Source organism: Ruegeria sp. SATB027 (assembly GCF_059613825.1).
Map to the genome: position 1 here is coordinate 54,605 of NZ_JBXWTH010000037.1, position 52,793 is coordinate 107,397.

At 58.6% G+C, this 52,793-nt stretch carries 66 protein-coding genes and 1 tRNA gene (2 of these 67 running past the window's edge); 40 read left to right on the top strand and 27 right to left on the bottom strand.

All coding sequences use genetic code 11. The features are described from left to right. Positions 1-138, bottom strand: the beginning of a protein-coding gene (locus AC2FPW_RS09750) for a DMT family transporter (protein ID WP_496813504.1). 774 nt of this gene lie to the left of the window's left edge; the window shows 138 of its 912 coding nt (coding positions 1-138); the start codon lies at positions 136-138; its stop codon lies beyond the left edge, outside the window. An 84-nt stretch (positions 139-222) separates the two neighbouring features. Here AC2FPW_RS09750 and AC2FPW_RS09755 point away from each other — a divergent pair, with 84 nt between their 5' ends. After that, complete coding sequence (locus tag AC2FPW_RS09755; protein ID WP_480507349.1) at positions 223-558, top strand: ArsR/SmtB family transcription factor; 336 nt, start codon at positions 223-225, stop codon at positions 556-558. Here the strand turns inward: AC2FPW_RS09755 and AC2FPW_RS09760 are convergent. The 3 genes from AC2FPW_RS09760 to AC2FPW_RS09770 all read right to left on the bottom strand — a co-directional run bounded on the left by AC2FPW_RS09760 (position 555) and on the right by AC2FPW_RS09770 (position 2,883). Further along, positions 555-968 carry a universal stress protein gene (locus AC2FPW_RS09760; RefSeq protein ID WP_267367733.1) on the bottom strand — a complete coding sequence of 138 codons (414 nt, stop codon included), beginning with the start codon at positions 966-968 and terminating at the stop codon, positions 555-557. The genes AC2FPW_RS09755 and AC2FPW_RS09760 overlap by 4 nt on opposite strands. A 125-nt stretch (positions 969-1,093) precedes the next feature. Continuing rightward, positions 1,094-2,008, bottom strand: coding sequence for a DMT family transporter (locus AC2FPW_RS09765; protein ID WP_496813506.1), 915 nt, complete (start codon positions 2,006-2,008; stop codon positions 1,094-1,096). Then, a complete protein-coding gene (locus tag AC2FPW_RS09770; protein WP_496813579.1) occupies positions 2,005-2,883 on the bottom strand; it encodes a LysR family transcriptional regulator in 879 nt (292 codons plus the stop codon). Before AC2FPW_RS09770 ends, AC2FPW_RS09765 begins: the two co-directional genes overlap by 4 nt. Positions 2,884-3,002: 119 nt before the next feature. Between AC2FPW_RS09770 and AC2FPW_RS09775 the strand changes: the two genes are divergently transcribed. Beyond that, entirely contained in the window at positions 3,003-3,584 is a 582-nt protein-coding gene (locus AC2FPW_RS09775) for an FMN-dependent NADH-azoreductase (protein ID WP_496813508.1), read from the top strand. Between the two features lie 72 nt (positions 3,585-3,656). Next, the gene (locus AC2FPW_RS09780) at positions 3,657-4,394 is read left to right on the top strand and encodes an aspartate/glutamate racemase family protein (RefSeq protein ID WP_496813509.1); all 738 of its coding nucleotides are present in this window, start codon (positions 3,657-3,659) and stop codon (positions 4,392-4,394) included. On the opposite strand, the gene AC2FPW_RS09785 is transcribed toward AC2FPW_RS09780, so the two are convergent. After that, positions 4,395-4,925 carry a prolyl-tRNA synthetase associated domain-containing protein gene (locus AC2FPW_RS09785; protein ID WP_480920733.1) on the bottom strand — a complete coding sequence of 177 codons (531 nt, stop codon included), beginning with the start codon at positions 4,923-4,925 and terminating at the stop codon, positions 4,395-4,397. 87 nt (positions 4,926-5,012) lie between these two features. Here AC2FPW_RS09785 and AC2FPW_RS09790 point away from each other — a divergent pair, with 87 nt between their 5' ends. Further along, a complete protein-coding gene (locus tag AC2FPW_RS09790) occupies positions 5,013-5,528 on the top strand; it encodes a hypothetical protein (protein WP_480483788.1) in 516 nt (171 codons plus the stop codon). A gap of 3 nt (positions 5,529-5,531) precedes the next feature. Here the strand turns inward: AC2FPW_RS09790 and AC2FPW_RS09795 are convergent, their stop codons facing one another. Further along, on the bottom strand, positions 5,532-6,419 hold the full coding sequence (locus tag AC2FPW_RS09795; protein WP_496813511.1) for a sulfotransferase domain-containing protein: 888 nt from the start codon (positions 6,417-6,419) through the stop codon (positions 5,532-5,534). Between the two features lie 258 nt (positions 6,420-6,677). Here AC2FPW_RS09795 and ffh point away from each other — a divergent pair, with 258 nt between their 5' ends. The 11 genes from ffh to AC2FPW_RS09850 all read left to right on the top strand — a co-directional run bounded on the left by ffh (position 6,678) and on the right by AC2FPW_RS09850 (position 13,565). Continuing rightward, positions 6,678-8,186 carry a signal recognition particle protein gene (gene ffh / locus AC2FPW_RS09800; protein WP_209506127.1) on the top strand — a complete coding sequence of 503 codons (1,509 nt, stop codon included), beginning with the start codon at positions 6,678-6,680 and terminating at the stop codon, positions 8,184-8,186. Continuing rightward, entirely contained in the window at positions 8,186-8,740 is a 555-nt protein-coding gene (locus tag AC2FPW_RS09805; RefSeq protein WP_496813513.1) for a GNAT family N-acetyltransferase, read from the top strand. Before ffh ends, AC2FPW_RS09805 begins: the two co-directional genes overlap by 1 nt. After that, positions 8,737-9,279, top strand: a complete 543-nt coding sequence (locus tag AC2FPW_RS09810; protein ID WP_496813515.1) for a GNAT family N-acetyltransferase — start codon at positions 8,737-8,739, stop codon at positions 9,277-9,279. Before AC2FPW_RS09805 ends, AC2FPW_RS09810 begins: the two co-directional genes overlap by 4 nt. Next, on the top strand, positions 9,276-9,572 hold the full coding sequence (locus AC2FPW_RS09815) for a chorismate mutase (protein ID WP_209506121.1): 297 nt from the start codon (positions 9,276-9,278) through the stop codon (positions 9,570-9,572). Before AC2FPW_RS09810 ends, AC2FPW_RS09815 begins: the two co-directional genes overlap by 4 nt. 122 nt (positions 9,573-9,694) lie before the next feature. Continuing rightward, positions 9,695-10,084 carry a 30S ribosomal protein S16 gene (rpsP, locus tag AC2FPW_RS09820; protein WP_209506119.1) on the top strand — a complete coding sequence of 130 codons (390 nt, stop codon included), beginning with the start codon at positions 9,695-9,697 and terminating at the stop codon, positions 10,082-10,084. Between the two features lie 12 nt (positions 10,085-10,096). Continuing rightward, positions 10,097-10,732 (top strand): 5,6-dimethylbenzimidazole synthase, encoded by a 636-nt coding sequence (gene bluB, locus AC2FPW_RS09825; RefSeq protein WP_480507334.1) that lies wholly within the window; start codon positions 10,097-10,099, stop codon positions 10,730-10,732. Positions 10,733-10,738: 6 nt separating this feature from the next. Next, positions 10,739-10,888: a hypothetical protein gene (locus AC2FPW_RS09830; RefSeq protein ID WP_209506115.1), complete on the top strand. Its 150-nt coding sequence runs from the start codon at positions 10,739-10,741 to the stop codon at positions 10,886-10,888. Then, positions 10,881-11,384, top strand: coding sequence for a ribosome maturation factor RimM (rimM, locus tag AC2FPW_RS09835; protein ID WP_496813518.1), 504 nt, complete (start codon positions 10,881-10,883; stop codon positions 11,382-11,384). The genes AC2FPW_RS09830 and rimM overlap by 8 nt, the downstream gene beginning before the upstream one ends. Beyond that, a complete protein-coding gene (locus tag AC2FPW_RS09840) occupies positions 11,384-12,199 on the top strand; it encodes a hypothetical protein (RefSeq protein WP_496813520.1) in 816 nt (271 codons plus the stop codon). The genes rimM and AC2FPW_RS09840 overlap by 1 nt, the downstream gene beginning before the upstream one ends. Then, entirely contained in the window at positions 12,196-13,005 is an 810-nt protein-coding gene (gene trmD, locus AC2FPW_RS09845) for a tRNA (guanosine(37)-N1)-methyltransferase TrmD (protein ID WP_480559625.1), read from the top strand. Before AC2FPW_RS09840 ends, trmD begins: the two co-directional genes overlap by 4 nt. 134 nt (positions 13,006-13,139) lie before the next feature. Continuing rightward, positions 13,140-13,565, top strand: coding sequence for a hypothetical protein (locus AC2FPW_RS09850; RefSeq protein WP_267366767.1), 426 nt, complete (start codon positions 13,140-13,142; stop codon positions 13,563-13,565). On the opposite strand, the gene AC2FPW_RS09855 is transcribed toward AC2FPW_RS09850, so the two are convergent. After that, positions 13,562-14,362 (bottom strand): glycoside hydrolase family 25 protein, encoded by an 801-nt coding sequence (locus AC2FPW_RS09855; protein ID WP_480487199.1) that lies wholly within the window; start codon positions 14,360-14,362, stop codon positions 13,562-13,564. The genes AC2FPW_RS09850 and AC2FPW_RS09855 overlap by 4 nt on opposite strands. Before the next feature lie 379 nt (positions 14,363-14,741). On the opposite strand from AC2FPW_RS09855, the gene rplS reads away from it, so the two are divergent. Together rplS and rpmE are read left to right on the top strand one after the other, a co-directional pair. Beyond that, on the top strand, positions 14,742-15,125 hold the full coding sequence (gene rplS / locus AC2FPW_RS09860; RefSeq protein WP_267366771.1) for a 50S ribosomal protein L19: 384 nt from the start codon (positions 14,742-14,744) through the stop codon (positions 15,123-15,125). Positions 15,126-15,136: 11 nt separating this feature from the next. Continuing rightward, positions 15,137-15,358 (top strand): 50S ribosomal protein L31, encoded by a 222-nt coding sequence (rpmE, locus tag AC2FPW_RS09865; RefSeq protein WP_267366773.1) that lies wholly within the window; start codon positions 15,137-15,139, stop codon positions 15,356-15,358. A 54-nt stretch (positions 15,359-15,412) separates the two neighbouring features. On the opposite strand, the gene AC2FPW_RS09870 is transcribed toward rpmE, so the two are convergent. Beyond that, positions 15,413-17,023: an MFS transporter gene (locus AC2FPW_RS09870; RefSeq protein WP_496813522.1), complete on the bottom strand. Its 1,611-nt coding sequence runs from the start codon at positions 17,021-17,023 to the stop codon at positions 15,413-15,415. 486 nt (positions 17,024-17,509) lie between these two features. Between AC2FPW_RS09870 and AC2FPW_RS09875 the strand changes: the two genes are divergently transcribed. Then, complete coding sequence (locus tag AC2FPW_RS09875; RefSeq protein ID WP_267367261.1) at positions 17,510-18,319, top strand: division plane positioning ATPase MipZ; 810 nt, start codon at positions 17,510-17,512, stop codon at positions 18,317-18,319. A gap of 84 nt (positions 18,320-18,403) precedes the next feature. Here the strand turns inward: AC2FPW_RS09875 and AC2FPW_RS09880 are convergent, their stop codons facing one another. The 3 genes from AC2FPW_RS09880 to AC2FPW_RS09890 form a co-directional block, all read right to left on the bottom strand. Then, entirely contained in the window at positions 18,404-18,976 is a 573-nt protein-coding gene (locus AC2FPW_RS09880; protein ID WP_480586485.1) for a hypothetical protein, read from the bottom strand. A 237-nt stretch (positions 18,977-19,213) separates the two neighbouring features. Next, a complete protein-coding gene (locus AC2FPW_RS09885; protein ID WP_496813523.1) occupies positions 19,214-20,464 on the bottom strand; it encodes an adenylate/guanylate cyclase domain-containing protein in 1,251 nt (416 codons plus the stop codon). A 60-nt stretch (positions 20,465-20,524) separates the two neighbouring features. Further along, positions 20,525-20,977 carry a MarR family winged helix-turn-helix transcriptional regulator gene (locus AC2FPW_RS09890; RefSeq protein ID WP_209506095.1) on the bottom strand — a complete coding sequence of 151 codons (453 nt, stop codon included), beginning with the start codon at positions 20,975-20,977 and terminating at the stop codon, positions 20,525-20,527. Between the two features lie 57 nt (positions 20,978-21,034). Between AC2FPW_RS09890 and hmgA the strand changes: the two genes are divergently transcribed. The 7 genes from hmgA to AC2FPW_RS09925 all read left to right on the top strand — a co-directional run bounded on the left by hmgA (position 21,035) and on the right by AC2FPW_RS09925 (position 27,920). Next, positions 21,035-22,390: a homogentisate 1,2-dioxygenase gene (gene hmgA / locus AC2FPW_RS09895; protein WP_267365046.1), complete on the top strand. Its 1,356-nt coding sequence runs from the start codon at positions 21,035-21,037 to the stop codon at positions 22,388-22,390. 215 nt (positions 22,391-22,605) lie between these two features. Beyond that, entirely contained in the window at positions 22,606-23,862 is a 1,257-nt protein-coding gene (gene fahA / locus AC2FPW_RS09900) for a fumarylacetoacetase (RefSeq protein WP_496813525.1), read from the top strand. Positions 23,863-23,949: 87 nt separating this feature from the next. Continuing rightward, positions 23,950-24,900: an MBL fold metallo-hydrolase gene (locus tag AC2FPW_RS09905; RefSeq protein ID WP_496813526.1), complete on the top strand. Its 951-nt coding sequence runs from the start codon at positions 23,950-23,952 to the stop codon at positions 24,898-24,900. A 134-nt stretch (positions 24,901-25,034) separates the two neighbouring features. After that, positions 25,035-26,645, top strand: a complete 1,611-nt coding sequence (locus AC2FPW_RS09910; RefSeq protein WP_496813527.1) for an FAD-dependent oxidoreductase — start codon at positions 25,035-25,037, stop codon at positions 26,643-26,645. A 5-nt stretch (positions 26,646-26,650) separates the two neighbouring features. Continuing rightward, entirely contained in the window at positions 26,651-26,848 is a 198-nt protein-coding gene (locus AC2FPW_RS09915; RefSeq protein WP_209506076.1) for a DUF2783 domain-containing protein, read from the top strand. A gap of 11 nt (positions 26,849-26,859) precedes the next feature. Further along, positions 26,860-27,498: a maleylacetoacetate isomerase gene (maiA, locus tag AC2FPW_RS09920; protein ID WP_496813528.1), complete on the top strand. Its 639-nt coding sequence runs from the start codon at positions 26,860-26,862 to the stop codon at positions 27,496-27,498. Positions 27,499-27,584: 86 nt separating this feature from the next. Next, positions 27,585-27,920, top strand: a complete 336-nt coding sequence (locus AC2FPW_RS09925) for a DOPA 4,5-dioxygenase family protein (protein WP_267365057.1) — start codon at positions 27,585-27,587, stop codon at positions 27,918-27,920. Here AC2FPW_RS09925 and AC2FPW_RS09930 read toward each other — a convergent pair. After that, complete coding sequence (locus AC2FPW_RS09930) at positions 27,917-29,545, bottom strand: acyl-CoA synthetase (protein WP_496813530.1); 1,629 nt, start codon at positions 29,543-29,545, stop codon at positions 27,917-27,919. The genes AC2FPW_RS09925 and AC2FPW_RS09930 overlap by 4 nt on opposite strands. Before the next feature lie 221 nt (positions 29,546-29,766). On the opposite strand from AC2FPW_RS09930, the gene AC2FPW_RS09935 reads away from it, so the two are divergent. After that, positions 29,767-31,158 (top strand): aminotransferase family protein, encoded by a 1,392-nt coding sequence (locus tag AC2FPW_RS09935; protein WP_496813531.1) that lies wholly within the window; start codon positions 29,767-29,769, stop codon positions 31,156-31,158. Between the two features lie 92 nt (positions 31,159-31,250). Here the strand turns inward: AC2FPW_RS09935 and AC2FPW_RS09940 are convergent, their stop codons facing one another. The 6 genes from AC2FPW_RS09940 to AC2FPW_RS09965 all read right to left on the bottom strand — a co-directional run bounded on the left by AC2FPW_RS09940 (position 31,251) and on the right by AC2FPW_RS09965 (position 35,385). Then, positions 31,251-31,841: a YeeE/YedE thiosulfate transporter family protein gene (locus AC2FPW_RS09940; protein ID WP_209506066.1), complete on the bottom strand. Its 591-nt coding sequence runs from the start codon at positions 31,839-31,841 to the stop codon at positions 31,251-31,253. 4 nt (positions 31,842-31,845) lie between these two features. Next, positions 31,846-32,394 carry a YeeE/YedE thiosulfate transporter family protein gene (locus AC2FPW_RS09945; RefSeq protein WP_480559603.1) on the bottom strand — a complete coding sequence of 183 codons (549 nt, stop codon included), beginning with the start codon at positions 32,392-32,394 and terminating at the stop codon, positions 31,846-31,848. 224 nt (positions 32,395-32,618) lie between these two features. Beyond that, positions 32,619-32,984, bottom strand: a complete 366-nt coding sequence (rplT, locus tag AC2FPW_RS09950; protein ID WP_039523695.1) for a 50S ribosomal protein L20 — start codon at positions 32,982-32,984, stop codon at positions 32,619-32,621. A 15-nt stretch (positions 32,985-32,999) separates the two neighbouring features. Further along, positions 33,000-33,200: a 50S ribosomal protein L35 gene (gene rpmI, locus AC2FPW_RS09955; protein ID WP_010443552.1), complete on the bottom strand. Its 201-nt coding sequence runs from the start codon at positions 33,198-33,200 to the stop codon at positions 33,000-33,002. Between the two features lie 183 nt (positions 33,201-33,383). Further along, entirely contained in the window at positions 33,384-34,934 is a 1,551-nt protein-coding gene (locus tag AC2FPW_RS09960; protein WP_480487220.1) for an alanine/glycine:cation symporter family protein, read from the bottom strand. Between the two features lie 13 nt (positions 34,935-34,947). Continuing rightward, positions 34,948-35,385 carry a universal stress protein gene (locus AC2FPW_RS09965; RefSeq protein ID WP_209506060.1) on the bottom strand — a complete coding sequence of 146 codons (438 nt, stop codon included), beginning with the start codon at positions 35,383-35,385 and terminating at the stop codon, positions 34,948-34,950. A 208-nt stretch (positions 35,386-35,593) separates the two neighbouring features. Between AC2FPW_RS09965 and AC2FPW_RS09970 the strand changes: the two genes are divergently transcribed. Beyond that, positions 35,594-36,028 carry an Lrp/AsnC ligand binding domain-containing protein gene (locus AC2FPW_RS09970; RefSeq protein ID WP_480483856.1) on the top strand — a complete coding sequence of 145 codons (435 nt, stop codon included), beginning with the start codon at positions 35,594-35,596 and terminating at the stop codon, positions 36,026-36,028. Between the two features lie 32 nt (positions 36,029-36,060). Here AC2FPW_RS09970 and pyk read toward each other — a convergent pair whose 3' ends face one another. Then, the gene (gene pyk, locus AC2FPW_RS09975; RefSeq protein ID WP_267365133.1) at positions 36,061-37,506 is read right to left on the bottom strand and encodes a pyruvate kinase; all 1,446 of its coding nucleotides are present in this window, start codon (positions 37,504-37,506) and stop codon (positions 36,061-36,063) included. A gap of 143 nt (positions 37,507-37,649) precedes the next feature. Here pyk and AC2FPW_RS09980 point away from each other — a divergent pair, with 143 nt between their 5' ends. From AC2FPW_RS09980 to AC2FPW_RS09990, 3 genes are all read left to right on the top strand, one after another. Beyond that, the gene (locus AC2FPW_RS09980; RefSeq protein ID WP_496813533.1) at positions 37,650-38,387 is read left to right on the top strand and encodes an N-formylglutamate amidohydrolase; all 738 of its coding nucleotides are present in this window, start codon (positions 37,650-37,652) and stop codon (positions 38,385-38,387) included. A gap of 86 nt (positions 38,388-38,473) precedes the next feature. Further along, on the top strand, positions 38,474-38,713 hold the full coding sequence (locus AC2FPW_RS09985; protein WP_267365128.1) for a DUF6868 family protein: 240 nt from the start codon (positions 38,474-38,476) through the stop codon (positions 38,711-38,713). Between the two features lie 88 nt (positions 38,714-38,801). Further along, positions 38,802-39,116: a DUF1244 domain-containing protein gene (locus tag AC2FPW_RS09990; protein ID WP_267365127.1), complete on the top strand. Its 315-nt coding sequence runs from the start codon at positions 38,802-38,804 to the stop codon at positions 39,114-39,116. Between the two features lie 43 nt (positions 39,117-39,159). Here the strand turns inward: AC2FPW_RS09990 and AC2FPW_RS09995 are convergent, their stop codons facing one another. The 3 genes from AC2FPW_RS09995 to dgcN all read right to left on the bottom strand — a co-directional run bounded on the left by AC2FPW_RS09995 (position 39,160) and on the right by dgcN (position 42,073). After that, positions 39,160-40,020, bottom strand: a complete 861-nt coding sequence (locus tag AC2FPW_RS09995; RefSeq protein WP_496813535.1) for a D-amino-acid transaminase — start codon at positions 40,018-40,020, stop codon at positions 39,160-39,162. Positions 40,021-40,030: 10 nt separating this feature from the next. Continuing rightward, positions 40,031-40,996, bottom strand: a complete 966-nt coding sequence (dgcA, locus tag AC2FPW_RS10000) for an N-acetyl-D-Glu racemase DgcA (protein ID WP_496813537.1) — start codon at positions 40,994-40,996, stop codon at positions 40,031-40,033. A 75-nt stretch (positions 40,997-41,071) separates the two neighbouring features. Beyond that, the gene (dgcN, locus tag AC2FPW_RS10005) at positions 41,072-42,073 is read right to left on the bottom strand and encodes an N-acetyltransferase DgcN (RefSeq protein ID WP_480586519.1); all 1,002 of its coding nucleotides are present in this window, start codon (positions 42,071-42,073) and stop codon (positions 41,072-41,074) included. Between the two features lie 295 nt (positions 42,074-42,368). Here dgcN and AC2FPW_RS10010 point away from each other — a divergent pair, with 295 nt between their 5' ends. Further along, positions 42,369-43,331 carry an L-malyl-CoA/beta-methylmalyl-CoA lyase gene (locus AC2FPW_RS10010; RefSeq protein ID WP_496813538.1) on the top strand — a complete coding sequence of 321 codons (963 nt, stop codon included), beginning with the start codon at positions 42,369-42,371 and terminating at the stop codon, positions 43,329-43,331. Positions 43,332-43,382: 51 nt separating this feature from the next. On the opposite strand, the gene AC2FPW_RS10015 is transcribed toward AC2FPW_RS10010, so the two are convergent. Beyond that, positions 43,383-43,961, bottom strand: a complete 579-nt coding sequence (locus AC2FPW_RS10015) for a PA14 domain-containing protein (RefSeq protein WP_480774194.1) — start codon at positions 43,959-43,961, stop codon at positions 43,383-43,385. 119 nt (positions 43,962-44,080) lie between these two features. Next, positions 44,081-44,533, bottom strand: coding sequence for an Lrp/AsnC family transcriptional regulator (locus tag AC2FPW_RS10020; RefSeq protein ID WP_496813539.1), 453 nt, complete (start codon positions 44,531-44,533; stop codon positions 44,081-44,083). A gap of 73 nt (positions 44,534-44,606) precedes the next feature. On the opposite strand from AC2FPW_RS10020, the gene AC2FPW_RS10025 reads away from it, so the two are divergent. Together AC2FPW_RS10025 and AC2FPW_RS10030 are read left to right on the top strand one after the other, a co-directional pair. Next, positions 44,607-45,203, top strand: a complete 597-nt coding sequence (locus tag AC2FPW_RS10025) for a LysE family translocator (protein WP_496813540.1) — start codon at positions 44,607-44,609, stop codon at positions 45,201-45,203. Positions 45,204-45,388: 185 nt separating this feature from the next. Further along, a complete protein-coding gene (locus tag AC2FPW_RS10030; RefSeq protein WP_267366162.1) occupies positions 45,389-46,351 on the top strand; it encodes an acetyl-CoA carboxylase carboxyltransferase subunit alpha in 963 nt (320 codons plus the stop codon). A gap of 3 nt (positions 46,352-46,354) precedes the next feature. Here AC2FPW_RS10030 and AC2FPW_RS10035 read toward each other — a convergent pair whose 3' ends face one another. The 3 genes from AC2FPW_RS10035 to AC2FPW_RS10045 all read right to left on the bottom strand — a co-directional run bounded on the left by AC2FPW_RS10035 (position 46,355) and on the right by AC2FPW_RS10045 (position 48,972). After that, positions 46,355-47,485, bottom strand: a complete 1,131-nt coding sequence (locus AC2FPW_RS10035; RefSeq protein ID WP_496813542.1) for a lytic murein transglycosylase — start codon at positions 47,483-47,485, stop codon at positions 46,355-46,357. Positions 47,486-47,598: 113 nt separating this feature from the next. Next, entirely contained in the window at positions 47,599-48,246 is a 648-nt protein-coding gene (locus AC2FPW_RS10040; protein ID WP_480473964.1) for a GntR family transcriptional regulator, read from the bottom strand. A gap of 30 nt (positions 48,247-48,276) precedes the next feature. After that, positions 48,277-48,972: a M48 family metallopeptidase gene (locus AC2FPW_RS10045; RefSeq protein WP_496813544.1), complete on the bottom strand. Its 696-nt coding sequence runs from the start codon at positions 48,970-48,972 to the stop codon at positions 48,277-48,279. A gap of 100 nt (positions 48,973-49,072) precedes the next feature. Between AC2FPW_RS10045 and AC2FPW_RS10050 the strand changes: the two genes are divergently transcribed. The 7 genes from AC2FPW_RS10050 to AC2FPW_RS10080 all read left to right on the top strand — a co-directional run. Further along, positions 49,073-49,399, top strand: a complete 327-nt coding sequence (locus AC2FPW_RS10050) for a TIGR02300 family protein (RefSeq protein ID WP_267366159.1) — start codon at positions 49,073-49,075, stop codon at positions 49,397-49,399. 143 nt (positions 49,400-49,542) lie between these two features. Beyond that, a tRNA-Ala gene (locus AC2FPW_RS10055) sits at positions 49,543-49,618 on the top strand. An 880-nt stretch (positions 49,619-50,498) separates the two neighbouring features. After that, a complete protein-coding gene (locus AC2FPW_RS10060) occupies positions 50,499-50,744 on the top strand; it encodes a hypothetical protein (RefSeq protein ID WP_496813546.1) in 246 nt (81 codons plus the stop codon). Between the two features lie 95 nt (positions 50,745-50,839). Next, positions 50,840-51,271 carry a c-type cytochrome gene (locus AC2FPW_RS10065; protein ID WP_480483822.1) on the top strand — a complete coding sequence of 144 codons (432 nt, stop codon included), beginning with the start codon at positions 50,840-50,842 and terminating at the stop codon, positions 51,269-51,271. 10 nt (positions 51,272-51,281) lie between these two features. Next, positions 51,282-51,623: a copper resistance CopC family protein gene (locus AC2FPW_RS10070; RefSeq protein WP_496813547.1), complete on the top strand. Its 342-nt coding sequence runs from the start codon at positions 51,282-51,284 to the stop codon at positions 51,621-51,623. 2 nt (positions 51,624-51,625) lie between these two features. Next, entirely contained in the window at positions 51,626-52,492 is an 867-nt protein-coding gene (locus AC2FPW_RS10075; RefSeq protein WP_496813548.1) for a CopD family protein, read from the top strand. A gap of 11 nt (positions 52,493-52,503) precedes the next feature. Continuing rightward, a protein-coding gene (locus tag AC2FPW_RS10080) for a c-type cytochrome (RefSeq protein ID WP_496813549.1) crosses the window boundary here: on the top strand, positions 52,504-52,793 show its 5' portion. 145 nt of this gene lie beyond the right edge of the window; only the first 290 of its 435 coding nucleotides appear in the window; it begins with the start codon at positions 52,504-52,506; its stop codon lies beyond the right edge, outside the window.

Sequence of the window (52,793 nt, forward strand, 5' to 3'; positions counted from 1 at the left end):
GCCCAGCGCCCCAAATGCAACGCGTCCCAACGATACGGATAGCGGCCCAAGTTCGCGCAGCAATATGGCGTTGAACATGAAAGACATGCCCCACCCGATGCCAAGGACGCAGATCACCAGCCAGTATTTCAGCGCCATAGCCGCCCCCTTTGCGCATCGCCGCTGAACAGTGACGTGATGGGGGAAATTGTCAAACGGGTTCTCGCCCATTAGGAAAGACCCATGTCCAACGATCTCGACACCGTGTTTGCAGCCCTTGCCGACCCCACCCGCCGCGCCATTCTGGCGATGCTGCTGGAGGACGATATGGCCGTGACGGATGTGGCCGAGCCGTTCGAGATGTCGCTGGCGGCGATCTCGAAACATCTGGTCATCCTGACCAAAGCCGGGCTGATATCACAGGAAAAGCGCGGCCGGGTGAAATGGTGCAAGCTGGAACCCGACGCGCTGCGCACCGCTTCGGTCTGGATGCAGGGGTTCGGTCAGTTCGAACCCATCAACCTGGATGCGTTCGAACGGTTTCTGGAAGTCGAGCTTCCGATCTCGGACGAGACCTAGCGCACCACAAAGACCGACATGCTGGCATGTTTGGCCAGATATCCGGCGTGGCTGGAAAAGATGTAGTCGGTGATCCGGGGCGCATGGGTGCCCACGATGATCAGATCTGCACCGATCTCTTCCGCTGCGCGGGTCAGGTCGCTGTCCACTTCGGCAGCAACATCGACCGAGTGTATCTTGCGCACCGCAACTTCGGCCGCGCCTTCTGATGCAAGCTGTTCGGTGAAGTCGGCCAGTTGCTTGTCTATCTCGGCCTCGGTTTCCGAGGATGCACCCATATGGGCCCCGCTGACACTGACCAGAGTGATCTTGGCGCCCTGCCATTTTGCCACCTGCGCGGCGACATCTGCGGCCTTGCGAACCTCGGGCGGCAGATGGCGGTCAATTGGCAGCATGATATGTTTGAACATAATCTCCTCCTTTTGTCCGCCTTCCAAGGTAGTCCTGAGACCAAAGGCCTGCCTTGATCTGGCTCAACAGATTTTGCCTTTGGAATTCGTGGGCAATCCGTACCGGTTTCAGACCGAAAGCGGCCTTATTCAGCTGCCCGGCGTTGAGGGCTGGGGCGCGGGGCCTCTTCTTTCAGCAGCATCAGCAGGGCAATGACCGTCAGCGCAACACCGCCCAGGATCAATCCCGTCGGGACAGGTTTGCCCAGCGCGATTTCCCACAGGATCACCCAGCTTGGCACCAGAAAGGTATAGGCCATGACCTTGGCCGACGGCAGCCGAAGCGAGGAGAATTGCACCAGAACGAAACTGGCCGCTGTTGCGAAGAATGAGATATAGAACAACCCGATCCAGACAATGGCGGGAAGGGCTGTCCAATCGGTCGCCTTCAGGTCGGACCAGCCGAACAGGACCAATAACAGGCACCCGGCAACCAGCGTTCCGAACGTGAACACGACGGCAGGTTCTCCGCGGTTCAGCCTGCGGATCATGGGGGTGTAAATCGCGTGCGCGACACATCCCCAGAAATAGATGATCTCGCCCCCGCCGATCTGGAAGGCGCGGAACATCTGCCAGTCGGCCCGAAAGATCACCCATAGCGCCCCAATCGCACCGATGGTCAGGGCCATTGCCATGCGCGGCGTGGTGATCTGGCGCAGCAGGACCCAACCCGCAATGGCCGAGACAACGGGGGTCAGGGTGAAAACCGCGGCAGCGCTGACCGGCGGGGCAGTTTGCAGCCCGTAAAACATCAGGACAAAGTAGGTGGCGAACAACCCGCCCAGCACCAGATACCGCCAGGGCGCCTGTGCGGCACTGCGGGGCAGACCGGTTGTCGCCAGTGCCGCCACACCAATCACCACAGCCGCGATGGCAAAGCGCACCGCATTCAAGGCAGCAGGGGCAATTTCGTTGGCAATCATCGACCCAAGCGAGAAGCTGCCTGCGACTAGGGCTGAAAAGGCCAGCATGGCCAGATGGCCACGCATCTGCGGGTTCATGGACACCAGCCTTTGGAGGCTTCTTTCAGAAAACTCAGGAACGCTTGCACCTTGGTCGTTCGGTGCAGGTCCACATGGGTCACCAGCCACAGGTTGCCGAACCATTCCGGAAGCGGGTCGATCACTTCGACCAGAGTGTCATGACGGGCGGCCTCCCAACGGGCCATAAAGCCGATACCGGCCCCGGCCAGAACGGCCTCGCGCATACAGAAATTGTTGGTGCAGCGAAAGGTGATGCGGTCGGCGGATACCGTGTTGCGCAGCCACCGGGTGAACGGCGCACGGCTGCTTTCATCGTCAGAGCTGACGAAGTGGTGGTTTCCGAAATCCTCGATGCCTAAGGGTTTGCCGTGCCGTTCGATATACGAGGTGCTGGCATAGAGGCCGACTTCTTCCTGCCGGAAAGGTTGCACAACGTTGTCGGGTTGATCCGGGGCCGATCCCGCACGGATTGCAACATGCGCCTCGCCATATTCCAGCCGGAACAGGCGGTCTCCGGTCAGGTAGCGCACGATCAGCTCGGGGTGCATCTTTTGAAATTCGGTCAGCGTCGGCACCACCAATGGCGCGATGGAGCCCAGCGACGTCACCACCAGTTCGCCCGATACATCGTCACCGCGCCCCTTCATCCGGCCGACAAGCTGGTTGAACTGGTCTTCGGTAGCCTGCGCCACGCGCAGCAAATCGTCGCCCGCTTCGGTCGGGGTGTATCCCCGCGCATGGCGCTGGAACAGTTTGACACCCAACCGGGCCTCGATCGCGTCGATGTGGCGGATCACCGTGGCGTGGTGCACGCCCAGAACCTCGGCCGCACCGCTGACGGTTCCCATACGCGCCACCTGATAGGCGGTCCTCACCTCATCCCAATTGTCCATCGTCACACCGTTCTGTGCAATTTCCAACAATAACTGTTGATGTATCCGAGTTTTGTTCGCAAACGCAACAGCCATATTGGGATCAGAACAAGATTACCCTGACCTTAAGGACCCAGAAAATGGCTAAAACCATCCTGCATATCGACGCCTCTGCCCGCCGCGTTGCTTCGACCACCCGCGACCTGTCTGACAGCATCGTCCGGCAGTTGGGTGCGGACCGCATCATCCGCCGCGACCTGGCTACCCCCCTGCCCCTGCTGACCGAAGACTGGATCGCCGCCAACTTTACCCCTGCCGAGCAGCGCGACGACCTGCAGCGCGACCGGCTGGCCCTTTCGGACGCGCTGGTGACCGAATTGCAAGAGGCTGACACCATCGTTATCGGCCTGCCGATCTACAACTTCTCGGTCCCCGCTACATTCAAGGCCTGGATCGACCTGGTCGCCCGCGCGGGCCTGACCTTTTCCTATTCGGAGAACGGCCCAAAAGGGTTGCTGGAGGGTAAACGCGCCATTCTGGCAATCGCGTCGGGCGGTACTGCCGTCGGATCCGAGATCGACTTTGCCACCAACTATGTGCGTCACGTTCTGGGCTTTATCGGCATCCATGATGTTGCGGTCATCGCTGCGGATCAGATGGCGGTGAACCCCGAAGCCGCGCTGGAAAGCGCCAAAAAGGCGGTGACAGAACTGGCGGCCTGATCGCCTCTGGTCATTGAGCCCTGAAACGTCCAGTCTGCTGGTCAGATGGAACTGGCGGACTGGATGGCGCGCATGAAAAAGATCGGAATTCTGGGCGGTGTGGGCTGGGCCTCGACCGTGGACTATTACCGTGCCATTGCCGAGGGTGCCGGGCGTCACTTTGCGGCGCGCGGCCACGGCGCGCCCCTGCCGATCCCTGCCATGACCATCGAGTCCGTCACACAGGCCAAGACCCGCGCCTTGCGAGGTGTCGCCGGGGACGAAGCCAGCTGGGCGGCGTTTGATGCGGTGTTTCACGACGCGCTGCTGACGCTGGAGCGCGCAGGATGCGATTTTGGCATCATAGCGTCCAACACCCCGCACGCGCGGCTGCACGCGATCAGACAGGGTGTTTCCATGCCCATCCTCAGCATTTTCGATGCAACGGCAGAGGCCACGGCCAGCACAGGCGTGTCAAACGCATTGGTGCTGGGAACAACCGTGACGATGCAGGCCACCAACTATGCGGATCGTCTGGCGGCCGAGGGCATCACCGCAAATGCGCGGCTGCCCGACCCCGAGATTTCCGAGATGCAGGCGATGATCGACAGTGATTTCTACGGTGGTGCCTCTGATGCGGCCCGGGCAAGGCTGCTGGCCTTTTGCAACAAACATGCCCGTACCGGAACCGCCATCCTGCTGGCCTGTACCGAACTGCCGCTGGCCTTTCCAAAGCATCTGGATGACCCGGTATTCGAGGCCGATAGGCACCTGTTCATCAACCCGTCCGCCGCGCATGTCGCCGCCGCGCTGAAACTGGCGCTTGAGTGATCAGGGCAACCACGTAACGGTGCAACCGATGCGATCGAAGAACGCCATCACGTCGGATTGTTTCATCACAACGGTACGGTCATTGACCAACGGGTGCATATAAATCACCTCGGCCCCTTGGGCAGCGGCGTCCATGAAAAACTGCACATCGTTCTGCACACCGTTGATCATCGCCAGCGGGCTGACCGCACCGGGGCGAATACCTAGGTTCTGCAACAGCCGGTCTGCCGACCCAAAGGACAGGGCGCCGACACCCAGTTCTGCGCCCAGCGCCTTGAGGTCAATCTCGCGGCTTTGTTCCAGCGTCACCAGGTAGTTGCGCTTTTTCTTGTCGCGCAGATACAGGTTCTTGACCCGCAACGCGTTCTCGCCCGGCACCATGAACTGGCCTTCTACGGCCTTGGAGTCCTCGACCGTGCGCAAGGGAACATGGGTATGCAGGCGGTAGGGCAGCCCCCAGTCATCCAGCTGCGCCAACAGCGCGTCAGAACTGAGCGGCAATGTATCCTGAAATGTGGATGATGCGTCCATGGGGCCCTCCTGTTTGTAGCGCTCATCGCGCAACATGGCGGCGAATTCAAGCTGGGGCAGAGCAGAAAACGGTGCTAGCGTGCCGCCATGAAAGTCACACGAAACACTCCGACCCAACTGATCCTTGCCGACACGCCCTGGTTCATTGGAATCATGCTGGTCTTTTTCATATTGACCTTTGTCGGCGCAGGGCTGGTCATGGTCAGTGACGGCGGCGAGAATATCTGGTTCGGGCTGTTCTTTGCTCTAATCGGCGGCGGGCTAGGTGTCGGGGCGTTCTGCGTTTTCGTGCGGCGGGTTCAGGTCATTCTGGACCGCACAAAGAACCGCATTCTGATCCGCAGGCAGTCTGTCTTTGGCTATGAAGCGGTCGAGCATCAGCTGTCCAGCCTGTCCCATGCCGAAGTTGAAAGCTCGACTTTCCGCAGCGACAGCAGCAGTTCGACGCTGTATCGCCCGGTTCTGGTGCTGGACAAGGGAATGAGCGAAGGGCGTCATCCGATTGTCGATGCGTTCTCGAACGGGCGCGGCGCGCATAAACTGGTTGACGCGGTCAATGCATGGCTGCCCGCGCAGCAAGAAGACACGAAGGAACAGGCCTGACGATTACAGGACTTGTCCGTGCTCCAGCCAGGCTCGATCGGCCGGTGTCACCATTTCGGACAGGCGCGCGTCGTATCGGGCCATGTCATCGGCGGTCAGCTTGCCCTCCCATTTGTTGCTGGTCCCGGACGAGAAGAACTGCGCGTAATCCTGAAACGCGCTTTTGAAACCGGGCTGCTGCGAAGCGCGCCGGGCGTTTTCCTTCATTGAACCAAAGCTTGCGGCCTCAGCGATATCGTCGATCATTTCTGGTGCGATCTCGGTCCCCAAGATGTTTGCGATCCGCGCCACCTGCCCCGGCAAATCGCGGCTGAGTTCGGCGTAATGCAGGAAATGGATGTTTGGCAGATGCCGGAACGCGCAGAATGAACGGTAATGGTGGACGTATGAGGCCAGCGTCAGATCGTCGGTGCCCTTTGACGAGGCGGGCCGGTCCAGAAACATCGCGAAGGCTTCGGAAAGATCATCGGGAAACAGGTAGTCCAGCCAGTCGTCTTTCATGTTTTCCACATGGCGGCGCAGCGAGAAATGCACGTCAACCGGATGGCGATGCACCACCAGATAGGTTGCATCCGGGGAATAGGTGATCCCGTCCAAAGGTGTGTGGGTCTTGATGCACCGTCTGTGCGTCTGTGCGGCAAGTATTCTGTCCTGCTCCTCACGATTTCTGAACCCGCAATCGAGCCAGGGTGAGACCGCGTTGTTGTACACGACTGGATCCGCGGTTTTGGTGATCAGCATTCGTACCAGCGTCTGCGTCCACGTGGTGCCGCATTTGGGAGGCGTGCAGACAAAGATGTCGTCGGGACGGATTACGAAGTCGGACCAGATATCGGTATTCGTGACTTCACCGACATAATCCCTGGTGCGCTGCGGCAATGGTTGACTCATGACCAAACTCCAAAACTGACCCCGACCTTTGGACGCTACACCAAGTGGCCAGATGCTCAAAGCGTTTGCCTTGACTCGCAGCGCCCAGAGGCGTAGATGACCGCCAAACATCCGGAAGCGTCTTGATCTTCCGGTCCCTTGAGTCGTTCAGGGATCGCCCCCCACCAGCGAGTTTCGCCCGTGGGGGCGTTTGTGCATTTAACCGACGCATCCTATCTAGGACGCGCCATCAGATAACCGGCTAAGGAGGCCGAAGGCATGTTTGAAAATCTATCCGAACGCCTTTCCGGCGTCTTTGACCGGCTGACCAAACAGGGTGCCCTGTCCGAGGAAGACGTCAAGACCGCCCTGCGCGAGGTCCGTGTTGCCCTGCTTGAGGCCGACGTCTCGCTGCCGGTGGCACGTGAATTCGTCAAGAAGGTGCAGGACCAGGCAACCGGTCAGGCGGTGACCAAGTCGATCACCCCCGGTCAGCAGGTCGTCAAGATCGTACATGACGCGCTGGTCGATACCCTGCGTGGCGAGGAAGACCCCGGCAAGCTGAAGATCGACAACCCGCCTGCCCCGATCCTGATGGTTGGTTTGCAGGGTTCGGGTAAGACCACCACCACCGGTAAGCTTGCCAAACGCCTGAAAGAGAAAGAGGGCAAGAAGGTCCTGATGGCCTCGCTCGACGTTTATCGCCCGGCGGCGATGGACCAGCTGGCGGTTCTGGGCGCGCAGGTCGGTGTTGATACGCTGCCGATTGTACCGGGCCAGAAACCCGTCGACATCGCCAAGCGCGCCAAGCAGCAAGCCACATTGGGCGGCTATGACGTCTATATGCTGGATACCGCCGGTCGCCTGCATATCGACGAAGTGCTGATGGACGAGGTCGAGCAGGTCCGCAATGCGGTTGACCCGCGCGAGACCCTGCTGGTGGTTGACGGCCTGACCGGTCAGGTCGCCGTTGAAGTGGCCGAAGAATTCGACGCCAAGGTCGGCATCTCGGGCGTGGTCCTGACCCGGATGGACGGGGACGGGCGCGGTGGTGCGGCGCTGTCGATGCGCGCAGTGACTGGCAAGCCTATTCGCTTTGTCGGTCTGGGCGAGAAGATGGACGCGCTGGAGACCTTTGAGCCGGACCGGATCGCCGGACGTATTCTGGGCATGGGCGACATCGTTGCCCTGGTCGAAAAGGCCCAGGAAACGATGGAGATGGAACAGACCGAGCGCATGATGAAGCGCATGGTCAAAGGTCAGTTCAACATGAACGACCTGAAGATGCAGCTGGAACAGATGATCCAGATGGGTGGCATGCAGGGCATGATGGGCATGATGCCGGGCATGGGCAAAATGGCCAAGCAGATGGATCAGGCGGGTCTGGACGACAAGATCCTGCGCCAGCAGATCGCCTTGATCCAGTCCATGACCAAACGCGAACGCGCCAACCCACAGCTGCTGCAAGCCAGCCGCAAGAAACGGATTGCAGCCGGTTCGGGAATGGAGGTCAGCGACCTCAACAAGCTGCTCAAGATGCACCGGCAGATGTCGGACATGATGAAAAAGATGGGCAAGATGGGCAAAGGCAAGATGCTGAAACAGGCCATGAAGGGCATGTTCGGCAAAGGCGGCCCCAGCCCCGAAGACATGGCAGCCGGCATGGACCCCAAGGCACTGGAACAGGCGGCCAAGGCGATGGGCGGCAAAATGCCCGGCGGACTGCCCGGCCTGGGCGGCGGCATGGGGCTGCCTCAGGGCCTGAGCGGGTTTGGCAAGAAGAAGTAATGAACGCCATCGCCCAACATATCCCCCGGCTTGAATCCGAGCGCCTGATCCTGCGCGCGCCGTCCGAGGCTGATCTGGACGCCGATACCGCGTTTTTCGCCAGCGATGCGGCGAAATTCGTCGGCGGGCCACTGCGCCGGGATGAGGTCTGGCGACTGATCGCTTCGCTGCTGGGCCACTGGTCCCTGCGCGGTTACGGGTTCTGGAGCGCCGAAGAAAAAGCCTCGGGCACTTATGTCGGGCGGATCGGGCTTTGGTGCCCCGAAGGCTGGCCCGAACCCGAAATCGGCTGGACCCTGATGAACCATGCCACCGGCAAGGGATATGCGACCGAGGCGGCACTGGCCGCGCGGTCTTATGCGTATGATGTTCTGGGGTGGAAAACGGCGATCTCACTGATTGATCTGGACAATCATGCCAGCAAGGCGGTGGCGAAACGGCTGGGCGCGCAGTTCGAGTATCACTATGAGCACCCCAAATTCGGCAGGTCCGAGATTTGGCGGCACCCCGCGCCTGCGGATCTGGTGAATGGCGGGATGGAGGCCTACGCATGACCGCGTTCACCATCCCCACCGTTGAAACCGAACGTCTGATCCTGCGTGCCCCGCATCTGGATGATCTGCCTGCGCTGACCGCATTCTTTGCAACCGAGCGCAGCCATATGGTAGGCGGCCCCCGGGACGCACTGGAAAGCTGGGGCATGTTGGCCAGACGCCTTGGGCACTGGGCGTTGAAAGGATTTGGCCTTTGGCACCTGACCGAGAAATCCAGCGGTCGGTTCGCTGGCGGCGTCGGCCTGATTGACGTCCCCGGCTGGGACGAGCCTGAACTGGGCTGGACCGTGATGGAAGATTTCGAAGGCAAAGGCTTTGCCTACGAGGCGGCGCTTGCCGCCCGGTCCTATGCGGCGCGGCATCAGGGCCTGAACGGGGTTATTTCGTATATCGCCCACGAAAACGACCGTTCGCGCGCTTTGGCCGAGCGGTTGGGTGCAACGCTGGAGCGTGACAATGCCGAACTGCTGGGCCAGTCCTGCCAGGTGTGGCGGCACCCCAAGATTGACGTTTCGACAGCCGAAAGGACCGGCCAATGAACAACCCCGTGACACGCGCGGCTGCATTACTGAAAGAGCATCGCGAAAGCATCGACCGGCTGGATGCGATCCTTGTCTATACGCTGGGCGAGCGGTTCAAACACACACAGGCCGTTGGCAAACTCAAGGCCGAACACAACCTTCCCCCGTCCGATCCCTCGCGTGAGGCCACGCAGATCGCACGGCTTGAAGACCTGGCGAAAGAGGCCGATCTGGACCCCGATTTCGCCAAGGCTTTTCTGAATTTCATCATTCAGGAAGTCATCCGACACCACAGGAAACACCAAGGGTGAACCAGAGGTTCAGCAAGTTAAAAGTGAACCAGAGGTTCAACAAACACCAGAATTAACCGGAAAAGACACCGGCCAATCAAATACACGCCTCCGGCGTGATGCCATTCAAAGGAGATACCACCATGGCAATGAAAATTCGTCTCGCCCGCGCAGGCTCGAAAAAACGTCCGTTTTACCGCATCGTAGCGGCTGACAGCCGGATGCCGCGCGACGGCCGTTTCATCGAGAAACTGGGCACCTACAACCCGCTGCTGCCGAAAGACAGCGAAGAGCGTGTGAAAATGGACATGGAACGCGTTCAGCACTGGCTGGATCAGGGCGCCCAGCCCACCGACCGTATCGCACGTATGCTGGAAGCTGCCGGCACCCGTGACAAGGCCGAGCGCAACAACCCCAACAAGGGTACCCCGGGCAAGAAAGCTCAGGAACGCGCGGAAGAGAAAGCTGCAAAGGCTGCGGAAGCTGCCGAAGCGGCTGCTGCACCGGCTGAAGAAGCGGCTGCAGAAGAATAAGCAGGCCGAAGCGTGCGGGATCAGACCTTTACTGACGCATTTCGCACGCAGTTCGATCTGTTGTTGCGGCTCCGGCGCGATGTGCGCCGGTTCCGCGGCGACGCGGTAGACGAGGCAGTGCTTGCGCGCTGCCTCGACGCGTTTCGGCTGGCCCCGTCCGTGGGGCTAAGCGAACCCTGGCGCGTGATCCGCGTCGAAAGCGCGGCGGCCCGGGCTGCGGCGCTAAGGAATTTCCAAACCGCGAACGATGACGCCCTGGCGGGCTATTCCGGCGACAGGGCGCAGCTTTACAGCCGCCTGAAACTGTCGGGGATGCAGGAAGCGCCGGTGCAACTGGCCGTGTTCTGCGACGACAATACCGACAAGGGAATGGGTCTTGGTGCGGGCTCGATGCCCGAGATGCGGCGCTATTCCGTGGTCTCTGCCATCACCCTGTTCTGGCTGGCCCTGCGGGCCGAGGGGCTGGGGCTGGGCTGGGTATCCATTCTGGACCCCGAGCAGATGGCGCGCGATCTGGATGTGCCGGACAACTGGCGTCTGATCGGGTATTTTTGCGTCGGGTGGCCAGAACAGGTGTCCGACACCCCCGAACTTGAGCAGGTTGGCTGGGAAAACCGGGCCGACAGCCTGAAGATCGAAACAAGGTAGGGCCGCATGTTCGGATTGATACGCCTTCCCATTCTGCTGCTGATCGCCTTTATTGTGGGCGTGTTCTTTGAGCGCAACAATCAGCGTGAAGCCTGCGAAGGGCTAGGCGAATGGAGAAACGGGATCTGTTTGACGACGGGGGCTGCCAATGAGTGATCTGATCTGCGTCGGCAGCGTCGCGGGGTCTTATGGTGTACGCGGTGAAGTGCGCCTGAAAAGTTTCTGCGCCGTTCCCGAAGATATCGAGGCGTATTCGCCACTGACGGATGAAACCGGCAAAGAACGCTATCCGGTGGTACTGACGCGTACGATCAAGAACGGTTTTGCCGCCCGTCTTGGCGGGGTTGAAACCAAGGAACAGGCAGATGCCCTGAACGGTTTGCGCCTGTTTGCGCGGCGCGATCAGTTGCCCTCGTTGCCAGATGACGAGTTTTACCACACAGACCTGATCGGGCTTGATGTCTATGACACCGGTGGCACCCTGCTGGGCAAGGTCAAATCCGTGCAGAACCATGGGGCCACGGACCTGCTGGAACTACACGGGCCGGGCCTGAAGGCGACGGTTCTTCTGCCGTTCACGATGCAGGTGGTGCCAACCGTCGATCTGGAACAGGGCCGTATCGTGGCCGACCCGCCCGAAGGCCTGATCTGATGCGACGTGTTCTGCTGCATATGGGTTTTCACAAAACCGGTATGGCGGCAGCACAGTCCTTTCTGCACGAAAACCGCGAGCTGATCTGGCCGCATTTCGCTCTGGTCCTTCCGTATAAGACCCGCAAGGCCGGGTTGAACGAAGCGGCCACGCGCCATTCGATCTATCGTCTGGATGACACGCTGGCAGGGTTTGGCGGTCAGTTGCACACTTTTTTCGACGGTCTTGATTTCGGAGCACGCCGGGGATTGATCCTGAGCGAAGAGAATTTTCTGGGCCTGCGCCCCAGCAGGAACAAAAGCGAAGGATACGGGGCGGCACCCGAACTGGCGGAAACGGTTGTCAGCGTGCTGCGCCGCCGTCTGGTGGGTGAGGAAACCGACATCACCGTCTACCTGTCGTTGCGCAGTCGCGATGCGTGGTTGCGCAGCCTTTGGGCCCACGATCTGCACCTGTCGCGCATGGTTCAGGACCTGGACGGCTTTTCCGCCGATCTTGCGCATCTGCCATCGCTACAGGACACGGCAGACCGGATCAGGGACCGGTTGCCAACTGTCACGGTACGGACCGCGTGGATGGAAGCGCTGAAAGGCCACCACCTTGGATTGGGCGCACCATTTGCCGAATTTCTCGCCCTGCCACCCGGGAAATCTGCACAGCTTGTGAAGCCCGTGCATGAAAGCCCTCAGCTGTCCGACGACGTTCTGAGGGAAATGCTGGCCCTGAACCGATCATCGCTGGACGAAGCGGCATTGATCACTCAGAAAAAGGCCCTGATTCGAACCGCCCAACATGAACTGGCCCGCCAGAAATGACTGACAAACCCGGCAAATCCCATGGTCGCAAGGCGATCCGGGCCACGCTGAAACCGCGTGAGCTGATGACACCCACCCCGGACCTGCATGGCGTCTGGAAAGCCAAGGTTATCACCCTGTTTCCAACTGCCTTTCCGGGCGTTCTGGGGGAAAGCCTGACCGGCAAGGCCCTGCAGGAGGGGTTGTGGCAGCTGGAAACCGTGGATTTGCGGCAATTCGGCGTCGGCAGGCATCGCAACGTGGATGACACGCCCGCCGGGGGCGGCGCGGGTATGGTTTTGCGGCCCGATGTGTTGGGCGAAGCCATCGAGCACACCATGGCGGGCATTCAGGGCAACTGGCCGCTGATTTACCTCAGCCCGCGCGGGCGGCGCATGGACCAGCGCATGATGCAGACCCTTGCACGCTGCGATGGCATGACCCTGCTGTGTGGCCGGTTCGAAGGCGTGGATGAGCGTGTGCTGGAGCATTACGGTGTGCAGGAGGTCTCGTTGGGGGATTTCGTGATGACCGGCGGTGAGATTGCAGCACAGGCCCTGATTGATGCCACGGTGCGCCTGATCCCCGGCGTTCTGGGCAATCAAGCCTCGACCGAAGAGGAAAGCTTTTCCTCGGGCCTGCTGGAGCATCCGCAATACACCCGCCCTGCGGATTGGAAAGGCCGCCCGATACCTGAGGTTCTGATGTCGGGCCACCACGGTCGCATCGCCGAATGGCGTCACAAGATGGCTGAGGACATTACCCGCGAGCGGCGCCCGGATATCTGGGCCGACTATGCAAAATCCCGATCGGATTCGTCTGAGTGACAGGCCGGATTGTTGCGCACTTGCCGCAGGTTCTGTGTTTGCCGGAATTCTATTTGAAGTTGATCGTCCTCCAAAATATGCACGTTTGAAAGCCCTGCTTTTTCAGGACCTTAAAACGAAAGACTAATTGCATAATGAAGAAGTTATTGCTTGGCGCTTTTCTGGTTGCCTCTGCCTGTACGACCAAACCACTGGGGATGTCCGTTCCAACGCAAGCCGGTCACAATCTGCATTCGGCGCGGGTTGCGGTCGATTCCTGCTCTCAGGAAGCTGACGAAGGTGGAAACAGCGCCGTCATCGGGGGATATGCAACGAATATCCTGCTGTGGGGTATCCTCATCGGCCCTGCGATTACCGCCCCGATCCAGGACGAACTGCGCACGCAGGGCGAAATCGATCAGGTGGACCGTTGCCTGCAAGAGCGCGGCTTCGAACGCCGGGAACTGAGCGCAGGTGAATCGTTCTGGGTGCGCAACGCCTTTGGGGAAGAGCGGGAGCGCCGGTTGGACCATCTGGTTGGCGGCGGCACTATGGAAACCTACGGCGCACCAAAGACCTAACCTCCGGCCTTCCATCTGGCCCAGACGTCTGGCGTGCCGTTGAAGGTGTTGATGTCTACCCGGCCCTGAACGCCCGGCACCAGACCGGTGCCGGTATATTGCCAGAACCGCCAGACGGCGCGGGGATAGACAGTGCGGGGGTGGCCTGCAACCGATCTCAGCCAGAACTCGGTCTTGGGCAGGCGCCCGATATCGGTGTCTTCAAAGAAATCCACCGTGGTATAGACGATCGGGCGGCGGCCATAATGTCGTTCGAGAATGTCCAGAAAACGCTGCGCCTCGGCGCGGACGGTTCTGCCATCGGGGCGCAGCGTGCAGGTCTTGGAATGCGGCGTCCATTCCATATCCAGCACATGCGGCAGGTCTGCCCCTTTGGGCACGTTCTGGATGAACCAGCGGGCCTGTTCCCGGGCCGAGCGGCAGAAATAATAATAGTGATAGGCGCCCCAGGGCACACCAGCCGACTGTGCGCCGCGGCGGTGATCATCGAACAGGGGATCGGCCACGTCGCCGCCTTCGGTCGCCTTCAGAAAAACAAAGCTGACGCCTGATGCCCGGGCCGTGCGCCAGTCAATCGGCCCCTGCCAGCGTGAAACGTCAAGGCCATGGATCGGGTATTGTCCGGGGTGACGCCCTTCCCAGTCATGGGGATCCGCGTCGCCGAAATCGGGGTAGATCACAAGCGGTGCTGTCCTGTCCACGCCCGGAACGGGTTCGACGGCCTGAGGTTTCGGGCCGCCCCGCCCGCAAGACATCAGCGCGACGGCCGTTATGGCCAGCATGAATGCCAATCGCATCATAGGGTCCTGTCTGAAATATCTGCTCATATTATTTGCCTCAGAATGCCTGATCTGGGCGGCATGGCAACGCCTTACTTTCAGGCTGGCGGATTCCTACCGGCGCCTTGGGCAAGACAGGGCGTTTTTCCCTTGATTCCTGCCGGCAATACCCTTAAACGACCGCAATCCGGTGCCGCGTTCTGCGACTCCGGTGTTTTGGTTTGCACCATGGCGTGACGTCCCGCTTTCTTCGGCAGGGATGCGTCGGGTCAGGCCAGACCAAAGGAACATTCGATCTGACCTCTGGCGGGCTGTACGCAGGACCCGGTGAAGACCAAGAGCTCTCAGGCCGTGCCCAACTTCGTGGACCAACCACGAGCAGATAGGAGAAACTGCGATGGACCTGATCGCACAGCTTGAGGCGGAACAGATTGCCGCCCTGGGGAAAGACATCCCCGATTTCAAAGCCGGTGACACTATCCGTGTCGGCTATAAGGTGACCGAAGGATCGCGCACCCGTGTGCAGAACTACGAAGGCGTCTGCATCGCGCGCAACAACGGCAGCGGCATTGCCGGTTCGTTCACCGTTCGCAAAATCTCGTTTGGCGAAGGCGTGGAGCGTGTGTTCCCGCTGTATTCGACCAATATCGACAGCATCACCGTTGTCCGCCGTGGTCGCGTTCGCCGCGCCAAACTGTACTATCTGCGCTCGCGTCGCGGTAAATCCGCACGTATCGCAGAGGTCACCAACTACAAGCCCAAAGCTGGCGCCGAAGCGTAAGGAGCGGAAAGATGAAAAAAGACATCCATCCCGATTATCACGTCATCGACGTCAAGATGACCGATGGCACCGTCGTTCAGATGAAATCCACCTGGGGCAGCGAAGGCGACCAGCTGGCACTGGAAATCGACCCTTCGGTACATCCTGCATGGACCGGTGGTTCGTCGCGCCTGTTGGACGCTGGCGGCCGCGTGTCGAAGTTCAAGAAGAAATACGAAGGCCTGGGTTTCTGAACCTTTGCCACAGTCTTTCAAAGGAAGGTCGCCAGCGGGCGGCCTTCTTTCGTTTCAGGCCCCTGCTTTCCCCGGTTTCTGATCCTTGGGTTTCGTGAGTTCGGCCGCGTCGTGCAATGGCGGAACCGGACCGCGCAGCAACAGCAGCGCGATCACCAGCCCGATACAGGCCGCGATAGCAGCCATGAGCATCGCCGCATCAAACGCATTATCCCGCAGGTCACGCAATGCTTTGGCCAGTGTTGAACCTGTTGACGGGTCAAGCCCGGCAATCAACTGTTCCACCTGTGTTGCCGTGCCATGCGTCAGGGCGCGCGCAAGGTCGCCGCGCTGTGCCGACCCGTCGGGTAGCGCCGCGATGACTTCGGACAGGCCGGAGCGGATGGTCAGGGATGCGGCCAGACCGCCAACAACCGATCCCATCGTGGCCCCGAAATACAGGAATGTGTTGATCACCCCGGACCCCTGTCCGACATGTTCGTCGGGCAGCAACCGAAGCCCGAGACGGGGCAGCAACGAAAAACAAATGCCGATGCCAACCCCCACAATGATCAGCTTCCACCAGATTTCAGCATAGCTGTCGATGTTCGAGGTTGTTGTCAAAAGCAGGAAGCCGCAGGCCATCAATCCCATTGCGACGGTCACCGGCCATTGAAAACTGTATGGCGCAAGCAGGCGCGGAGCGGTGACGGAAATGACAAACATGCTCAGGCTTAGCGGCAGTATCGCGACACCTGCCTCAACCGGTGAATAGCCGAACGCGTCTGGGGATTGGACGAACACGTTGAAATAGATAAAGAAACAAAACAACGCAAATCCCACAAAGAACATCCCCGTTGCCGCCATAAGGTAGCGCGGGTGCCGGAAATAACGGAACTCGACCAGCGGATCGTCGCTGCGCCGCGAGGTATAAACCAGACCGACAGCCGCAAAAGCGGCGACCCCCAAAGGAACAATGGTCAGGGCATTGTCCCATCCGCGTGCTTCACCGTTGCTGAGTGCGAATGACAATGGACCCAGAAGCAAGACAATGGCTATCGCCCCTGCGGTATCGAATTTCGCACCCTGAAGGCGCGTATCCGGGACATAGTTTTTCCTGCTGACCTGCAAGCCGATCACAAACGCAATGGCAAGCAATACAAGGTCCGTGGCGAATACCCCGCGCCAGCTCAGGAAGTTGGCAAAACTTCCTCCGACTATGGGCCCGACGCCTATCGCAAGGCCCACGATTGCGCCCCAAACACCGGTCACGCTGGCCCGTTGTTCCTCGGGCGTTGCGGCGGTCAGCAGGGACAATGAGGTGCCGAACAGGGCCGCCGCCCCCGCCCCCTGCGCGCCACGCCCAATCAGCAGCATCGCCGCGTTCTGTGAAAACAACACAGAAGCAGAGCCGCAGGCAAACACGATCATGCCAAAGAAAAAGACACCCATCTTGCCCGTGATGTCCCCAAGCCGACTTACAATCGTCACAAGGGTCGCGCTGGCCACTGTGTAGATCGCCATCACCCATTGCAGTCCCGAGGGCGTCAGGTCGAACTCGGCCTTCAGATATGGAAGGATGGTCGCAACAGCGGTTGTGTTGAAGCCAACGACCATCATGCAAATGGCCGTCATTGCAAGAACAACGCGTGAACCGCCTGAACTTTCCGCAGCAGTGTCCGGCATGCCAATGCCCCTTTCACCTGCCTTGAAGATGAACCGAAGAGGACCCCTGCAAAACCTGCAAGACCGTTCGGTGTAAATCTGTTTGGTATTTAACCAAATTTTCCGTCCCCCGCATAGTTTCCCCGATCCGGCCCAATCGGCGCCACCGCGAAAGGACCCATTGGGCGGGCGATCCGGGCGTGTATGAATCAGGCAAAAGGCGCGATTGATTCCGACGCGGATCGTTGCAGGCAGCGGTTGGTGTATGCGTTCGGAAACAGGCGCTGACGCAGCGATTTCGCCGCCAAAACCGCGATCGGCTAGCCGATCAAGGCAGATCACCCGACAGGCGCCTTCGTGTAACCCGCGCAGGGCGCTGTGTTTTCCAAAATAGAGTCCGATAATGCCCAAAAGCGCCGCTTGAGGTTCTTTTCATCGCAGGCGACACAACATATAGTGGGTGCCAACAACGTGTAGTCAAACACGGCAAGACTTGGGAATACAAGCATGGCACATATCATTGTGGTCGGGAACGAAAAAGGCGGCGCTGGCAAATCGACCGTGTCGATGCATGTGGCAACCGCATTGGCCCGACTGGGGCACAAGGTCAGCACGCTTGATCTGGACCTGCGGCAACGCAGCCTTGGACGGTATTTCGAGAACCGGAACAACTTTCTGAAAAGCGCGGGCCTGACGCTGCCCGGCCCCCGCCATCACGACCTGCCCGAGATCGATGCCAGCACGCTGAAGCCGGGCGAGAATATCTACGACCACCGCCTGTCTGCTGCCGTGTCGCAACTGGAAAGCGACAGTGACTTTATCCTGATCGACTGCCCCGGCTCCCATACTCGCCTGAGCCAGGTGGCCCATTCGCTGGCCGACACGCTGATCACCCCTTTGAACGACAGTTTCATCGATTTTGACCTGCTGGCGCGGATTGATTCAAAGGGTGAGAAAATCCTTGGCCCGTCCGTCTATTCCGAGATGGTCTGGAACGCCCGGCAATTGCGGGCGCAGGCCGGGCTGAAGCCCATCGACTGGGTCGTTGTGCGCAACCGCGTCGGTACCCAGCGCATGGTCAACAAGGAAAAGATGCAGCGCGCGATCGAAATGCTGTCGCAGCGCATCGGCTTCCGCGTCGCTTCGGGCTTTTCCGAACGGGTGATCTTTCGCGAACTGTTTCCCCGCGGCCTGACCCTGCTGGACCTCAAGGATATTGGCGTCAAACAGCTGAACATCTCGAACATCGCAGCACGGCAGGAACTGCGCGACATGATGCGAGAGCTGAACCTGCCGGGTGTCGAGATCGACTTCTGATCAGCTGTATTGGAGGCAGGTCTGTGGACTACGCGGCCTTTACTTCTTTGCCGGTTGCTTTTTGAACCAACCCTCGGGCGAAAGTCACTTGCACTTGAGTGCCATGAGCTTGCCGGATCGTTCATACTCGGAGGCCATTGTGTAAGCTGCGCCCAGAGCTTCGACTTGAGCAGGCAAGGATATATCTGCATAAAGTCGAGTTGCTTTTTCGATCTCGCCTGCTTCGAGAAGCGGTGCCATTTCAAGTCCGGTCGCAACTATCTTTTCGGCGTTTTCCTTGATCTCACCCAAGCGCCGGGATGCTTCTTCTTCCAGCTTCATGCGGCGCGCGGAAATGAGAAGTGAGTTGATAGAGCTCTGCCCCTTGTCCATTCGCTTGCGAAGAAAGCCGGTTGGGCCAAAAAAACCTCCATCATCAGCGCTGCTTAACGTAACACCGGTTTGAACTTCGATGATGGCCTCCGACTGACCCTGCATCAGTGTCGCAACTTCCAGCTGCAACTTTTGGAAGACGAACGACTTTCCCTGGATTTGAGCCAACGTTGCCATGCTGCAACCCTCTGCGAAAACCGGCGGTCCCGTCATGCCGAAACACACCAATGAAAGGACGGCAAATTTGATCTTGGAAACCTTCAGTTCTCGACCATTGCGCATCATTGAAAACACTCCTCGCATCATGCGTTCAAGTGAAAATAACACGGCTGGTCGAATGCATTCGATCTATTTGCCGAATCGGCCTTCTTTCCTATGACCGCCAAGGGCTCAAACCAGTTATTCGTTCAAATCCTCACCATTCTCGAACATTCGCTCCAACCCACCGCTCGTGCCCAGCGGAGCAAAGGTGCTCCCTCACGGCTTTCAGCTTTGGAACAACCGAACGGAATAGCCTCGGTTTCATCTGGAATCTGATGGCCCGCCGGGACTGTATACCGTGAACAGCTCTTTGGGTTCGTTCACCCCGCGCAGCATGTAGCGCCCGACCGAGATGAGGTCTTGCGCGCAGGGGCGTGCCGCGACCGCGACGTCGTCCGAGATCAGGATTCTCTGACCCAGCGACCGGTGCATTCCCGCGATGCGGGCGGCCTGATTGACGGCAGGGCCGATCACCGTGAAATCCAGCCGCGTTTCGGAGCCGATATTGCCATACAGGATTTCGCCGGAATGCAGGGCCAGCGTGAAATTCGCAACCGGCAGCCCCTGCGCCTGACGTCTGGCGTTCAATTCATCCATACGGGCTTGCAGCAAGGGCACCGCGCTGAGCGCGGCACGGGCGTCCTCGTCGATTTCGCCGACATCGAACATGGCCATCAGCCCATCGCCCATGAATTTCAGGATATTCCCACCCTTGTCGTGCACAACGCCCACGGCCACGGCCAGGTAATCATTGAGCATGTCGATGATCTCGTGACCCGGCAGGTCTTCTGACAGGTTGGTGAACCCTTCCAGATCGAAATTCCAGATCACCGCATCGATCTGCTGCAATGATCCGCGACGAATCTCACCCGACAGGACGCGGCGCCCGGCATCACGACCCAGATAGACCCGCATCAGGTCTTCGGTCAGGTTCTGGTTCTTGGCGGATTTAAGCGCCAGCCCCAGATGCGGCAATACCGCATGAATGTGCCTGAGATCGCTGTCATCAAACCCGGACGGCGCGTCGCTGGCCCAGGACATCAGGACGCCATCACTGACTTTTTTGGTACCGTCGGGGCGCATCTTCCCCGACCCCTCATACGAGATGCCGGTGGCATAATAATCGGTCGCCCCAACCTCTCTCAGGTCGTTCAACAACGGAAATCGGCTGGGTTCGTTTTGGTCGACCAGTTTGACCCGAATTTCATCCAGATCCTCGTTCAGCAGCGCATAAAGCGGGCTTTGTTGCCACATTTCGCTGGGCGTATCCGTGTTTTCAAACTTCTCGGATTCACCGCCGGTGCTTTTGTACCAGCTATATCCGGTTCCACCATAAACCGGGTGCAAGGCCGACTGCGCCGCATGAAACCGCATCAGTGGAATGCCCATATCGAGCAGACTGGTGCAGAACCCTTCCAGCAACTCTTCCTGCCCGGCACCCTCAAGCCCCTTTTGGACCAACCAGTCGATCAGGGTGTGTGTGGATACATTGGCAGGTTCAAATGACGTCATTTCAAATTCCGTATCAAGCATGACACACATCTGGGGGCGGCAGGCGGCAATTACCAGTGGTCAGTCCACACCAGCCAACCGTCGCAACATCTGGCGCAGCAAGGCGGCCTCTTTTTCGCTGAACAGACCCAACAGCCTGGCGTCATAGCTTGCGGCCACCCCGTACAAGTCGCGATACACGGCTTGCCCGGCGGGTGTCAGTGTCAGCCATTCCGCCCGCCGATCAGCCTCGTCCCGTGTGCGTTTCAGGTACCGTCGCTCCTCAAGCTTGGCAACTGCACGGCTGATCTTGGTCTTGTGCATTCTGGCCCGTTCACCAATTTCCTTGGCGGTCATTTCGCCAAACAGCCCCAGATGGAACAGCACTCGCCATTCGGTTCTGAGCATTCCGTACCGCCCCTTGTAGACAGCCTGAAATTCCAACGAGGCGCGCTCGGCCGCCTGGTTCAGCAGGAACGGCAGAAAATTTTGCAGGAAAAAGTCATCATTTTTTTCAGATTCGTCATGTGTCATGCTTGTTAGTTACAAAATCAACTATTAACCGACAAGCAGCAAACGGAGGAATACGTAATGAACCGTCCGACGGATCCGCATTCATTGACGCAAGCAGCAACGCCTGTTGGTACCCATGCCGGCTACATGCCCGGCTTTGGCAACGACTTTGAAACCGAAGCGCTGCCCGATGCGCTGCCGCAGGGGATGAACAGCCCGCAAAGGTGCAACTACGGACTTTACGGTGAACAGCTGAGCGGCACGGCCTTTACCGCCAACCCGCCTGAACGCACCTGGTGCTATCGTATTCGCCCGTCGGTAAAGCATTCGCACCGTTACGAAAAAATCGACCTGCCCTATTGGAAATCGGCCCCCTGCATCGACCCGGATGTGATCAGCCTGGGCCAGTATCGCTGGGACCCGGTGCCGCATTCCGATGAAGGTCTGAACTGGATGACCGGGATGCGGACCATGACTACTGCGGGGGATGTGAACACCCAGGTTGGCATGGCCTGCCACATCTATCTGGTCACCGAATCCATGGTCGACGACTATTTCTTCTCGGCTGATTCCGAGTTGCTGGTGGTGCCACAGGAAGGACGCCTGCGCTTTGCGACTGAACTGGGAATCATTGACCTCGAGCCCAAGGAAATCGCGATCATCCCGCGTGGACTGCTCTACCGGGTTGAAGTTCTGGAAGGCCCGGCACGCGGCTTTGTGTGCGAGAATTACGGCCAGAAATTCGAACTGCCGGGTCGCGGTCCGATCGGGGCCAACTGCATGGCCAACCCGCGCGATTTCAAAGCTCCGGTCGCTGCCTATGAGGATCGTGAAACCCCGTCGACCGTGACGATCAAATGGTGTGGCCAGTTTCATACCACGAAAATCGGACACAGCCCGTTGGATGTGGTGGCGTGGCACGGCAACTATGCACCCTACAAATACGATCTGCGCAACTATTGCCCGGTTGGCGCGATCCTGTTTGACCATCCCGACCCGTCGATCTTTACCGTTCTGACGGCACCCTCTGGCCAGCCCGGCACCGCAAATATCGACTTTGTCCTGTTCCGCGAACGCTGGATGGTGATGGAGGATACGTTCCGCCCGCCCTGGTATCACAAGAACATCATGTCCGAGCTGATGGGCAACATCTACGGTCAATACGATGCGAAACCGCAGGGCTTCGTTCCCGGTGGCACCAGCCTGCACAACATGATGATCCCGCATGGCCCCGACAGGGAAGCCTTTGACAAGGCGTCCTATTCCAATCTGGGGCCGGAAAAGCTGGACCAGACGATGTCGTTCATGTTCGAAACCCGGTTCCCCCAGCACCTGACACCGTTTGCCGCCAATGAGGCACCGCTGCAGGACGACTATATCGACTGCTGGACATCGCTTGAGAAGAAGTTCGACGGCACACCGGGCAAGAAATGACCCTCAGACCGGGTTACCCAGACGGCACCCGTCCTGACGGCGATGAACATACCCATTCCGGTTGCAGGCGTCCCGTCGCCGCAACCGGAAAACAAAGACGGGACCCTGGCAGTCGACATGCTGCAACTGCGCCCGCTGTGGGCTTTGGCGCCTGTCTATTCGGGGTTATGATCGTTTCGAACCACGTACCAAACATAGCAAAATAGGGGCAAAATATGCCTTTGATGAAGTCCTGGGTGGCCTCGGCCAATGACGCGGCGCATCCGTTTCCACTGAACAACCTGCCTTACGGTGTCTTCTCGGCCGAAGGCGATGATCCGCGCTGCGGCGTGGCCATCGGTGACATGATCCTCGACGTTACCGCCGCCGAAGCCGAGGGGTTAATCACCCTAAGCGATGAGCCGCTGTTCGATCTGCCGTTCTGGAACCCTTTGATGGAGGAAGGCCCCGCCGTCTGGGCGGCCCTGCGTGAGCGGCTGATCAGCCTTCTGGCCGAGGGCTCGGACGAGCAAAGCAAGATCGAACCGCTGCTTGTACCGCAGGCCGAAGCCCAGATGCACTTGCCCTTCGCGGTCAGCGAATACACCGATTTCTACGCCGGGCGAAACCATGCCTTCAACGTGGGCACCATGTTCCGTGGCCCGGAAAACGCGCTGCCGCCGAACTGGTTGCACATTCCGATTGGCTATAACGGACGGGCGTCCTCGGTCGTGGTATCCGGCACGGATATCCGCCGCCCGTGGGGACAGCTGAAATCCCCCGATCAGGATCTGCCCGCCTTCCTGCCCTGCCGCCGCTTTGATATCGAGTTGGAGATGGGCGCCATCGTGGGTACGCCCTCGGATGGCCCGATAACCGTGCAGGAAGCTGACGACCATATTTTCGGCTACGTTCTGCTGAACGACTGGTCGGCACGTGATATACAAGCCTGGGAATACCAGCCGCTGGGCCCGTTTCAGGCCAAGGCAACCGCAACCTCGATCAGCCCCTGGATCGTGACCAAGACTGCACTCGAGCCGTTCCGCTGTGACACGCCAGCCCGCGAGTTCGCGCTGCTGGACCACCTCAAGGATTGCGGCCCGATGCTGTATGACATCGATTTGGCCGTCTCCATGGCACCCGAAGGCAAAGACGCCACGACCATCGCGCGAACCAACTACAACCAGATGTACTATTCCGCCGCACAACAACTGGCCCACCACACCACATCGGGATGCCCGATGAACACGGGCGACCTGCTGGGGTCAGGCACCATATCCGGCCCAACCAAGCCCGAACGCGGATCACTTCTGGAACTCAGCTGGGGCGGGAAAGAGCCGCTGACGCTGGACACAGGTGAAACCCGAAGCTTCATCGAAGACGGCGACACGATGACCCTGACCGGCGCTGCCAGGGGCGACGGCTATACTATCGGGTTCGGCGACTGTACCGGCACCGTTCTGCCTGCACTCAATTCCCCATTCGAGCGATGACGCACTGAGCTTCATCTTTTTCCAAATACTCCCGCCGGAGGCATCCAACCCCTGCCTTCCGCGCAACCGCAAAAGGACAAAACCAAGATGGCCAAAGCATTCGCGTCCCAGGGGGACATGTCGGAAAAGAAAATCTCTTTCACCGAGGTGGGCGAAGGGCTCTATGCTTTCACCGCCGAGGGTGACCCGAACTCGGGCGTGATCATCGGCGATGACAGCGTGATGATCGTCGAGGCGCAGGCGACCCCGCGCCTGGCCAACAAGGTGATCGAATGCGTGCGGTCTGTGACTGACAAGCCGATCACCCATGTGGCGCTGACCCATTACCACGCAGTGCGGGTTTTGGGTGCCAGCGCTTTTGGCGCGCAACAGATCCTGATGTCCGACATGGCCCGCGCCATGGTGGTGGAACGCGGTCAGGAAGACTGGGACAGCGAATTCCAGCGCTTCCCGCGCCTGTTCGAAGGGCATGAAAGCATCCCCGGCCTGACCTTGCCCACCACCACATTCAGCGACACGATGACCGTTTATCTGGGCAATCGCCGGATCGACCTGATGCATCTGGGGCGCGCCCATACCGCCGGCGATATCGTCATCCACGTGCCAGACCAGAACGTGATGTTCACCGGCGACATCGTCGAATATCACTCGGCCTGCTATTGCGGTGACGGGCATTTCAACGACTGGGGCGACACGCTGGACGAGATCAAGTGGTTCGATGTCGACGCCATCGCACCGGGACGCGGCGATGCGCTGGTTGGCAAGGACATGGTCAATGCCGCCATCGAAAACACTCGCGATTTCGTCGAAAGCACCTACCGCCCGGCGGCCAGGGTTGCGGCGCGCGGTGGCAGCCTGAAAGAGGCATGGGATGCAGTCCGCGCCGAATGTGACCCGAAATTCGCCAATTACGCGATCTACGAACACTGCCTGCCGTTCAACGTCGCCCGCGCCTACGACGAAGCCCGTGGAATCGACACGCCTCGCATCTGGACCGCCCAGCGCGATCTTGAGATGTGGGAGGCCCTGCAGGGGTAAGGAAAAACGACCCAGTTTGATCCAGATCGTTTTAGGCGGCGGGATTCAATGAAACCATATGCCAAAGGCTTCGGCACATGTTGCCGGAGCACAGGACATGCAGCACTTTGGCCCATCTGCTTGGGGGGAAGCCCATGAACAATATCTTTGAAACTCCGCTTTACGGCTATGAACGCAGTCCGGATCAGGACAGCCCGACGCCAGTTCGGCGCAAGGTTATCGTGATCGGCGCGGGCCCAGTTGGTCTGGCCGCCGCGATTGATCTGGCGCAGCAAGGGGTTGACGTCGTGGTTCTGGACGAGAATGACAAGGTCAGTTTCGGCAGCCGCGCCATCTGTTTCTCGCAACGCACGCTGGAAATTGCCGACCGGCTGGGATGCGGGCGCCGACTGGTCGACAAGGGCGTCCTGTGGGACCGGGGCAAGGTCTTCTTCGATGATCGGCAGGTCTATGACTTCAACCTGCAACCGGATGAAGGTTATGCCAACCCTGCCTTCATCAACCTTCAGCAATACCATTTTGAGAACTATTTCGTTGAACGGGTCCGCGAGTTGCAGGCAGAAGGCGCACCGATTGAGATACGCGGGCGCAACAAGGTCGAGGCGATTGGCACGCATGACGATCACGTGCGGCTGGAGGTCGAGACGCCTGAAGGACCTTACACAATCGAAGCCGAATGGCTGATTGCCTGTGATGGCGCGACATCTCCTGCCCGGCGGATGTTGGGCATTGATTTCGAAGGACGGATATTTGAAGACAACTTCCTGATCGCAGACGTGATCATGGATGCGGATTTTCCGTCTGAACGCTGGTTCTGGTTCGATCCGCCGTTCAATCGCGGGCAATCCGCGTTGTTGCACAAACAGCCCGACAATGTGTGGCGCATCGACCTGCAACTGGGTTGGGACATCGACAAGGAACGCGAAAAGCGCCCCGAGAACGTGATCCCCCGCCTCAAGGCGATGCTGGGCGATGATGTCGAGTTTCAGCTGGAATGGGTCTCGATCTATACGTTCCAGTGCCGTCGCATGGAAAGCTTCCGCAAGGGACGTGTCCTGTTTGCGGGCGACAGCGCGCATCAGGTCAGCCCCTTTGGCGCGCGTGGGGCCAATTCCGGCCTTCAGGACACCGACAACCTGTGCTGGAAACTGAAGCTGGTTCTGGATGGGAAAGCGCCTGAAACTCTGCTGGACAGCTACAACACCGAACGCGTGTACGGGGCCGACGAGAACATCCTGAATTCCAGTCGGTCGACCGATTTCATCACCCCAAAATCCGAAATGTCGCGGATCCTGCGCGATGCGGTTCTGGACCTGAGCGAACATTATGACTTCGCGCGCCCGCTGGTGAATTCGGGCCGCTTGAGCCAGCCCTGCACCTATGACGGATCCTCGCTGAATTCCGCGGACGCGCTGAACGGCCCCGCCGGAACGCGCCCGGGTTCGGCCTGTCCCGACGCTCCGCTTGGTGACGAGTTTCTGCTGCCCAAGCTTGCAGGCAAGTTCACGCTTTTGACCATCGATGCAGACGCCCCTGATACCCTGGAAGAAGATGGGATCGAGGTCACGCGACTGGCGCTGTCGGTCAAGGATGATATGACGCTGGCCCTCAAACGCCGCTATCTGGGCGACGCGACCAGCGCAGTCTACCTGATCCGCCCGGACCAGCATGTGGCCGCCCGGCGTGACAGTTACGAAGAAAACACCTTCCGGCACGCGATCCGCAGAGCCTGCGGTAAGGAGTAAGCCCCATGTCAGACCTGATCCTAACCCCGAACATCAAAAACGCCGATGACTTCTATGCCGAACTTCTGGCCGCACATGAGGGCCTGGAAAAAGCAGACAGCGACGCGCTGAATGCGCGGCTGGTACTGGTGTTGGCCAATCACATCGGTGACAGTACGGTGCTGACGGACGCCCTTCGCGCTGCCGCTTTGACTGACAGTTGACAGGCCCGGGCGTGAGCGAGGTCGTCCTTTATGACTATTGGCGATCCTCGGCCAGTTACCGGGTGCGGATCGCCCTGAATCTGGCCGGGATCGCGTATCGCCCGGTTGTTGTCGATCTGGTGGGCGGCGCACAAAAGGGCGATGAACATATCGCGCGAAACCCACAGGGCTTTGTGCCGGTTCTGGATATTGACGGGCTGCGGTTGACGCAATCGCTGGCCATCCTCGACTATCTGGACCGGACCCGGCAGTTGAACCTTCTGCCTGATGATCCGGCGGAACGCGCGCGTGTTCAGGCGCTGGCTTATGCGATCGCCGTCGACATCCACCCAGTCTGCAACCTGTCGGTTGCGCGCTATGCCACCACCCTGAGCCACAACGCCCCCGACATGCCCGGCGACTGGATGCGGCATTTCATCAAACCCGGGTTGCAGGCGTTCGAAACCATGTTGGGGGATTTCGAACAGACCCCCTATTGTGTTGGGTCAAAGCCCGGTCTCGCCGACCTCTGCCTGATCCCGCAGATTTATAACGCACGCCGGTGGCAGGTTGATCTGTCGGATATGCCCCGCCTGCTGCGGGTTGAAGAGGCCTGCGCCGATCACCCCGCCTTTGTCGCGGCGCATCCCGACGCACATGCGCCACACTAAACCTGCACAGACCCTGTTTGCACGTGCAGCTAGGTTTTTGTCGTTTTGAGCCTTAGCTTTGAGCCAACAAAGCAGATGAGGTTTCTATGCCCGAGATCACCGGCTATCACGCCCATATCTATTTCGATGCCGACACGCAGGACACCGCGCAGCAGGTCTGTGAAGAGGCGGCCCGCCTGTTCCCTGTTCAAATGGGCCGGATGCACGCCCGAAACGTCGGCCCCCATCCTCGCTGGAGCTGCCAGCTGGGCTTTGCCGCTGGGGCGTTCGATCAGGTCATCCCATGGCTGATGCTGAACCGGCAGGGTCTGACGGTCTTCACGCACCCGGAAACCGGTGAACATCTGGAGGATCACCGCGACCGCGCGATCTGGATGGGTGAGATGCTGGCGTTGGACCTGTCGATATTCGACAACCTTTAACCCAGCGCCCGTGCCTGATCCCGCAGAACAAATTTCTGCACCTTGCCGGTTGATGTCTTGGGCAGGGTGCCGAACACCACCGTTTTGGGTGCCTTGAAGTGGGCCATGTGGTCGCGACAGAAGGCGATAAGCTCTGCCTCGGTTGCGGCTGCGCCGGGTTTCAACTCGACAAAGGCGCAGGGCGTTTCGCCCCATTTCTCATCGGGACGGGCCACCACGGCGGCCTCCATCACCGCCGGATGCTTGTAGAGGATGCCTTCGACCTCGACAGATGAGATATTTTCGCCGCCCGAGATGATGATGTCCTTTGAACGGTCCTTGAGCGCGATATAGCCATCGGGGTGCATGACACCCAGATCACCGGACGCGAACCAGCCACCGTGAAAGGCCTTGTCGGTTGCGTCGGGATTCTTGAGGTATCCTTTCATCACCACGTTGCCCTGCATGAATATCTCACCCATGGTTTCGCCATCAGCCGGAACCGGTTCCAGCGTTTCCGGGTCGGCCACCATCAGTCCGGACAACGCGGTATAGCGCACCCCTTGCCGCACCTTGAGGGCCGCGCGGTCTTCAGGCCCTTCGCTGTTCCATTCTTCTTTCCATGCGCAGACAACCGAAGGCCCATAGGTTTCGGTCAGGCCATAGACATGCGTGACCTCGACACCCATCGCCTCCATCGCTTCGATCACGGCCGCAGGCGGCGGGGCACCTGCCGTCATCACCTTGATCTGGTGGTCAAAGTCCTTCAACTCATCCGGAGCGTGGGCCAGCATGTTCAGAACGATCGGCGCACCGCAGAAATGGGTCACTTTCTCGTCCCGGAAAGCAGCATAGATCGGTTCGGCCCGCACCGCGCGCAAGCAAACGGAAACACCTGCATTGGCTGCCATGGCCCACGGGAAGCACCAGCCGTTGCAGTGGAACATCGGCAGGGTCCACAAATAGACCGAATGCTTGGGCATATCCCAGTCCAGCAAATCGGACTGCGCATTCAGGGTCGCGCCGCGATGGTGGTAAACCACGCCCTTGGGGTTGCCCGTGGTGCCCGAGGTATAATTCAATGTGATCGCGTCCCATTCGTCCGCTGGCAGTGACCAGTCAAACGCTGGGTCGCCTTCGGCCAGCAGGGCATCATAGGTCAGGCGGCCCAGCTTTTCACCGCCGTCGAAGGTGGGGTCTTCGATATCGATGACCAGAATGTCATGATCGACCTGTTGCAGTGCATCTTTCACCACATCCGAAAACTCGGGGTCGACCAGCAGCGCCTTGGCTTCGGCATGGTTCAGGATGAATGCGACAATCGGCGCATCCAGCCGTGTGTTGATTGCGTTCAGAACAGCGCCCGTCATGGGTACGCCAAAATGCGCCTCGTACATTTCCGGGATGTTGGCCGCGATTATCGAAACGGTATCGCCCCGTCCAATCCCACGCGCTGTCAACGCACTCGCCAGACGCCGGCAACGGGCATAGGTTTCAGCCCAGGAATATCGGCGATCCCCATAAACCACGGATGGATAATCCGGGTAGACCTGCGCCGTCCGTTCAATGAACGTAAGGGGCGACAGGGGTGTGTAATTTGCCCGGCATTTGTCCAAATGACGCTCGTAGATATGTGTCGCTGCCATCCGTTGTCCTCCCGTAACGCAGTTTGGGCGAATTGAGCACAAAGTTCGCGTTCTGACAAACCCGTAGAAATACGGCGGCAAAACTGACTGGCGATACGGGATGATACGATCTGGCCCTATCTACATCCGGGCTTTCGCGGTGATCTGAAGCATCTTAAACACATGCCGGGATGAGGCATTTCCATATCCCGTGCACCGCTTCCTCACTGAAAGGACATGTCATGGACGGCACGTTCAGCGAAAACGATCTTTCCCGCGTGGTCGAGGCCGACCGCGCCCATATCTGGCACCACCTGATCCAGCATAAACCCTTTGAAACCAATGACCCACGCATCATTGTCGAGGGCAAGGGCATGCGTGTCTGGGACCAGAAAGGCAAAGAGCACCTGGATGCGGTTTCCGGCGGCGTCTGGACCGTCAACGTCGGCTATGGCCGCGAATCGATCTGCAAGGCGGTTTACGACCAACTGATGAAGCTGTGCTATTTCGCCAATTCGGCCGGTTCGATCCCGGGTGCGCTGTTTGCCGAGCAACTGATCGACAAGATGCCGGGCATGAGCCGCGTCTATTACACCAACTCGGGATCCGAGGCGAACGAGAAGGCGTTCAAGATGGTGCGCCAGATCGCGCACAAAAAATACGGCGGCAAAAAAACCAAGATCCTGTACCGCGATCGGGACTATCACGGCTCGACGCTGGCGACCATGTCGGCAGGCGGTCAGGACGAGCGCACAGCGCAATACGGTCCCTTCGCACCTGATTTCGTGCGCGTGCCGCATTGCATGGAATATCGCAAGCACGAGCTGGACGGCGCGCCCGAAGAGAATTTCGGCGAATGGGCCGCAGATCAGATTGAAGCCGTCATCCTGCGCGAGGGCCCCGATACAGTAGGTGCCTTGTGCCTTGAGCCGGTGACAGCGGGCGGTGGTGTAATCGAAGCGCCTGAAGGATACTGGCAGCGCGTGCAGGAGATCTGCAAGAAATACGACGTGCTGCTGCATATCGACGAGGTTGTCTGTGGCGTGGGCCGCACCGGCACGTGGTTCGGGTACCAGCAATACGGTATCAAACCCGATTTCGTGACCATGGCCAAGGGCGTAGCGTCAGGCTATGCCGCGATTGCCTGCATGGTTACCACCGAGGAAGTCTTTGACTTGTTCAAAGACGATGCCGCGGACCCGATGAACTATTTCCGCGATATCTCGACCTTTGGGGGGTGCACCGCTGGTCCGGCAGCGGCCATCGAGAACATGCGCATCATTCAGGATGAAAACCTGTTGCAGAACTGCACGGACATGGGCGCGCGTATGACGAACAACCTTCTGGCGCTGATGGACAAGCACAAGGTCATCGGCGATGTGCGCGGCAAAGGCCTGTTCCTGGGGGCCGAACTGGTTGTGGATCGTGGCACCAAAGAGCCGGTGGACGAGAAATTGGCGCAGGCCGTTACCGCAGATTGTATGGCGCAGGGCGTGATCATCGGCGTGACCAACCGCTCGATCCCCGGTCGCAACAACACGCTGTGCTTCTCGCCTGCGCTGATCGCTACGGCCGACGACATTGACCAGATCACCGACGCGGTTGACGGCGCACTGGGGCGTGTGTTCGGGTAAGATCACCGATATTGGCTAAAAAAGAAACCGGCGCATGTTGCGCCGGTTTTTTTGTCGGGATGCCGGTCGTGAATGTGTACGCTCAGCCGTGATTATTCAGCCGCAACACCAACCTTTTCGCCAGTTGCGATCAGGCTGTCCGGAAGAACGAATGCAACCAGAACAAAGACGGCACCCAGTGCGATACCGAGGATATCGCCGGACAGTGACAAAACACCTTCGTAAGCGGATCCCGGAACTGTACCCAAGGTGACTTTGCCGCCAGCAATTTCATCGAGCAGACCCGTGGCCTTCCAGGCCGGATATGTCGCCATATAGGCCGCTGCCCCTAACAAACCGCCGACGATGAAGAACAAGGCGTCACGGCGACCGGACGCAGCGGCGCAGACCCCTGTTCCCGGACAGTAGCCCGATGCAGCCCAGCCCGCACCCAGTAACAATCCGCCAATGAAGACACCAACATAGGCCGATTTCACCGACATATGGCCGACATCCACAAACCCCAGCATCTGCCCGCCGAACATGAGGATCGAACCGGTTCCAATTGCCAGGAGGATCGTTTTCATCAGGTGGAGTCGACGCAGTGTCAACATACCCACAATCCAATTTGGATTCGCCGCGCCAATCCGGTCAAGCACGGCTCCGAAAGCGGCACCAATGATGATCGCAAGAATGATTTCCATCGCCTTATCCTTTCCGGTAGATCAGCATTGCCGTGGGAATTGCCGCCGCAAATGCCCCGGCTGCAAAGATGTAACCTGACAGGGCTGTCTGCATCATACCGGACATCATGTGACCGGATGTGCACCCACCCGCCAACCTGGCGCCATAGAGGACGACAAAGCCGCCCAATAGCGCGACTAGGTTTCGGGCCCAGGGCGTATCGCCATAGTTTTCGCGCCAGATCATGGGCAGCTTGCCCTCGCCGCGTTCCAGGCCACCGCGCGCCTTGACCGACAAGAACGCCCCCGCGGCCATAGCCAAAACGAAGACAAAGCTGTAATTCAACGGATTGGATACGTATTTGGCGTATTTACCATTGGATTTCGCCATGTATGCGTTGGTTGAACTGTAACCGTCATCCGTCTGTGTTACGAATTCTGAATTGACGGTGTCCGCGATAATTCCGTCAAGGATGACGAATTGGGTCGAAACACCGATCGGCTTCACCAGAAGAACCGCCCCGAAGAACACGAGCCCTAGCAGAACACCTCCAACTTTCCAGTTTAGTGTCATGATTTCACCCTTCTCACTTATATTCATAAAATCATATATAATATGATCCGAGGGCTGTTACATGATCTAGATCAAACCGGCCATGCCTGAAACTGGTTGGCGTCATCCCAATGCATAAGGGGCGGATGTCCTGATCCAAGAAGCGCCTGGAATGCGCCGCATGTTGCAACAAAAAAGACCGCCCCAAGGGGACGGCCTTTCTTTCACTGTCTCTTTTCAGAGGTTCAGGCAGCCAGAGCAGCCTGAGCTTTGGCGACGATCGCGCCGAACGCTTCCGGTTCGTGCACGGCCAGGTCGGCCAGAACTTTGCGGTCCACTTCGATACCGGCCAGGTTCAGACCGTTGATGAAGCGGGAATATGTCAGAGCCTCGTCATGGCTGCGCACAGCAGCGTTGATCCGCTGGATCCACAGCGCGCGGAAGTTGCGCTTGCGGTTCTTGCGGTCGCGAGTCGCGTACTGGTTGGCCTTGTCGACGGCCTGAGTTGCGACTTTGAAGTTGCTCTTGCGACGACCATAATAGCCTTTTGCGGCCTTGATGATCTTCTTGTGACGGGCGTGAGTTACGGTTCCACCTTTAACGCGGGACATCTCTTACATCTCCTCTTAGCGGTCGTAGGGCATGTAGCCCTTGACGATCTTTGCGTCGGGGGCGGACAGGGTGGTGTTGCCACGGGCATCGCGGATGAATTTCTTGGTCCGCTTGATCATGCCGTGCCGTTTGCCGGCCTGGCCAGCAAGGACCTTACCGGTCGCAGTCACCTTGAAGCGCTTCTTGGCGCTTGATTTGGTCTTCATCTTAGGCATTTCCGTCTCCTTTTTCGGGTTCGGTTTCAGACGCGACTCGGCATGCCATCTCGGCCGGTCACGCGATCAGAAGCGCCGTTTACGCAAGTTCGGTCATACTGGCAAGGGGGTTTGGACCAGAATCTACGCTTTTTGCAGGCTGGTCAGGCACCGGGGCGACACAGGCCGCCCCGGTGATTGGATTTAGTGTTCGAATTTGCGGATTTCACCGCTTTTCAGCCTTGCGGAGTAGGACGCCAGTTCCTGCCGCACCACTTTCATCAGGAAGTAGAGGGCAAAGACGTTCACAACCGCCATCGCAAAGATCGCCGCATCCGAGAAGTCGATAACCGGGCCGAGGTTGGCCGCAGCGCCGATCACCACGAAGACGCAGAAGATGACCTTGAAGATCAGCTCTTTTGTGTGTCCTTCTCCGAACAGGTAGGTCCAGGCCTTGAGGCCATAATAGGACCAGCTGATCATAGTCGAGAAGGCAAACAGGATCACCGCGATCGCAAGGATGTACGGGAACCAGCTGAACGCGCTGCCAAACGCGGCAGAGGTCAGGCTGACGCCGGAATTGCCATCCACCGTTGCGATGGCGGAACCCGCCTCGTTCAGCATGTAGTTTCCGGTTTCGGGATCGATGATCAGCTGTTGCGTGATGATGATCACCAGTGCCGTCATGGTACAGATCACGACGGTATCGATGAACGGTTCAAGCAGCGATACAAAACCCTCGGTGATCGGTTCCTTGGTCCGAACCGCCGAGTGAGCGATAGCTGCAGAGCCCACGCCCGCCTCGTTCGAGAATGCCGCGCGCTTGAAGCCCTGGATCAGCGCGCCGACCATGCCCCCTGCAACGCCCAGCCCCGTGAAGGCACCGGCAAAGATCTGACCAAAGGCCCAGCCGATCATGTCCGCATTCATCGCGATGATGACCAGTGCGGTTGCGACATACAGCACACCCATGAACGGCACGACTTTTTCAGTCACCCGAGCGATGGATTTCAGACCGCCAACAATGACCATGAACACGACCGCAGCAAAAACAATGCCAGTAATCCAGCCCGGATAGTCGCCAACGATACCCGCGATTTGCTGATGTGCCTGGTTGGCCTGGAACATGTTCCCGCCGCCCAACGCGCCCAGAATACAGAAGATCGAGAACAGCACCGCCAGGATCTTGCCGCCCGGCAGGCCCAACTCGTCAAAGCCCTTGGACATGTAATACATAGGGCCACCTGAAACGGTGCCATCTTCGTATTCGTTGCGGTATTTCACGCCCAGCGTACATTCGGTGAACTTTGATGCCATGCCCAGAAGGCCCGCAAGGATCATCCAGAATGTTGCACCCGGCCCACCGATGCCAATGGCAACGGCCACACCCGCGATATTCCCCAAGCCCACAGTGCCGGACAGCGCCGTGGCCAATGCCTGAAAGTGGCTGACCTCGCCCGCGTCGTTGGGATCGGAATAGTCACCTTTGACAAGGCTGATCGCGTGACCAAAGAACCGCAGCTGCACAAGCGCGAAATACAGTGTGAAAACCGATGCAGCAATCACCAGCCACATGACGATCCACGGAAAGCTGGTTCCGGGCAGCGGTGCAAAGATGAAGCTGACAAACGGTCCGGTCAGGTTTGCAAAGGCCTGATTGATTTTTTCATCCAGTCCCGGCGCCTCTTGTGCAAGGGCAGGGCTGGCGGCAATGGTGGCGGCCGTTACGGCGCCAAGTGTTTTTAGCGTTCTCATTTTAGCCCTCCCCTCAGTTCACGACCGTAACCGGAACGTCGGCATGCATTACCAGATATTGCGTCGAACTGCCGAACAGGCGTTTCTTGATCCCGTCCGCAGATGCCCGACCCACGACGATTTGCGAGCCTCCGTTTTCGACCGTGATGGCGTTCAGCGTTTCCGCAACATCGCCATGGCGCACAATGCCCTGCGCCTCGAATCCCGCAGCCCTGAGGGCCTCTACAGCAGGTGTCACGACACGCGACATTGCCAGATCAACCTCTTCTTCGCGGCGCTTGTGGCGCTGGGCGTTTTCTTCAGGTGTCTGGAATGTGTAAGGTGACCATTCGATCACATAAGCGACCAGCAAATCGCACGTTCCGATCAGCTTTGCCAAATCCTTGGCAAAGGCAATCGCACGCTCGCCGGTTTCAGTCCCGTCGAGTCCTATGACAATCTTTGTTGTCATTTCGTTCCTCCGTTTTTGTTGTTAAGGCCGGGGCCCACGCCCCCGGCAGGGCGGCCGGAACTTGGAACTTTTCAACAAGACCGCCCTTTGGTAAGTATTAGGAAATTTCACTAGGAATTGGAGATTTTTTTGGGCCAATTTCAGTGTAATTTATCGTATTACGCCAAAAATACAGGGAATTTTACTGATTAGCAGAGATTTAGACAATATCGATCAACGCATCCTGCACGAGCTGGAGGCCAATGGCAGGCTCTCGATAGTTGAGTTGGCGGCGCGTGTGAACCTGACCAATACGCCCTGTTCCGAGCGTGTAAAACGACTTGAGAAGAATGGCTATATCAAAGGGTACAGAGCCGTTGTCGACAAAGAAAGAATGGGGCTGGCACTGCTGACCGTGGTGCAGGTATCCTTGGTCGCAACTGCGGAACAATCCCTTGTGAAATTCAATGAAGCCGTTCGGAGTGTTCAGGAAATCGAAAGCTGCCTGATGGTGGCGGGCTCGTTTGATTATCTTCTGACCGTTCGAACGCGCGATATTGCGCATTTCCGGCTGGTGCTGGGCGAGAAGATCAACAAGCTGCCGGGCATACACCAGACCAGCTCTTTTACAGTTATGGAGATTGTAAAAGAGCCGGTTGGCTGACACAACACTCGGGCCCGAGTGTCGGGGTTCGGTTATTCCGGATCCGTGCTGTAGATCAGCCGTTCATCACACGGGGCCACGCGCAGAATGTTAGTCGTGCCCGGTACGTTGAAGGGGACACCGGCCGTAACCACGATCTGATCGGTTTCGGTTGCAAACCCCCCTGCCCGCGCCGCGCGGGCCGCGTTGACCACGGCGCTTTTGAACCGCTGGAGTTCGGGCGTCATGACGCAATTGCAGCCCCAGCTCAGGCAAAGCCTGCGCGCAGTTCCCATCAGCGATGTCATCGCAATGATCGGAACACCGGGACGTTCACGGGCTGTCAATGAGGCGGTGGTTCCGCTTTGCGTAAAGCAGCAGATGGCCTTGATATCGGTCTTTTCAGCAATCTCTCGGGCGGCAGCGACGATGGCATCGGCCACAGTGCTTCCTTTTGCCGTGCGGGACGCGGCGATAATCTGGGAATAGGTCGGGTCGGCCTCGACCTCGATGGCGACCTTATTCATGGTCTGCACGGCCTCAACCGGATAAGCACCTGCCGCCGATTCCGCGCTGAGCATAATGGCGTCCGTGCCCTCATAGATCGCGGTGGCCACATCCGACACTTCGGCGCGGGTGGGCATCGGGCTTTCGATCATGCTTTCCAGCATCTGGGTGGCGACAATGACCGGCTTGGCGGCACTACGGCACTTGCGGACCAGCCTCTTTTGAATGGGCGGCACCGCAGATACCGGCAGTTCCACACCCAGATCGCCCCGCGCCACCATGATACCGTCCGACGCATCAAGGATGTCGTCGAACGCCTCGACCGCCGCCGGCTTTTCGATCTTCGACAGGATCGCGGCGCGTCCATCAGCCAGCGCGCGGGCCTCGAACACATCCTTGGCGCGTTGCACGAAACTCAGCGCCAGCCAGTCAACGCCCAATTGGCAGACAAACTCAAGGTCGCCACGGTCCTTCTCCGACAAGGCCGCCAGCGGCAGTACCACATCCGGGACGTTCACACCCTTGCGGTTCGAGATCGCACCGCCGACCTCAACTGTGCAATTGGCAAAGTCCTGACCACAATCTTGAACGATCAGACGGATCTTGCCATCATTGACCAGAAGGCGCGCGCCCGGTTCAAGGGCCGCGAAAATCTCGGGGTGCGGCAGGCACACGCGGGTGGTGTCGCCGGGAGCTGGATCAAGGTCCAGACGGAACGCCGCGCCCTCTTCCAGATCCTCCGCATCATTTGCAAAAACACCAACCCGCAGCTTGGGACCCTGAAGGTCAGCCAGAATGGCAATCGGGCTGTCCAGATCCTTTTCAACCTGCCGAATGATCTTGTGGCGTTCACGTATCTCGTCATGGCTGCCGTGGCTCATGTTCAGACGGAACACATCCGCCCCGGCCTCGTGCAGGGCGCGAATGGTGTCATAGTCACTGGACGCCGGTCCCAGCGTCGCCACGATTTTTACATTCCTCAGGCGTCGCATTGGTCTTGACCTCCTCATGCCGGTTCAGATTGCGCAGATCAGCTTTTGCAAAATGTTACCGCAAACACTGCTGTGGCGCTTATTGCGCAATTCCCTTTTTAAAGCAACTGCCCTACACCTGCGACAAACTAGATGACAGGCTTATGACTTACACCCCGTTTTTTGTTCACGGCGCGGATCGCCCGTCCCGATGGCTGATCACATGCGACCACGCAACCAACATCGTTCCCCCCGAGGTCAATGACGGAGACCTTGGCCTGCCGCGCGAGGATATGGAGCGCCATATCGCCTATGATGTCGGCGCGTATGAGGTATCAAAGCATCTGGGCGAGATTCTGAACGCGCCGGTGATCGCCGCCAATTTCTCGCGCCTTGTAATCGACCCGAACCGAGGGGAAGATGACCCCACGCTGTTGATGAAACTGTATGACGGGTCGATCATTCCCGGCAACCGCCATGCCGATGCCGCCGAGCGCGAACGCCGCCTGAACATGTGTTATCGCCCCTACCACACAGCGTTGTCCGAGATGGCGGCACTGCCACATGCGGTAATTGTGTCGATGCATTCCTTCACGCGTCAGCTGCGCGGACGTGATCCGCGTCCGTGGCACATTGGTGTGCTGCACACGCCGGACGAGCGGTTCTCGCGTCCTTTGGTCGAACGGCTGCAACAGGAAGATGACCTGTGCGTTGGTGTCAATGAACCCTATACCGGCGTTTTGCCGGGTGATGCGATTGACAAGCACTGCACCGCTTTTGGCCGTCCCAATGCATTGATCGAGCTACGCAATGATCTGATCGCCGATCATGCCGGACAACGGCATTGGGCCGAGCGGCTGGCGATAATCCTGCAAGAAGCGTTGGACACTAGCGACCTTTGACCGCAAGGTTTGCAGGGACGCTCCACCCCTCACGCCATTGTGTGCAATGCCTCTGATCCCCATATATTGCGGGAAAGGGGATCGTCATGACACATGAGTTTCTGACAACGTTTTTCGGTTGGATGGCCGCGCTTAATATCGCGGTTTTGCTGTTCACCACCGTCATGATTCTGCTTTTGCAGGACTGGATCGCTGGCATTCACGGCAGGATGTTTCAGATGGATCGCGCCGACGTGAAACGTGCCTATTTCAGATACCTTGCCAACTACAAGATCCTGACACTGATCTTTTGCATCGTGCCCTGGCTAGCCTTGAAACTGATGTAGGTAGCGCTGACCACGAGCGCCGTTGTTGTAACGACACGGCAGGATTGTTAGGTCAAACGCAACACACACTGCCTTCCGGAGCCACATGATGGACAAGCAAACCGAAATCGAACTTCAGGCTGCCGCCTTTCGTCGGCTGCAAAAGCACCTGATGGAAGACCGCACCGATGTGCAGAACATCGACATGATGAATCTGGCCGGGTTCTGCCGAAACTGCCTGTCACGGTGGTATCAGGAAGCGGCCAACGAAAAAGGCATCGAGATGGGCAAGGACGAGGCCCGAGAACTTTTCTACGGCATGACCATGGATGAATGGAAAGCCAATTATCAAACCGAGGCCAGCGCTGAAAAACAGGCCGCCTTCAAGGTCGCGTTTGAAGAGAATGTAACGAAAAAGGGCTAGGCCCAATACGAAAAAGGCCCGCCAGATTGGCGGGCCTTTTTCTTTAGATCGCCGCCTTGCGGCTTTCGTCCAGATAAATCTCGCGCAAGCGTTTTGCAATCGGCCCCGGCGTACCGTCACCCAGCGCAACTCCGTCGATTTCAACCACCGGCATTACAAAGGCACTGGCCGAGGTGGTGAATGCTTCGTCCGCCTCTTTGGCTTCGTCGATGGAGAACAGACGCTCTTCGATTTCCATCTGCGCCTCAGCCGCCATGCGCAGCACAGCCTTTCGGGTGATGCCGTGCAGGATATCGTTGGACAGCGGGCGGGTGACAATCTTGCCGTTTTTGACGAAATAGGCGTTGTTGCTGGTGCCCTCGGTCACAAAGCCGTCCTCGACCAGCCATGCGTCGTCGCAACCTGCCTTCTTGGCCATCATCTTGCCCATCGACGGGTAGAGCAATTGCACCGTTTTGATGTCGCGGCGGCCCCAGCGGATGTCTTCGATCGAGATGATCTTGGCGCCTTTCCTTGCCGCCGGACTGTCAGCCAGCCCCGGCTTGTTCTGCGTGAACAGAACGAGGCTGGGCTGGGTATCTGCCGACGGAAACACAAAATCCCGGTCGCCATCGCTGCCGCGCGAAACCTGCAGATAGACCAAACCTTCCTCGATACCGTTCAGCTCAATCAGCTTACGGTGGATTTCCAACAGTTCATCCTTGGTGCAGGGCTCGGCCATCTCCAGCTCGTCCAGCGAGCGCTTCAGACGGACTGAGTGACCTTCGAAGTCGATCAGCTTGCCGTCCAGCACACTGGTGACTTCGTAGACCGCGTCCGCAAACAGGAAGCCACGGTCAAAAATGGAAACCTTGGCCTCGGTCTCCGGCAGATATTCGCCATTTACGTAAACGGTGCGGGTCATGTTCGTCTCCTCAACCCCAAAGTGCGGCCGCAGGCGGGTGCACTCCGGCGTCGTCAAAATCCAGCGGGGTGTCGCGGTCTTCGGCCAACAGAAGCGGGCCGTCAAGGTCCGTTACCATCGCACCCTGTGCCAGCAATGTCGCAGGTGCCATGGCTAGCGAGCTGCCGACCATGCATCCCACCATAATGTCATAGCCTTCGGCAATCGCCGCTTTGCGCAACTCCAGCGCCTCGGTCAGGCCCCCGGTCTTGTCGAGTTTGATGTTGATGACATCATATTTGCCCTTCAACTTGGGCAGGCTGGCGCGGTCATGGCAGGACTCGTCGGCGCAGACTGGCACCGGGCGCTTCATCCCGATCAATGCGTCGTCATCTCCTGCGGGCAAGGGCTGTTCCACCAACGCCACGCCCAGCCGCACCAGATGCGGCGCGAGGTCGGCGTAAACCTCGGCCGACCAGCCTTCGTTTGCATCCACAATGATCTTGGAGACCGGAGCACCGGCTCGCACTGCCTCAAGCCGGGGCATATCATCAGGTGTGCCCAGCTTGATCTTCAGAAGCGGGCGATGCGCGTTCCCGGCGGCCTGCGCCTGCATTGCCTCGGGGGTGTCCAACGACAATGTATAGGCGGTGATCTCGGGGCCGGGCTTGGGCAGACCTGCCAGGTCCCAGACGCGTTTGCCGGTTCGTTTGCACTCCAGATCCCACAAGGCGCAATCCACGGCGTTCCGCGCGGCACCTGCTGGCAGCAGATCCATCAGCGTCTGGCGGGTGACATCCGCGGGCAGTCCCGCAATCTCGGCCTCTACGGACTCCAGCGTTTCGTCATAACGCGCATAAGGAACGCATTCGCCCCAGCCCTGATGAGTTCCGTCCGACACCCGAACCGTCAGCACCTTTGCCTCGGTCCGCGACCCGCGCGAGATGGTGAAGACCTGCGCCAGCCGGAACACATCGCGAGAAACCTCAATCTGCACGCACCCGTTCCTTCATCTTTTCCCAAATACTCACGCCGGAGGCGAAACAGCCCCGCCACCGGCGCATTGTTCAGATCACATTGCGGCCAGCGCGTCCACCAGTTTGCCCGAACCAAAGCGGAACGGGTCGGTCGCAGGCAGGCCCATATCCGCTTCGATCTTGGCCAAGTAGGCGGTCGCCTCAGCCTCGGACATGTGCTGCGTGTTGACCGAAACGCCAACAACCTGACAATCCGGGTTTGCCACTTTGGCCAGCGCCAGCGCGGTGTCGCGCAGGGCTTCCAATGTCGGCAGTTGATAGGTTGGCAAGCCGCGCATATGCGCACGGGTCGGTTCATGGCTCAGGATCAGGGCGTCCGGCTGGCCGCCATGGATCAGTGCCATGGTCACGCCGGAATAGGATACGTGGAACAATGATCCCTGCCCTTCGATCAGATCCCAGTGATCCTCGTCATTGTCCGGTGTCAGCCATTCGACCGAACCAGCCATGAAATCGGCAATGACTGCGTCCAGCGGCACACCGTCACCGGTGATCAGGATGCCGGTCTGGCCGGTCGCGCGGAAGGTCGATTTCATCCCGCGCTCACGCATCTCGGCGTCCATCGCCAGCGCGGTGTACATCTTGCCAACCGAACAGTCTGTTCCGACGGCCAGACACCGCTTGCCCTTGCGTTTGATCCCGTTTGCGATCGGGTAATCGATCTCGGGCACCCGTACATCGTGCAGTTTTCGCCCGGTTGCTTCGGCAACCGCTACCAGGTCGGGCTCATCCCGCAGCAGATTATGCAACCCCGAGGCCAGGTCGAACCCTTCCTCAAGCGCCATAACCAGAACCTTTTTCCAGTCCTGGCTGATCACACCGCCGCGGTTTGCCACGCCGATCACCAGCGTCTTGGCTCCGGCTTCTTTCGCTTCGGTCAGGGTCATGTCAGTCAGGCCCAGATCGGCCTTGCAGCCATCCATTCGATACTGGCCCACGGCGTTTTCCGGACGCCAGTCCTTGATCCCAACAGCCACTTTGGCCGCTAATTGGTCGGGCGCATCGCCCAGGAACAGCAGGTACGGTGTCTCGATCATTGCGGTCACTCCTTTGATTCCGGGGCAGGCTAGAGAAGCGGCAAAACGAGCGCTTCGCGTTTTGGCCCGTCAACCACGACCTACGCGCGAGTTTCTTGTGCAATATTCGCAATATGCGCAAAAATCTTCGAAGTTTTCAAAATGATTAAACTTTAATCGCCCCGGTCGGGCAGTTTTGAAGCCGCTTTCTGCAACCGCATTGCCGCAGATGCACAATCGCTCTTGCGCCGCACCACGCAATTTAATACCTCATTGAGCAGAAAAATCGTAATTTCATTACTCAGACGAGGTCCAGATGAGCTTTCGCATCCAACCTGCCGCACCGGCGCGCCCCAATCGCTGTCAGCTGTTTGGCCCGGGATCGAACACCAAACTGTTCCAGAAGATGGCAGCATCCGCCGCAGATGTGATCAACCTCGATCTTGAAGACTCGGTTGCACCTTCGGACAAGGATGCGGCCCGCGCCAATGTCATCGAAGCACTGAACACCGTGGATTGGGGCAACAAATACATGTCCGTTCGCATCAACGGATTGGACACCCCGTACTGGTATCGCGACGTTGTCGATGTACTGGAACAGGCGGGCGACCGTCTGGATCAGATCATGATCCCCAAAGTCGGCTGCGCGGCGGATGTCTATGCGGTGGACGCACTGGTCACTGCCATTGAATGCGCCAAAGGTCGTGCCAAACCGATCAGCTTCGAGGTTATCATCGAATCCGCAGCTGGCATCGCCCATGCCGAAGAAATCGCGGCCTCTTCGCCCCGTTTGCAGGCTATGAGCCTGGGAGCTGCGGATTTTGCTGCCTCGATGGGGATGCAGACAACCGGCATCGGCGGCACGCAGGAAAATTATTACATGCTGCACGAGGGTGCGAAACACTGGTCCGACCCATGGCATTGGGCACAGGCCGCCATCGTTGCCGCGTGCCGCACCCATGGCGTGCTGCCAGTCGACGGGCCCTTCGGTGATTTCAGCGATGACGAGGGGTACATTGCGCAGGCCAAACGCTCGGCCACGCTGGGCATGGTCGGTAAATGGGCGATCCACCCCAAGCAGATCGCGCTGGCCAATCAGGTGTTCACCCCATCAGAAGAAGCCGTGTCAGAGGCCCGAGAAATTCTCACCGCGATGGAACAGGCCAAAGCCAATGGCGAAGGTGCGACAGTTTACAAAGGACGTCTGGTCGACATCGCGTCGATCAAGCAGGCCGAGGTGATCGTGGCACAGGCCGAACTGATCGCGGCCAACGGCTGAGAAACAAAAAAAGGCGCCTGCCCTGGCGCCTTTTTCAGGTGTTTTCTGGCGTCACCGCCCGAAGACAGCATTCGGCGTCCAGGTGAACCTTTCGCCTTTTTTACCCGACTTCATCATCAGGCAGGATGTTCCAAGCTTCTGGAAATAGATGATCTTGAGCGGGTACCACCCGGCCTTGGGCACTTCGACTTCGGTCCGCTGGTTGGCCTCGCAGCCCTGAATACCCGTGACATAGCCGATATTCTGGCCTCCGACGAATGCTTCTATCCCGTCATTCGACCAGGTTTCCAACTCGTAGACCCCAGGCGAGTCGAACCGCATATATCCCGTAATCTCGGCGGCAACATTGTAAGCTCCGTCGAATGTCATGACATTGTCACCCTGATTGGTGTCCCTGTAATCCAATCCCTGCAACGGTTGCCCAGGCTGTGCTTTGGACAGCATGCTTTTTGCCTGACTCAGATCGCGGATCTTCTTGTGTTGATTACCTGTACCAACATATTTCACATTCAGCCCTGCCTTCGGAGAAGGCTGAGGGTTGGCAGGTTGCAGTTTCAGCGGGGCAGACAAGGCGGCCCCGGCAACCACTGACAAGGCAACTGCGGCCGCCACTGTTCGAACGCGTTTCATCGTAATCTCCCTGTTTGCGTGCCGTTATGGCTGTGCATATCCACTGGCAACGTCATTTCCACGACATTAGGCCGTGAGTTTTCGCCCTGCAAGTGAGTGTGCCTTCACAATTCAAGACGTCACGCCCGTAAATTCTTGGGTGAACCCATAACCACATAGGATGTGATCGAGGTGACATGCGGCAGCGTTCCCAACACCTCGGTATGGAAGGTCTTGTAAGACGGCAGGTCTGCACATTCGACCCGCAGCAAGTATTCGATTGTTCCTGTTATGTTGTGGCACTCGACAACTTCCGGCGCTTGTTGGAGCGCGCGTTCAAACCCCTCCTGCGCGGCCTTCGTATGCTCGCCCAGCCCTACACCGATGTAGGCGACAAAGCCGATACCAATCGCCGCCGGGTCCAGAACCGCGCGATACCCCGTGATCACCCCGGCCTTTTCAAGCTCTTGCACGCGGCGCAGACAAGCAGAAGGGGAAAGGCCCACACGCTCGGCCAGATCCAGATTGCTGATCCGTCCGTCGCGAGATAGCTCTTGCAATATCTGGCGGTTTATCCGGTCATTCTTCATCATTGATTGCACAATTACAGGAAACACGCACAAAAAAGCAATTTCATTTGCCGCAGCGCGGACAATACTTCGCTCCATGACTTATGACATCCTGATGGCCTTGATCGCCTTTGCCTTCGTAACCTCGATCACACCGGGGCCGAACAACCTGATGCTGATGGCTTCGGGGGTGAATTTCGGCTTCCGACGCTCGATCCCGCATATGTTGGGCATTGGGCTTGGCTTTACCTTCATGGTGCTGCTTGTCGGGGCCGGTCTGGTGCAGGTCTTTGACCGGTATCCCGTCAGCTATACGGTGTTGAAAGTCCTGTCGGTGATCTATCTGCTCTATCTGGCCTGGAAGATCGCGCATGCCGCGCCGGCAAACAGCGCCGAAGCCACCGGCGTGCCCATGACATTTCTGCAAGCCGCAGCGTTTCAATGGGTAAACCCAAAAGCCTGGGCCATGGCCCTGACCGCCACCACGGCCTATACGCCAGATCGGACGATGTATGCGATTGCCATCGTTGCGTTTGTCTTCGGAGCCGTCAACTTACCGTCCGTCAGCACATGGACCGTTCTGGGACAGCAGATGGCCCGGATGCTGACGAACCCGCGCCGATTGGTCGTATTCAACTGGACAATGGCTGTGCTGCTTGTGGTTTCGCTCTATCCCGTGCTTTGGCCGGGGTGAGTTTCCTCAAAGGTCGATTTCAGCGATTGTTTTTTTGGGCATGTCGGGAATGTGCTGGCAAGCAAGCGAATCTCTTAATCTGATCAACGGCTTTTGACATGAAAGATGCCGCTTCCGTGTCATCTAGTTGCATCTGAGGCCAGCCAGCGGCATATAGCTAGGAAATTTCACGCAGATGAGGCGTCATGACCCAGTATCTGGATTTCGAAAAACCGCTGGCCGAGATCGAAGGCAAAGCTGAAGAGCTGCGCGCGCTGGCCCGTGCCAACGAAGAAATGGATGTGGCCGAAGAAGCCGCCGCGCTGGATGCCAAAGCCTCCAAGCTGCTGGATGAACTCTATCGCGACCTGACACCCTGGCGGAAGTGCCAGGTGGCGCGTCACCCGGAACGCCCGCATTGCAAGGATTACGTGGACGCATTGTTCACCGAGTTCACACCGCTGGCTGGTGACCGGAACTTTGCCGACGATCTGGCCGTTATCGGTGGTCTTGCGCGCTTTAACGATCAGCCGGTGATGGTGATCGGCCACGAAAAGGGCAGCGATACCAAGTCGCGGATCGAACGCAATTTCGGGATGGCCCGCCCCGAGGGCTATCGCAAGGCCGTGCGCCTGATGGAGATGGCGGGGCGTTTTGGCCTGCCTGTCATTACCCTGATCGACACCGCCGGTGCCTATCCCGGCAAAGGGGCCGAGGAACGCGGTCAATCCGAGGCGATTGCCCGGTCGACCGAGATGTGCCTGAAAATCGGCGTGCCGCTGGTTTCGGTCATCATCGGCGAAGGCGGCTCGGGCGGCGCTGTGGCGTTTGCGACCGCTAACCGTGTGGCGATGCTGGAGCATTCGGTCTATTCGGTGATCTCGCCGGAAGGCTGTGCATCGATCCTGTGGAAAGATGCCGAAAAGATGCGTGAAGCGGCCGAAGCGCTGCGTTTGACCGCTCAGGATTTGCACAAACTGGGTGTGTGTGACCGGATCATCCCGGAACCCAAGGGTGGCGCACATCGCGATCGCCCGTCTACGGTTGAGTCGGTGCGCGCGGCCATCACCGCCATGTTGGCGGAATTGGACGGCAAGGACGGGGCGGCCCTGATAAAAGACCGCCGTCAGAAGTTCCTTGATATCGGGTCGAAAGGGCTGGCGGCGTAACGGTCAGCCACCCAACCTGCGCAACAACGCAACCGAAGGCTCACCTGTCACGGGCAGACCATTGGCGCTTTGATAAGCGCTGATGGCTGTGGTGGTGTTGTTTCCGATCACGCCATCTGCGCCCTGCGTGTCATACCCCGCAGATGTCAGGCGGCGCTGCAATTCCTTGCGGTCGTCCAGCGTCAGCCCACTTGCGTCCGGCCCAAACGAGGCCTGAAACGGCGCGCCGCCCGCGATCCTGTCCGCCAGATGACCGACACCGATCGCGTAGCTGTCCGAGTTGTTGTAGCGTTTGATCACCTGGAAATTGCGAAACACAGCGATGCGGGGCCCGGGTGTTTGCGGCTGCAACACGGCTACCGGAGCACCGGATACACGCCCCGCCTCTCCGCCCCACGGTTGGCCCCGCACCCAACCTGCACGCGCCAGATAGGCCGCCGTCGAGGCCAGCGCATCTGTCGGATCATCTGACCAGATGTCGCGCCGCCCGTCGCCGGTGAAATCCACGACATAGGCAAGATACGAGGTCGGAATGAACTGCGTGTGCCCCATCGCCCCGGCCCAACTGCCGGTCATGTTGGCAGGCGTGGTATCGCCGTTCTGGAGGATCTTCATCGCCGCGATCAGCTGGCTTTCAAAAAACTGCCCGCGCCGGCCATCATAAGCCAGCGTCGACAACGCCGATATAACAGGCACATCACCGCGGCGCGCGCCATAGCGGCTTTCCAGCCCCCAGACGGCCACGACGATTTCCTTATCCACGCCATATTGCGCTTCGATCCGCGACAGAGTGCCGTTATGTTGCCGCAGCATCTGCTGGCCGGTGCTGATCCGCTCGTCCGACGCCGCGATGGCTAGGTAATCTTCGAGGCTGCGCTTGAATTCGACCTGATTTCGATCGCGTTCGATTACGTCGGGCAAATACCCGGCCCCCTGAAAGGCGCGGTCAACGGTTGTCCGGGAAATCCCCTGCGACACTGCCCTGCCCTTGAAACCGGCAACCCAGGCATCCCACCCGGCATTGGGAACAGCCCGCATCCGGGTTGCAGGCGTGCCGGACGGAGCGGCACCACCCGTGCAGGCGGCCAAAAGCGTTGATCCGAGGCAAATGGAAAAGGTCCGGCGAGTTATCATGGTTTGGGTCTGCTCTTGTTTGTGATTTGCCGCAAGAGTAACCCAGCCGGGTTGCACAGGCCAGAACAGTGACACCTTGGAAGGGCGCTTTGACGATGTCGGCAGGAAGCCGCTCAGCTGACCAGCAAACGCAGCCCTTGTGTCACATCCGAGCGCACTGCCAGCCGCAATCCCGGCTCGTCCCCGGCCTTGAGCGCGGCGATGATCAGCTTGTGGTAATGTGGCGGCTCTGCGCGCCTGAGACGTCCGTAAAGCGCCCGCATCGTCGGCCCAAGCTGCAGCCAGACGGTTTCGGCAATGGCCAGCATCGCAGGAGCCTGAGCGCGCAGATACAGGGTTCTGTGAAATTCCAGGTTCGAACGGATATAGCCAACCGCATCCCGTTTGGTCACCATCTCGGCAACTGTCATGTTGATGCTCTGCAACCTATCGATCAGGGCCATGTGTGCCCTGGGCAAGGCCCGGCTTGCCAGTTCGACCTCAAGCAAGGCGCGCAAGGCAGCCAGTTCCTCAATCCGGTCATTCGTCAGCTCTGGGGTCGATACCCGGCCCGATGTGGACAGGAACAATGCCCCTTCTGCGGCCAGGCGGCGCACCGCCTCTCGCGCCGGGGTCATTGAGACGCCGAACTCCTTGCCGATGCCCCGCAGGGTCAGGGCCTGCCCCGGTGCCATCTCACCATGCATGATCCGGGATCGCAGTGCCCGGTACACCCGGTCATGTGTTGCGGTCTGGGTTTCGGAAGGGCGTGCGGTCAACATATGCTCATGTGATCACAAAAAGGCGCCACGTCAACTCGGCTCGGCATCAAATCTGTAGCGATGCAACTCGGCCCCGTTGTCGCGCAACCAGCGGCGGGGCGGCTTATACGGGCCAAATATCTTTTCGACCTGCGCCCAGAAGGCAGGCGAGTGGTTCATCTCGGCAAGATGTGCCACCTCATGTGCCGCGACATAGTGCAACACATCAGGAGGCGCCAGAATAAGGCGCCACGAAAACATCAACCCGCCATGCGAGCTGCACGACCCCCAACGCGACCGCGTGTCACGCAGGCTGAGTGTCGTGTACGAACGCCCCAGCATGGCTGCATAATCATCACAGGCTCCGGTCAACCGGTCCCGCGCCAGTTCCTTCAGGAACCGGCCCAACCTGCGGGCCTCGGCCCCTGTGGGCACGGCAACCTCATCTGCATTCAGCAAAACCCGCCGCCCGGTTGCAGGAACGATTCGGCGCGCTTTCCCTTCGATCGGGATTACTTGCCCAAACTGCACGGTGGCCATATCGGGCCGACCCTGAAGATGCTGCCGGATCCACCCTTCCTTGGTGCGCGCAAAACTCAAGGCCTCAGATTCCGGCACGCCATTCGGGTAAGTCAATGTTACGCGCCCATCCAACTGAGAGATTCGCAGGCTGATACGCCGCGCCCGAGCCGATTTGCGCAATCTCAGTGGCACCGGCGGTGTCCCTGGCAATGCGTGCTCTCCCATATCTCGACCTCTCTTGCGCAAAGACTTTGACAGTGCCCTCTGCCTGTGGCAGGTGAGCTGAATCATTTAGACGACTCACCTGATATCAAGGGGATTTGACATGCCCAAGGAAGAATGGGGCGTAAAGCGTGTTTGCCCGACAACCGGTAAGCGGTTTTACGACCTGAACAAGGACCCGATCATCAGCCCCTACACTGGCGAGATCGTGGAGCTTGAAACATCCAAAAGCCGTATGATCTCGGCGGATGCAGAAGACGCAGCTTCGGTCAAAGCACGTGAAAACACGGCGGATGACGATCTGGTTCTGGACGATGATGACAACGTCGACGTGGATTTGGATGACGATCTGCTGGACGATGATGATGACGACAATGATGATGTTTCTCTGGACGACATCACCGACATGTCATCAGACGACGACAACTGACCTAGTAAAAGGCGATCCCCAGGGTCGCCTTTTTCACCTGAGGAGCAGCCCGGGTGAAAATTCGCGCCCGATTCAAACTTTGGACTTGCACTCGCTGCCGCTGTCTCCTAAACGTCCGTCCACCGTACTGATGGTACAATGATGGGGCCTTAGCTCAGTTGGGAGAGCGCTTGCATGGCATGCAAGAGGTCAGGGGTTCGACTCCCCTAGGCTCCACCAAAACCTAACAATACAACCAGATAGCAAGCATTAGAGCGGTGTGACACACAGGTGTGACACAAAATGAAGCTGTATGCGTATCTCTCACTGTCCAGACATGGCGTTTATTACTTCCGTTGGCCCTTGCCCGACACAAGACCAAGCACCAAACGTCGGGCAGTGCATTGATCTGTCGCCCACCAGCCCCGGAAAACATCATTCCAACGGATCAGAGGCCGACGATGCACTAACAATCAAACTGGACCAGTCAGATGAGGCTGTTCACTATCAACAGCGGCCCCGTGATTACCAAACATAAACTGGCTAGACTGATTGTTTGCGAGTGCGCCTTTTCTAAGTAGCTTACTCAAACGCCCCACAACGAGCTTCGCCGATAGCGTCATGGTGAGGTCCATAGCAACCCTCTGCACCATGGCCGTGCCAGTCACCGTGGTGATGCCTGTCCGTGCATGCGGCCATAGCTATGAGTATAGCCAAAAACGCCACCGTTCCCCGGGTTGCTTTTATGCTGATGCTCTGACCCATTTGCGAAGCACCTTGCCAACAACTTGGCAAACTACGCTTTGACACATGTCAACACTCAACTGCAACGTCGTCCACATCACTGCAGTTAGGGGGTTATTAAGACGGTCCTTCTCGTGTTGCTGTCTAGGAAAAGGGGAAGCTTCAATCAATTGTCCGAACAAAAAACTGGTAGTGATCCGAAAAACCAAAGGGCTGGCGTTGTCATGCTTGGTCTACTGCAGTAGCGTCCTGAACCATGGTCATCCGACGATACTCACTTTTGCTACTCGCTGGCATTCTGGTCATCCTGACCGGGTTTGGTGGCGTTGCTCACGCGCGATCGGATGGCTGCATCGGTCTTGGCTGTGAAAGCCACATGCAATCGGCAGAACACATTTTCGTGGCGAAAAACAGCATCGACAAATCGACCCTACACAGCCACCACGACCCGGACTATTCAGGAACCGGCGAGTGTAATCCCTCTATCTGCCAAGCAGTTATTTTGCTCGCCCAAAACGGGGAAGCCGCGCAGGGTCAACGTGAAATCGCACCCGAGTTCCAGGTTGGAGCCCAAGCCAAGCCGATTGAGCCGGATAACCCTTACAAGCCCCCTGACTTTTGAAGCAGCGTAAATCCTTGCGAAATTCTGCGACCTGCGCGTGCCGCTGTTCGCAGTGAATCGCAGCACTACCAGCTTCCAAAAGTCAGGATCAACTCATGAGAAAAAGTCTCTTATTCATCGGCGCAGGCACCGTCGCAGCCGTCGCCGCTTTCATAACCCTTCGGCCCGGCCCAATCGAAGAGGCCACATCGCCAGAGACAGGCACAGGCGGCGCCATAGTCGCAATTCAGATGCCGCCAATCGAGGGCAATGCAGTAATCGGTCAGCGTGTCTTTGATGTCTCTTGCGCTGCTTGCCACGGCGTCAATGCGGTCGGTGTAGAAGGCGCAGGACCGCCTCTGATCCACAAGATATACGAGCCCAGCCACCACGCTGACGAAGCCTTTCAGAGGGCGGTTTCACAAGGTGTAAGAAGCCATCATTGGCAGTTTGGTGACATGCCGCCGGTCGAGGGATTGACGCGAGGTGACGTTGCCATGGTGATCGCGTACATTCGTGAAATTCAACGTGCCAACGGAATAAATTGAGGACAGGGCCATGAAAAAGATCATAACGCTCGCAATCATGGCTGCTATTCCCAGCGGGGTACTGGCGCATTCCAAGGCCGAAGAAACGACACCTGCCAATGGGGCGACTGTAACCTCTGTGCCCGCCGAAATCGGCCTCAGCTTCACCAAGGACATCCGGCTGACGCGGATAGAGATGGCCCATGAAGAACACTCGGCAGTAAGCCTAGATTTGGGGGACCAGACAAGTTTTAGTCAGGAGTTCACGATCCCACTGCCGGGCAATGGAACCGGCACCTATGTCATCGAGTGGCGTGGTTTAGGTAAAGACGGCCATGCGATGCAGGGCGAGTTTTCCTTTTCCGTGGAATGAGCATGCCAGACATTTGGGGAGTTGTCGCAATCCTCGCAAAGCTGGTGCTCTACATCGGCTTTGCTGGGTCCACCGGGCTTGTCGCCGTTAAGTGCCTTTTTTCCGAACTAGTCGCGCCGGTAAGCCTTGCGATGAAGCGCCAAGCCTTGGTCTTGGCGTGGCTTTCCCTCGCAGCAACGGTATTTGGTTTCATGCTCCGAGGAGCCGCCTTAACGGGCGGAGTTGACGGCATGGTCGATCCAGAGATGCTTGGCTTGCTTTGGCAGACCTCCGTAGGCGACGTACTTGCTTATCGCCTTTCAGGCGCAGTTTTGATCCTTGTGGGACTGTCTGTTCCTCGCTTTGGTCTATGGATCGCGCTGTTGGGTGGCACATTGGCCATGTGGTCCTTTGCACAGATCGGACATGTGCCGGAACTGGAGAGTGTTGGCGTCCAACTCTTGCTGCTGTTGCACCTGCTGTGTGTGGCCTTTTGGGTGGGTATATTTGGCCCGCTGCGGAGTATGGCTCTCATGCCTGAACACCTGACAGATGCAGCAGCGTTAGGGCACAGGTTTGGACAGGCTGCTGCACTAATTGTGCCAACGCTAGTCGCGGCGGGTCTGTGGATGGCTTGGTTGCTTGTCGGCAATCTCCAAGGGCTCTTGATCACTGGCTACGGGCAGGCGCTGTTGATCAAGGTGTTTCTTGTGGCACTGCTGTTGATCCTCGCCGCTGCCAACAAGCTCCGATTTGTTCCGGCCATGCAAAGTGGAGAGGCAATAGCAGCGCAACGCCTCGCCCGATCCATCGAGGTTGAGGCAATAATCGTATTAGTGGTGCTGGCGACAACGGCAACACTCACGAGCGTACTAACGCTTCCGAGTTAAGGTAGGTAGAGATGAACAAACACCTTTGCGCACTGGCTATATGCAGCATCGGTACGAGCCTTGCTGCAGATCATGAGTTGTTAGATAGAGACCTAGCGAATGGGCAGGAACTCTACGCAGTGCACTGTGCCTCATGCCATGGAGTGAATCTGGAAGGCCAACCCGACTGGCAAACACCCAACGATGACGGGGTGTTGCCCGCGCCACCACATGACGTGACAGGGCACACTTGGCACCACGACAACCAGCTACTGTTCGAGTACACCAAACTAGGTGGGGCAGACGCATTGGCAGCACGCGG

Excerpts from the sequence above, each read along its gene's own strand:
- AC2FPW_RS09755 (WP_480507349.1), top strand. The coding sequence starts at position 223 with ATGTCCAACGATCTCGACACCGTGTTTGCAGCCCTTGCCGACCCCACC.
- AC2FPW_RS09760 (WP_267367733.1), bottom strand. The coding sequence starts at position 968 with ATGTTCAAACATATCATGCTGCCAATTGACCGCCATCTGCCGCCCGAG.
- AC2FPW_RS09765 (WP_496813506.1), bottom strand. The coding sequence starts at position 2,008 with ATGAACCCGCAGATGCGTGGCCATCTGGCCATGCTGGCCTTTTCAGCC.
- AC2FPW_RS09770 (WP_496813579.1), bottom strand. The coding sequence starts at position 2,883 with ATGGACAATTGGGATGAGGTGAGGACCGCCTATCAGGTGGCGCGTATG.
- AC2FPW_RS09775 (WP_496813508.1), top strand. The coding sequence starts at position 3,003 with ATGGCTAAAACCATCCTGCATATCGACGCCTCTGCCCGCCGCGTTGCT.
- AC2FPW_RS09780 (WP_496813509.1), top strand. The coding sequence starts at position 3,657 with ATGAAAAAGATCGGAATTCTGGGCGGTGTGGGCTGGGCCTCGACCGTG.
- AC2FPW_RS09785 (WP_480920733.1), bottom strand. The coding sequence starts at position 4,925 with ATGGACGCATCATCCACATTTCAGGATACATTGCCGCTCAGTTCTGAC.
- AC2FPW_RS09790 (WP_480483788.1), top strand. The coding sequence starts at position 5,013 with ATGAAAGTCACACGAAACACTCCGACCCAACTGATCCTTGCCGACACG.
- AC2FPW_RS09795 (WP_496813511.1), bottom strand. The coding sequence starts at position 6,419 with ATGAGTCAACCATTGCCGCAGCGCACCAGGGATTATGTCGGTGAAGTC.
- ffh (WP_209506127.1), top strand. The coding sequence starts at position 6,678 with ATGTTTGAAAATCTATCCGAACGCCTTTCCGGCGTCTTTGACCGGCTG.
- AC2FPW_RS09805 (WP_496813513.1), top strand. The coding sequence starts at position 8,186 with ATGAACGCCATCGCCCAACATATCCCCCGGCTTGAATCCGAGCGCCTG.
- AC2FPW_RS09810 (WP_496813515.1), top strand. The coding sequence starts at position 8,737 with ATGACCGCGTTCACCATCCCCACCGTTGAAACCGAACGTCTGATCCTG.
- AC2FPW_RS09815 (WP_209506121.1), top strand. The coding sequence starts at position 9,276 with ATGAACAACCCCGTGACACGCGCGGCTGCATTACTGAAAGAGCATCGC.
- rpsP (WP_209506119.1), top strand. The coding sequence starts at position 9,695 with ATGGCAATGAAAATTCGTCTCGCCCGCGCAGGCTCGAAAAAACGTCCG.
- AC2FPW_RS09830 (WP_209506115.1), top strand. The coding sequence starts at position 10,739 with ATGTTCGGATTGATACGCCTTCCCATTCTGCTGCTGATCGCCTTTATT.
- rimM (WP_496813518.1), top strand. The coding sequence starts at position 10,881 with ATGAGTGATCTGATCTGCGTCGGCAGCGTCGCGGGGTCTTATGGTGTA.
- AC2FPW_RS09840 (WP_496813520.1), top strand. The coding sequence starts at position 11,384 with ATGCGACGTGTTCTGCTGCATATGGGTTTTCACAAAACCGGTATGGCG.
- trmD (WP_480559625.1), top strand. The coding sequence starts at position 12,196 with ATGACTGACAAACCCGGCAAATCCCATGGTCGCAAGGCGATCCGGGCC.
- AC2FPW_RS09850 (WP_267366767.1), top strand. The coding sequence starts at position 13,140 with ATGAAGAAGTTATTGCTTGGCGCTTTTCTGGTTGCCTCTGCCTGTACG.
- AC2FPW_RS09855 (WP_480487199.1), bottom strand. The coding sequence starts at position 14,362 with ATGCGATTGGCATTCATGCTGGCCATAACGGCCGTCGCGCTGATGTCT.
- rplS (WP_267366771.1), top strand. The coding sequence starts at position 14,742 with ATGGACCTGATCGCACAGCTTGAGGCGGAACAGATTGCCGCCCTGGGG.
- rpmE (WP_267366773.1), top strand. The coding sequence starts at position 15,137 with ATGAAAAAAGACATCCATCCCGATTATCACGTCATCGACGTCAAGATG.
- AC2FPW_RS09870 (WP_496813522.1), bottom strand. The coding sequence starts at position 17,023 with ATGCCGGACACTGCTGCGGAAAGTTCAGGCGGTTCACGCGTTGTTCTT.
- AC2FPW_RS09875 (WP_267367261.1), top strand. The coding sequence starts at position 17,510 with ATGGCACATATCATTGTGGTCGGGAACGAAAAAGGCGGCGCTGGCAAA.
- AC2FPW_RS09880 (WP_480586485.1), bottom strand. The coding sequence starts at position 18,976 with ATGATGCGCAATGGTCGAGAACTGAAGGTTTCCAAGATCAAATTTGCC.
- AC2FPW_RS09885 (WP_496813523.1), bottom strand. The coding sequence starts at position 20,464 with ATGACGTCATTTGAACCTGCCAATGTATCCACACACACCCTGATCGAC.
- AC2FPW_RS09890 (WP_209506095.1), bottom strand. The coding sequence starts at position 20,977 with ATGACACATGACGAATCTGAAAAAAATGATGACTTTTTCCTGCAAAAT.
- hmgA (WP_267365046.1), top strand. The coding sequence starts at position 21,035 with ATGAACCGTCCGACGGATCCGCATTCATTGACGCAAGCAGCAACGCCT.
- fahA (WP_496813525.1), top strand. The coding sequence starts at position 22,606 with ATGCCTTTGATGAAGTCCTGGGTGGCCTCGGCCAATGACGCGGCGCAT.
- AC2FPW_RS09905 (WP_496813526.1), top strand. The coding sequence starts at position 23,950 with ATGGCCAAAGCATTCGCGTCCCAGGGGGACATGTCGGAAAAGAAAATC.
- AC2FPW_RS09910 (WP_496813527.1), top strand. The coding sequence starts at position 25,035 with ATGAACAATATCTTTGAAACTCCGCTTTACGGCTATGAACGCAGTCCG.
- AC2FPW_RS09915 (WP_209506076.1), top strand. The coding sequence starts at position 26,651 with ATGTCAGACCTGATCCTAACCCCGAACATCAAAAACGCCGATGACTTC.
- AC2FPW_RS09925 (WP_267365057.1), top strand. The coding sequence starts at position 27,585 with ATGCCCGAGATCACCGGCTATCACGCCCATATCTATTTCGATGCCGAC.
- AC2FPW_RS09930 (WP_496813530.1), bottom strand. The coding sequence starts at position 29,545 with ATGGCAGCGACACATATCTACGAGCGTCATTTGGACAAATGCCGGGCA.
- AC2FPW_RS09935 (WP_496813531.1), top strand. The coding sequence starts at position 29,767 with ATGGACGGCACGTTCAGCGAAAACGATCTTTCCCGCGTGGTCGAGGCC.
- AC2FPW_RS09940 (WP_209506066.1), bottom strand. The coding sequence starts at position 31,841 with ATGGAAATCATTCTTGCGATCATCATTGGTGCCGCTTTCGGAGCCGTG.
- AC2FPW_RS09945 (WP_480559603.1), bottom strand. The coding sequence starts at position 32,394 with ATGACACTAAACTGGAAAGTTGGAGGTGTTCTGCTAGGGCTCGTGTTC.
- rplT (WP_039523695.1), bottom strand. The coding sequence starts at position 32,984 with ATGTCCCGCGTTAAAGGTGGAACCGTAACTCACGCCCGTCACAAGAAG.
- rpmI (WP_010443552.1), bottom strand. The coding sequence starts at position 33,200 with ATGCCTAAGATGAAGACCAAATCAAGCGCCAAGAAGCGCTTCAAGGTG.
- AC2FPW_RS09960 (WP_480487220.1), bottom strand. The coding sequence starts at position 34,934 with ATGAGAACGCTAAAAACACTTGGCGCCGTAACGGCCGCCACCATTGCC.
- AC2FPW_RS09965 (WP_209506060.1), bottom strand. The coding sequence starts at position 35,385 with ATGACAACAAAGATTGTCATAGGACTCGACGGGACTGAAACCGGCGAG.
- pyk (WP_267365133.1), bottom strand. The coding sequence starts at position 37,506 with ATGCGACGCCTGAGGAATGTAAAAATCGTGGCGACGCTGGGACCGGCG.
- AC2FPW_RS09980 (WP_496813533.1), top strand. The coding sequence starts at position 37,650 with ATGACTTACACCCCGTTTTTTGTTCACGGCGCGGATCGCCCGTCCCGA.
- AC2FPW_RS09985 (WP_267365128.1), top strand. The coding sequence starts at position 38,474 with ATGACACATGAGTTTCTGACAACGTTTTTCGGTTGGATGGCCGCGCTT.
- AC2FPW_RS09990 (WP_267365127.1), top strand. The coding sequence starts at position 38,802 with ATGGACAAGCAAACCGAAATCGAACTTCAGGCTGCCGCCTTTCGTCGG.
- AC2FPW_RS09995 (WP_496813535.1), bottom strand. The coding sequence starts at position 40,020 with ATGACCCGCACCGTTTACGTAAATGGCGAATATCTGCCGGAGACCGAG.
- dgcN (WP_480586519.1), bottom strand. The coding sequence starts at position 42,073 with ATGATCGAGACACCGTACCTGCTGTTCCTGGGCGATGCGCCCGACCAA.
- AC2FPW_RS10010 (WP_496813538.1), top strand. The coding sequence starts at position 42,369 with ATGAGCTTTCGCATCCAACCTGCCGCACCGGCGCGCCCCAATCGCTGT.
- AC2FPW_RS10015 (WP_480774194.1), bottom strand. The coding sequence starts at position 43,961 with ATGAAACGCGTTCGAACAGTGGCGGCCGCAGTTGCCTTGTCAGTGGTT.
- AC2FPW_RS10020 (WP_496813539.1), bottom strand. The coding sequence starts at position 44,533 with ATGATGAAGAATGACCGGATAAACCGCCAGATATTGCAAGAGCTATCT.
- AC2FPW_RS10025 (WP_496813540.1), top strand. The coding sequence starts at position 44,607 with ATGACTTATGACATCCTGATGGCCTTGATCGCCTTTGCCTTCGTAACC.
- AC2FPW_RS10030 (WP_267366162.1), top strand. The coding sequence starts at position 45,389 with ATGACCCAGTATCTGGATTTCGAAAAACCGCTGGCCGAGATCGAAGGC.
- AC2FPW_RS10035 (WP_496813542.1), bottom strand. The coding sequence starts at position 47,485 with ATGATAACTCGCCGGACCTTTTCCATTTGCCTCGGATCAACGCTTTTG.
- AC2FPW_RS10040 (WP_480473964.1), bottom strand. The coding sequence starts at position 48,246 with ATGTTGACCGCACGCCCTTCCGAAACCCAGACCGCAACACATGACCGG.
- AC2FPW_RS10045 (WP_496813544.1), bottom strand. The coding sequence starts at position 48,972 with ATGGGAGAGCACGCATTGCCAGGGACACCGCCGGTGCCACTGAGATTG.
- AC2FPW_RS10050 (WP_267366159.1), top strand. The coding sequence starts at position 49,073 with ATGCCCAAGGAAGAATGGGGCGTAAAGCGTGTTTGCCCGACAACCGGT.
- AC2FPW_RS10060 (WP_496813546.1), top strand. The coding sequence starts at position 50,499 with ATGCAATCGGCAGAACACATTTTCGTGGCGAAAAACAGCATCGACAAA.
- AC2FPW_RS10065 (WP_480483822.1), top strand. The coding sequence starts at position 50,840 with ATGAGAAAAAGTCTCTTATTCATCGGCGCAGGCACCGTCGCAGCCGTC.
- AC2FPW_RS10070 (WP_496813547.1), top strand. The coding sequence starts at position 51,282 with ATGAAAAAGATCATAACGCTCGCAATCATGGCTGCTATTCCCAGCGGG.
- AC2FPW_RS10075 (WP_496813548.1), top strand. The coding sequence starts at position 51,626 with ATGCCAGACATTTGGGGAGTTGTCGCAATCCTCGCAAAGCTGGTGCTC.